Source organism: Neobacillus drentensis (assembly GCF_036962125.1).
GTDB classification, from domain to species: Bacteria; Bacillota; Bacilli; order Bacillales; family Cytobacillaceae; genus Neobacillus; species Neobacillus drentensis_B.
Map to the genome: position 1 here is coordinate 1 of NZ_JBALOA010000024.1, position 57,671 is coordinate 57,671.

The following is a 57,671-nucleotide window of genomic DNA, read 5'->3' on the forward strand; positions in this document are numbered from 1 at the left end:
CCAATTATACGATGGAACCATCCAACATAAATGGATGAGATTACACCAAATTCGCTACCAAGTAAACATCCTACCCTACGATTTGGTTTGGTATATAACTTCTATCTTAATGATTTTTATCGGCATCGTTCTCCTCGTTCGTACCGGTACCAAATCTAAACAAACAGGAGTAACAGAGAACAATGCTCCTAAATAATCATATTAAACTTGATACAGGGCTCAATCTATTGGTTCCCCAACTGATTTTATCGCTGCCGTTTATCCTGGCTTTAGTTATTTATCTCATCGCTTTTGTCATAACAAAACGGCGGAGGAAAACATGGCCATTACATCGGCTGTTCTTATGGATTGCTGGTATTTCTTGTACAATAATTACGGTTGCCGGGCCACTCGCAGCTCGTTCACATCAAGATTTTACGGCGCATATGCTCGGCCACCTCCTGCTCGGGATGCTTGCACCACTTTTAATGGTTCTTGCACGCCCAATGACTCTGCTCCTTAGAACAATGGAGGTAAAGCAAGCTCGGATGTTAATCAGTATTCTAAAAAGTAAACCCCTTCGATTGCTTTGCCATCCAATAATCGTCTCTCTCCTTAATGTTGGCGGCCTGTGGATTCTTTATCTGACGAGTCTATTTCAAACCATGCATCATAATGGATGGCTTCATATTTTAGTTCACCTGCATGTTTTCCTCGCAGGCTATTTTTTCACAGGGGCCTTTATATATGCGGACCCACAGCCCCACCGGACGGGATTTCTCTATCGGTCAATTGTACTGATCCTCGCCTTGGCATGCCATAGCATCTTGTCAAAATATATTTATGCTCATCCTCCATTGGGAGTTCCGATTAACCAAGCCAAAACGGGCGGATTGCTTATGTACTATGGTGGTGATGTGATTGAACTGATGCTAATTACAATCCTTTGTTATCAATGGTACAAAGATTCGCGGCCACGAACATTTGCCGATTATCACAAAATGGGTAATTGAAAAGACTGTCCCTAAAACTCTTGGGGCAGCCCTTGTCTGATTACATACTTTTCTCTTCCTCTAAACTATTTAAATAATAATCCACCAACTCTGGATATTCCTTAATTTCTTCTATCCCCTTCTCAGTTATGACATAAGTACCTCGTTTAATTCGGTCAAACCAGCCATAATAGTTTTTTGTAAGGATGGATGAAGTGTTCTTTCCTGAACCCAATTGGATTAATTTCCGCGGTGATAAGGGACCTAAATTCTCAAGATAACTGGCAATTTGGATACAATTTTCTTTATAAGCTGTCATAATCTTGGTCCGATTACTGCCGCCCACATTGTAGTCGGCACTTCTTCCGTTAATTTCCTTCAGAATAGACCCAAGCTTTAGTTTGTTTTTCCTGCGCTGAAAGGGAGTGGGCTCGAAAATAATTTCCGCTTTGCCGCGTTTTCCGGGACTCGAAACAACAATTAATCCCAGTTCCAGCCTGCGAATCAAATGGCATTTGTCTATCCATTGTTTCGAATTCAAACGATGTTTGGGTTTCGGAATCGCCACATAAACTTGATCTGTCATTCGCTGTCGTTTGGCTGCCTGTATAAGTAAATCCACAGTTAAGTTCAGTTTTAATTCGATAATAACTACCTGCTCATCTTTGACCGCAACAATATCACAGTCTTTCACTTCCCCATAAACCTGGTACCCTTCACGGACAAAATAGGTCTGAATGGGTTTATATAAATCTCTTTCTTGCAGCATTTTTGTTTCATTCATTTGCGCTCACAAATCCCTGTTATTTTTTAAGGTCTTGATTCTTCCAAAAGTCATATATCAATTTTTGAAAAATTTCATTTAGACTTTTCTTTTTTTGCTTTTTTAACCATTCCACTTGGTCAATTGGCAGGTTTAATTTTAGACTAACATCCTCATTCGGCATTTCGACTTTTCTTATATCTTCGATTGTGATTCCCTCTTCTAAGTTCGAAAACCACGCATCATTTTCATTTACCCGATTGAAATCCTCATATTCATGAAGATCATCGATTCCACAGAATAAGTTAAGCTGTGGCAATCCGCCTGTTAGAATTTTTACATGCATAATCGAATGGATCATTCTACCATCTTCTAATTCTATCTCAACAATTAGGTTTTCAATCGTTTTATATTTCTTTATAGCAATCTCACTGACAATCAAATCCAATTCTAACGTAAGGCCCGAACTCGATTCAAAAATGTAGATTGCGCTTCTAAAAATATGAATACCTTCACCATCGATTGTGACTGATTTTACAACGACCATTAACCTATCCTCCATAACAGTTGTTTCATCTATAGTAATGCATCTATTTAATTTAAATTTACCATAATATCGTGAGACCGTTGTATTTTTAAGATAATTTTTATGTCATTGGGGAATATTAGTAGTGGCTATTTATTGGAAAGAGGTGACTAAGTCAATGAATCAAGATTTTACGATTGATCCGAACCAACTGCCTAAATTCACTAGTCATGAGGAAGCAAGAGATTGGTTTAAAGGGCAATATGGCGATCGATTTTTACTAAGAATGACCGATATGAAAGACGGAAGACGTGTAAATTTCTATCATCTCGTAAAAGATCCTGAGGTCTACAAGCCATATATGGAAAGCTTCGCCAGTGTGGTTCAGCATGAAATCACCAACATCGATGTTTTTAAAAGCTATACAACCATTGAGATTGATGAAAATGGACATGTTGAAGTTAAGGATTAATGCGAGAGTTTTACCAAGTATAATGCCAGGATGATTTACCCATCCTGGCATTTTACTTTTTATTTACGGCCTCAGCAAAAACAAATAAATCACGGTAATACTTTTGTACCTCCGTAATTGAGATATCATGCGAACTTAGTAAGTCGATGGTATCCCTGTTCAAACAGCAGCCATCACAGATTTTTTTCCAAACAGGCGTTAACCAATCCTGGAGGGAAGATAAAAACTGATTTTGCATCTTCACATGCTCAAATAAAAGAATTTTTCCCTCAGGCTTACAGACTCGCTTCATTTCTAAGATCGCTTTCTCCGGATTTGGGATTGTACAAAATACAAGAGTTGCCACAACTGTATCGAAAGTATTCGCTGCAAAAGGCAGTTCTTCCGCACTTGCCTGAACGATTTCGATGGGAATCACTGCTTGCTTCTGTTTAGAAAATGATTGCTCAATCATATACTGACTCGGTTCGATTGCAGTCACTGTTGCAGCTACATTATAGAAAGGAAAATTAATGCCTGTACCCGAGCCCAATTCAAGGACATTTCCTGTTGCCTGTGAAAGAAGTTCCTTTCGAATCCTCTTAAACTTCTTTTTTTCTAATGGATTCATAAAAAAGTCATACCAGTTTGCAAATAAACGACTCAAAATTTTCAACTCCAAATAGAAAACCAAAATCAATTTTTCAAAATTTTTATTGCTTTTGACAAAAGACCGTTTGCCGTCCCTCTTGTTCATTTTCTTCAAAAAAGAGAATCTTCCAATCTCCAAATACTATTTTAAGCTCATGGGGCTGAAGTTTATGTTGTGCAGATACCCCTTCATTCTCCGTCTGAGGCACATGATAGAAGGTTTCCATAAATAGAAAGCCCCTGTCTTTAATGATCTCCTTCACCATCGGAAAAAGAGAGCGATCCAGATAATATGAAATGACAACGAGGTCAAAAGAATGGTTTAGCAAGTTAAGATGATTCAAATCGGTAAGATCACATACCCGAGGTTGAATATTGAGATGATTCTTTGTAGCATATTCGTAAAGATAATTGATCGCAACATCCGAAATATCAAGGGACTCGACTTGATAGTTCATGCCTGCAAGGAACAGACTATTTCCCCCGAGACCACAAGCAAGATCCAGTGCAATTCCTCCATTGAGATAGGCAAACTGATTTTTCAACCTGGGATTTGGTACTGGTTCCATCATGTTATTCATGCGTTCCTTATATTTCGCATTCCATTTCGTTTTACTGTCCATTTTACAAACTCCTCAATATTGCTCTTAATGGATACCTATAAAGATAGAACAACTTCAATCTAAAACGTACAACATCCTATTGAAAATGTCCATAATAGTCGTTACAAATGTATTGAAAGTGACGAAACAAAAAGTGGCCACCATTCGAGGAAAATGGTGACCGGTGCTGCACTAATTATTTTGCTGGCTGCATCAATGTCGCTTCATACTCCGACAATGCTTCATCCAACATACGAAGTCCTTCATCTATTTGTTCCTTTGTCACGATTAACGGAGGAATCATCCGAATGACTTCCCCATGATTTCCACAGAGATAGAATAAAACACCTTTTTCAAGCGCGAGGTCAAGGATTTTTAACAATCCTTCTCCATTCGGTCCACCTGTCACTGGGTCAATGATTTCAATCCCAATCATTAAGCCCACCGAGCGGATGCTCCCGATTACAGGGTGTCGTTCTTTGATTTTTTCTAGCTCCTGAACAGCATAACTCCCCATATTCCTAGTATTTTCAAGCAGGTTTTCCTCTTTCATTACTTCTAACGTAGCCAATCCGACTGAACATGCAATCGGGTTCCCGCCAAATGTTGTCCCATGACTGCCTAATGGCCATTGTTTCATTAATTCAGCGGAAGAAACTGTAGCGCTAAGCGGCAGACCATTGGCAATTCCTTTGGCAATTGCCATAATATCCGGGGTTACATCAAAGGTTTGGGCTGCGAACCATTGACCTGTGCGGCCGAATCCCGTTTGAACTTCATCAAAAATCAGCAAAATATTATGGCGGTCACAGATTTCACGAACCTTTTTTAACCAGCCCTTCGGCGGTACAATATAACCGCCTTCACCGAGTACCGGTTCTAAAATAACACAGGCTACCTCTTCAGGTGTGACTTGATGACTAAATAATGACGCGAAATCTTTTTCTAATTTCTCAATCACATAGGTCTCTGGATCCATGCCTTCTGGACATTCTTTCACATTCGCATAAGGAACTTGATAAGTTAGGCCCGATGGCTGAATGAATTTTCGATATTTACTTTTTGAGGTAGTAACACTTAATGCCCCTAACGAACGGCCATGGAAACAGCCGGTAAAGGAAATGACATACGGACGTTTCGTCACATATTTTGCTAGTTTAAGAGCACCCTCAATTGCTTCTGTCCCACTATTGGCAAAGAAAAAGCAATCTAAATCGCCAGGTAAAATTTCGGCGAGTTCATCAGCTAATCGTAAAATGGACTCATACATAATTACACCAGATGGACCGTGCATCAAGCCATCGGCAGCATCTTTAATCGCTTGGACCACCTTAGGATGTCGGTGTCCGACATTTGTTACTGCTATCCCAGACGTGAAATCAAGATATTTCTTTCCGTCCACCCCAAAATAATAACAGCCTTCCTCTTTTACCACTGGTAGATTTGGATGATCCTTTGCCATGCTCGGTGCCAGGCGATTTGGCATATTTTTCACCAAGTGATCCCATTTGTTCTCCATACTTTGACCTCCGTATTTGTAATCCCAATCTGTATTGAACTATTCTCTATTTAATCGCCTTCAGACTTTCATCTCGAATCAGCGACAATAATTCTTCTTTGTATTCCGCGAACTCGACGGTAGCTTTCACACTAAAATCCCTAGGTCTTTCCAAGGCAATCGGGATCTTTTTCTTTAAACGTCCTGGTCGTGCCGTCATCACATATACCGAATCTGCTAAAAAGATCGATTCGTCGACATCATGGGTAATAAATAAAATCGTCTTTTTGGACTCTTCCCATGCTTTTAAGAGGACTTCCTGCATAATGTTCCGTGTTTGGGCATCTAATGCTCCGAATGGTTCATCCATTAATAATATTTTCGGGTCGTTTGCTAATGCCCTGGCAATCGCAACGCGCTGTTTCATCCCGCCCGATAATTGAATCGGGAAATGATTTTCAAATCCCTCTAAGCCAATTAATTGCAGATAGTGCCCGGCGATATCGTTTCTTTCTTTTTGAGCAACACCCTTAAGCTTTAAACCAAAGGTAATATTGTCCTTCACGGATAACCAAGGAAATAATGTATAGGATTGAAATACCATCCCGCGATCCGGTCCAGGTCCATGGATTTCCTGGCCATCAAGAAGGACTTGGCCGGAAGTTGCCTCTTCTAAACCTGCAACAATCCGTAAAACGGTCGACTTCCCACAGCCTGAAGGCCCTAAAATCGTAACAAATTCGCCTTCCGCAATCGAAAAGGTGGTTTTTTCTAAGGCAGTCGTTTCCCCTTTTTTGGTTTTAAAGACTTTTCCTACTTCATTAATTTCTAACTTGGGGGTGCTTGATACTATTTTAGGTTCAACTATTATTTCTCTTTCTTTAACTTGCAATTGAGGCGTTACCATCTAGAAACCATCCTTTCTCATCCAAGAAAATGAAGCCTTGTAAATGGCTTTAAAGAGAATATCTGTAATCAGCCCCAACAACCCAATAATCAAGATGCCTACGATGATTTTATCTGGCTGTAGAAAACGTGAGGCCTGCATGATCATATACCCTAAGCCACTGGAAGCACCAACAATTTCAGCGACCACTAAATAGGTCCACGCCCAGCCGAAGGTGATTCGAAGCGTATCAACAATTCCTGGTAAAGAGGCAGGTAGGATTACCTTTGTAAACACTTGGGCCTTTTTTGCTCCCAGGGTGTAGGAAACATCCACTAAATCATTTTGAACATTCTTGGTGACGTCCATAATCATCAACGTCAATTGAAAAAACGTTCCAAGGAAAATAACACTCATCTTTTCTGTCTCACCCAGACCAATCCATAGAATAAGGAGTGGAATAAACGCAGATGCCGGCATATAGCGAATGAATCCAATAATTGGTTCAAATGCACCCTCCATAATCCGGAGGGAACCCATTAAGATCCCTAATGGAATCCCAATAATGGCAGCGGCAAGAAAACCGAAAAGAACCCTGGTAAAACTGATCCCAATATCAGAAAGAATGTCACCATTAACAAACATATCAACCGCTGTCTTTAAAACAGCAGATGGAGAGGGTAAGAATAACGGATTAACAAGTTGCCCATAACTGAGTACAGACCAAACTAATAGAAAAATAATAAATGTGATAAAGCCCGCAGACGTATAAAATAATTTTGGGATTTCCTTATTAGGAATAAACAATTTTGCGATCAATTTTTCTCACCTATTTTCTTTTTGCGTCTATTTTGTAAAAAAGCCTAACTGATGAGGGCCAAAAGCATCTCATGAGTCAGGCTGACCAATGTGAATCCTAAAACTAACTTAAAAGGTATTACTTTTGGAAACTCGGATTAATGATATCCTCTGCTTTTGGCTCTGTTTTAAGTAGTTTTTGTTCCTTGTAAAATGAAATCGCATTTTCTGTAGATTGATAGATCGAACCTTTTGCGCTTTCAGTTCCAAATAACTTTTCGTTATCCTCTTTGGAGAAGAATTTCAAACCAGTGACTGTACCTTCAAATTCCTTAACGTCAATATTCAAACCTTTAGCCATGATTTCGTCGGCTTCTTTTTCATGGTCTTTCCAGTAAGTCATTGCTTCACCCATCGCTTTTACAAAAGCTTGAACATCTTTCGGGCGATTCTTGATCACATCTTCTTTAAAGCTAACCGTATCGACAATGATTCCTGATAAATCTTTGGTTGTTAACAAAATTTTTCCGTTAGCTTGTGCTCCTTTTGATAACCAAGGCTCCCATGTAACAGCGGCATCCACTTTACCAGCGGCAAAAGCAGCACCTGCATCACCTGCAGACATTTGAACAACCTTAACATCTGCTTCTGTTAATCCGCCTTGCTTTAAAGCTTGCAATGCTAACATATGACTGGTTGAACCCACTTCAAAGGCAACTTGCTTGCCCTTTAAATCTTTCACACTATTAATTCCCTTTTTTACGAGGATCCCATCTCCGCCGTAAGAATCATCCAATAACCAAACCACTTGAACAGGAATTTCAGAAGCGGCCAAGGAAACTTGCACATCAAGCGCGGTTGCCATTCCATCGATTTTCCCACTAGCTAATGCTTGTTTACGCTCACCTAATCCCTCAACAATCGAAAGATCAACATCAATTCCATTCTTTTTGAAAAAACCCTTTTCCTTTGCTAAAAATAACGGACCATATCCTGTCCAGGTTGGCAGGGTTACCTTTAATGGTTCAGACGACTTTCCAGCCTGTGAACTACTTGCCGGTTCCCTTTTCCCACATGCCGCCAGTGCGAATAATAACATGAGCGAACAAACTACCAATAACCATTTTTTCATCTTATTTTCCCCCTTATTTTATATACATCTGTAAACATATTTTCATAGATTCAATCTTTAATTACTTAGACCGCAGGAATTTCACTTAACATCCCATTTCCTAATTCGTCGGCCTGACGAACGGCATCAATCACCATTTGTGGTGTAACCTCAAATGGCATATTCGCCATTTCTTCAATGGTAACGGTAAATTCACCAAGCTTCTGCCACTGACTTTCAGTTAAGTTTGTTATTCCCATTTGTCTTAAAGTAAAAGGAAGCCCAACTTCCTGGTAATAACCAATTAACGTTTTCAGTTCATCCTCACTTGTATTTTCCATACACAACTGGGCAAGAATCCCAAAGGCAACAATTTCCCCATGATAGGTTTCGTGAACTTCAGGAAAAATCGTTAACCCTGAATAGATAGCATGGGCCCCGGCTGTTCGGCAGTCATCCCCACCATATCCGCTGACACTGCCACTGACTAAAATAATCGTATCAATGACATCCTCTAACTCTTTTGTCACTGTTTGGGTTTGAACAGACGTGACAGCATTTTTGCCAATTTGAAGCAGGGTTTGATACACCTTTCCTGCGATCGCAACAGCCGTCTGATTTAAGATGTTAGGGACCGCTTTTTTCACAGAGGCTTGGGTCTCAAACCATTTAGCCAATGTATCTCCAATTCCCGCGATTAAAAAGCGTACCGGTGCCTTCGTGATGATTTCCGAATCTACCAAGACTAAATCAGGTGCCTTGGACTTTCGTTCAATCCCAATAAATTCCCCATCATCGCTATAAAGAATGGCAATCGGCGTAGCTGCTGCACAGGTTGCAGCGATGGTTGGGATAGCAACTAACGGTTTGTTCAGTTGATAGGCAACCGCTTTAACTGTATCAATGGATTTGCCTCCACCCGTCGTAATAAGAACATCAACATTGGCATCTTTTAATTCAGCTGTTAATCGATCGATATTCGCTTGAGATGATTCTCCCCCATACCAAAGCGATTGTTTTAATAAAATCTCATGCTCTGTCAAACTCTTTCTTAATGAATCTTCTACCAGACCTCTACTAATTTGGCCACCAATCAGAGCGGCTGTTTTTCCAAACTTTTTTATGTAGCTTCCCGCATCTTCTAGTAAACTCTTATTTCTAATATATTGAGCTGGTCCCACCGTTACTTTCATATTACCCTCCGAATCCCCGAAAATTATTTAAAAATGAATAATATTCTTTAAATATAAATACTTGTCTATTTTATGTCAATATATTTTCTAAATATTCCATAATCAAATGAATATACAAAATTAAAAATAAAAATGCATCAGAAACGTTATTTAAAGATATTTCCATTTATTATTCCTGTATAAATATAATCAACGATCGATTTCAAACTTGCGTATTTCCCTCCTTTCATAAAGGATTTCGATCCATTGGGAGTTCCTTTGGTTGCCAACTCACATACTAGAAATAGTGCAAGTTCTGTGCCAATTTTAATCAATTCCGTATTTTTCGAGTTTTCTAAACACAGAAGGTTGACTTACCCCTAAAGCTTGTGCCATATGGATGGTCGTTTTATATTGTTTCCTTGCTTTTACTAACACTTGCTTTTCAACACTTTCAAGAATTTCATTTAAGGTACGGCTTTTATCATCGACAAATGTCTCATCTGTATAAGACTTGCGAAAATGTAGAGGGACGTTTTCGATTTCAATCAGTTGTTTCGGGGAAGTGACTACCAGTCTTTCAATTAAATTGATTAATTCACGGACATTTCCTTTCCACTCTTGTGTTAATAACAGATGCAAAACACCTTCATCAAGGCTTCGTTCACGGTGATACTTTTTTGAAAAATACGTTAAAAAGTATTCAATTAACGGGATAATATCGGTTGAGCGCTTTCTTAACGGTGGGATAGTGACGGGTACAACATTTAAACGGAAGTAGAGGTCATGTCTAAAGGTTTTTTCTTCTACAGCTTTCTCTAAATCTCTGTTTGTTGCGGCTAGAATTCGGAAATCAACCGTTCGAAGCTTCGTTCCCCCCACACGATAATATTGCTTTTCCTGAATGAATTTGAGGATTTTCACTTGATTGGTTAACGATAACTCACCAATTTCATCCAAAAATAATGTCCCGCCCTCTGCAAGCTCCGCTAGTCCGATCTTCCCTTTTGAATTCGCACCAGTGAATGCCCCTGACTCATACCCGAAAAATTCGGCCTCAAACAAAGCCTCAGGGATTGCGCCACAGTTCACCTCGATAAACGGGCCGGCTTTGCGAGAACTTTTTTTATGAATGAATTTCGCAATATGTGATTTTCCAACCCCGGTTTCGCCCAGCAGCAATACATTGACATCAATCTCCGCCACTTGCAGGGCAAGCTGGAGGACTTTTTTCATTTCTGTACTCGTTGCGATCATTCCATCTGAATCAAATTGAAGATTTCTGAGCATTTCCAGTTCACTTTTCACTCGTTCCATTTCGTCTTCAATGTCTGTTAAGTATTTTTTCATGTTCAGTAACTCGGTAACGTCATGTGAATAACTGACAATCCGCACTAATTGATTGTTAGAATCAAATACAGGAATCCCCGTAACAAGTAACTTTTCTCCCTTATTAGTTGTTTGAACAAGGGTGATTTTCTTTTTTTCTTTAATAACCAATGGTGTCAAAATCGGCGTAAAAACCCCTTCTTTTTCAAGTTCATACACCGAACGACCGACCATTTCATTGGACTTCATATTGTAAATTCCTTCAGTTGCTTCGCTAACTTTTAAAATAATCCCATCTGTATCGGTGACTAAAATATCGTCTTGTAATGAGTGCAAAATGGCTTCATTTTCATTCCAATCTTTTTTTTCATCACTCACCATACCCCTCCTTTCTAGAACTTAGTCAAAGCACCATATTATTCAATTTTGAATAGAAAACTTGGTAAACTTCTTGATAGTACAGTTATATCAGATAATTTATAAAATTTATACTTTTTTGAATAAATTATTCGATTTTGTATACTAAAGGTCTTTCATAATTGTTTGGGCTCAGTTGACTTCTTTTATGTTAAACTAGCAATATTATATAAATTGAGGATGATGAATCTTGAATAATAGAATTGCTTTATCTTGGAGTGGCGGGAAGGATTGTTGTATGGCTTTAGATACCCTAGTATCGCAGGGGTTTGAAGTAGTTTGTTTGGTTACAACTGTTCCTAAAGAACTTGGACGCACATTTGGACATGGTGAGCGAACGGAAATGATTAAACTACAAGGTGAGGCATTAAACTTACCTGTTCATTTTATCGAATGTACATACGAAAACTATACAAGTCAATTTATCAAAGCAGTACAATCCTTGAAAAATCAATTCAATATTACTGGAATTGCTTACGGAGATTTGTATCTAGATGAACATCGGGAGTGGGGAGAAAAAGTGGCAGCCGCTGCAGATGTCGAGGCATTGTATCCATTATGGATGAAAAAGGAAGACGCCTTACAATCTTTAGGTAAATTTGTCCAATCGGGTTATGAAGCAATCGTGATTCGTGTAAGAGAAGTTCTATTAGATGACACCTGGTTGGGTAGAATCATCGATGAATCCTTCCTTCAAGATGTCCAAAAGACTATGATTTGTCCGATGGGAGAAGCGGGTGAATATCATACTTTTGTCTATGATGGACCACTATTTTCGAAAAAAATCCAGCTGGAAAATGGAGAATTAATCCAGCTGGAAACAACAAAGAAACTAGAATTTAAGAGTTATTGTCTTATTAAAAAAGAATCCCAATTATAATCCAACAAACTTCCTTGTAACCAAAAAGAGAGAATCAGCTTTAAACTGATTCTCTCTTTCTTTTTAAGCATATCGTTTGAAAAAATCTTTTCAATTTAGTCTGACACCCTATTTTATTCAGAAGCTCTTGGACTGCTTTCAAATCTGCCTTTTTTATGGGAACCATCACAGAACGGCTTTTTGTTGGAGAGCCCACAACGGCATAAATAAACTTTTGCCTTTTTAGGATACTCATTTCCAGCTGCATCCTTAATCTGAAATTCACCACTTACTTCCAGCGGGCCATTATCATTAATTTTAATTTGATTATCCATTATTATCACATCTCCTTAGTTTTTGATTAATGAAAAAAATTCAGAACGTAAATCCGCGTGTGTTTCAAATACCCCGTTAATGCTAGTAGTGGTGGTAAACGTGGAAGATTTTTTCGTCCCACGGCTGCACATACACATATGCTTGGCTTCCACTACGACCAAAGTTCCCTCTGGCTCTAAAACCTCTTCCATGGCCGCAGCTATCTGCGAAGTGAGTCGCTCTTGCACCTGAAATCGTTTCGCATACCCATCCACCATACGGCCGATTTTCGATAAACCCGTGATTTTCTCTTTAGGAAGATAACCTACATGGGCAACGCCAAAAAATGGAGAAAAATGATGTTCACACATTGAAAAGAATTCAATTTCTTTTACTAAAATTAGCCCCTTATGTTCGATATCAAACGTCTTTTCGAGGTGGAGTTTCGGATCTTCATGATAACCTTCCGTGTATTCAAGGAATGCTTTCAATACCCTAAAAGGAGTATCTTGCAAGCCATCTCGATCAGGGTCATCTCCACACAGCTTAATTAATTGTCTAATCGCCGAGGTAAATAAATTTACATCCATTAAATTCCGGTGGTTATCCTCTGCATGGGGTTTAAACAAACTGGGGAACTTCTTTGATAATAAAAGTAATTGATCACTTGTCATTACACATCATCCTTTGACATGATATTGGAGGGTTCATCCTCGATGATTAAACAAGGGGTGTTCGGACCCACTTGCTGATCTAGTTGAACACGAAAAGCACAGCAGCCATCACCATTCTGAAGTCGTAGCTCCCTTACGACCTTACATCCAAGCAATTGGGTAAAGACTGAACTAGTTACACTGCACAGGATGGGACGCTTGAGAGCAACATTATGAAAGGGGCAATTGCGCTCAATCAGGTAATAATCTTTACCCTTTTTGACAACTTCCATATAATCGTCATCTTTTGCATAAAAATTTTTAAGAACTATTAATCTTTCAATTGTAGTAAGCCCCTGCAATTTTGGTTCCCATTCACGGATCCTTTCATCAATCATCGCGCTAAGCATAGCTTTAAGTGCATTCATACCAAGATGATTGACCAACGTGTCAAGAACTTCAATCGTTAGGTGATCATAGTTTTTTTCAAAGAGATGTTCCCCAGCTGTCGTTAATTGATAACGGATATGCGGGCGACCAATTCCATTCTGCTTTTCAGTAATCCGTATAACCCAGCCATCTTTTTCTAAATGGAGGAGGTGCTGCCGAACTGCCTCTGCAGAAATGTCTAATTTGGAGGCAAGTTCACTCATAGAAGAAGCGCCGTTAGTTTTAATCGCACGAACAATTCTTCTTCTTGGTTCTGATAAATGTTCGGCCTGAAAACTCAAGATCTCCCCTCCTTGAACCATCTTTCTTAAATGTATATTCAGGAAGTTTTCGAATAGTTCAAGTTTTTTATTGAAAAAATAGAAAAAGTCATTTTAAACAAAAAAATCCCTAATGAAGGGACTTACTTAAAATCTATTTATTAATCCCAACCCAATAACTGCTTTGCTTCTGATTGGACTTTATCTTCGAAAAGTTTACGAATGCGACTCGATGAGATGATTTCCCCAGAGGCACACCTTACCGGCTCTAAAATATGAACGGCAAATTCTTCTTTTAATAAGTCAACATTTCCCTTCCGTTTGACACCATATTTAAAGTCATTTCCGACCCATATTCCGAGTGGATTTAATTTTTGGAGTTCATCATGAAAGTCCCCTGCTTTGCGCGATGCATATAGAGTGTCAAATGGTGCAATTACAACATGTTGGACACCCAAACATCTTAGTCTATTTAGTTTCTCAGGCAAGGGAGTTAAAAGTCTCACTTCTTGAAAAAACACCCTAGGCGGGGGATCAAAAGTATAAACAACAAAAGGTATTTGAAGATTCTCCGCATGACGACGTGCACTGTTAATTAATTTTTGATGACCTTTATGCACACCATCAAATCCACCGATTGCCACAATCGAAGCTGATAATTGTAACGTGTCAAAAGTGTGAATTTTCAATATATCACACCCCTCTTTCTCAAGATAACTGAAGCGAACGGTTCGTTTGAAAATTGATGACAAGCTATTCCAATGAGTCGTTCACCTCAGTCTCTTATAACAATCGCAGACTCTCTCTTAATAATTTAGTTAAAAGGTTCTGTTTACTGATTAAAACGGTAGGTCCACGCCCGCTTCTTTTAATAAATCCTGATATTCTTTCATCATTTCCTTTCCATTATAGCCTTTCTTATTAGCGTCTTCGACCCAGGCATCCCACGCTACCTTGGACTTACTTTTGAGAGATTCGATATCTTTATCCGCCAAGGTAGTTACTCCACCTTTTCCTTTTACAATATCAGTAAACTTCTTCATCGAGGTGCTATTATCTTCGATTTGGACGTCCAACACCAATTGCGCCAAGGCAGGATTCAAGTCATCTTTAAACAATGTTTTCAAATCATCCGGGAGCTGATCATAAATAGTCTTATTCATAACCGGTACCATTTGAATCGCCTTATAAGGAAGATCGACTACATATGGAACTACTTCATTTAGGGATGTATCAATCGCTCTGCTTAAAGAAGTAACACTTATGTCTATAATTCCTTTTTGAAGAGATTCATAATGCTCTTCTGCCGTTACAGAAACTGGAACGGCTCCCCACGCTTTGATCGTATCTGCCTCACTGCTGCCAACCGCACGGATTTTTTTGTTTTTTAGCGATTCAAATTTCTTAATTGGTTTCGTGCTAAATATATAGGAAGGAACTGCTGCTGAAATCCCCATTATCTGGACATCTTTCCCCATATCCTGTATATATTTTCCTGCAAATTTATTAACGATTTCATTATTTTTTTTAATATCGTCCGATCCTGCAAAAGGAAGGTCACCTATCGTTAAAGGAAACAATTCAGATTGCATCACATACGGGGTCCAAACCAATCCGACCTCATACACACCGCCTTTTACATCATTTAAAACGGTGTCGGTCCCACCAAGTGCACTGCCATGATACAAGTTTACTTTCACTCTTCCGTTCGTTTTTTCTTCGACAAGCTTCTTCCATGGCTCAAATACCCCCGTGGCATAAATGCCAGTACTTGGTCCCGTATTATTGACATTTAATTCAATGACTTTAGAATTATTACCCTTGGAATCTGAAGCATTCCCATTTGTTTCTTTACCACCGCCGCAAGCAGCTAACACTAGTGTGAGTGCCATCAAGAAACTTCCCATTTTAATTAATTTGTTCCATTTTTTCATACGTACTTGCACCTTCCTTTAATAGGTTTAGTCAAAATCTACACAAATTAACTTTTACTTTCTCTATCCGATCATTTGACTAGGAAGCCACAGAGCAATTTCCGGGAACATGTAAAGTAAGACGATGATGACTAACATTGGCAGTAAAAATAAAGTAGCACCTTTATAAATTTTGCCAATCTTCAATTCGGGCACCGTCCCGTTTAAAACCATAATGTTCATTCCATACGGCGGTGAAATGAGGGCCATTTCTACTAAAATACAGAGCACAATACCGAACCAAACCAAATCATGTCCTAAAGAACTCATAATCGGTATAACAAATGGCACCGTTATAACAACAGCTGCTAAGGAATCCATCACCATTCCCAACAGAATATACATAATGACAATAAGGGTAAACATCGCTAACGGTGAAATATCCAAACCTAACAGAAATGATGATGCTGCGATTGGCACTTTAGAAATGGCTAACAGATAACTAAAAAGAAACCCTGACAGGAGGATGGCATAGATAAATCCAGAATTACGAACCGTTCTCAAAATGGTTTCTGTGAAAATTGACCAGGTCAGCTTCCTTTTGGCAGCAGCGATTATTGTAGAACACATGGCACCTATTCCTGCTGCTTCTGTTGGGCCAAATAGTCCGATAAACATGCCGCCGATGACAATAATAAATAAGACAAGAATCCACATCGTACTTTTTAAGGAGATAATCCGTTCCTTCCAAGAGACCTTTTCCCCTTTAGGGGCCAATTCTGATTTGGATAAGACGGCAATGTAGATCGTAAGGATGAAAAGAAGTGCCAGCAAAACCCCTGGAATAATCGCCGCTAAAAGCAGATTCCCAATCGATTCTTCTGTCAGCATGCCGTAGACAATCAGGAATGAACTTGGCGGTATTAAAATACCTAAGGTTCCTCCAGCGACAATTGAACCTCCAGCTAAGCTGTTATCATATTTATTATTCATCATTTCCTTCGCAGCCATCTGGCCAATCGTCGCTGTGTTTGCGATACTGGAACCTGATGCCGCCGCGAATACAGCGGAAGCGCCAATTGTCGCCATACTTAATCCACCTTTAAATCTGCCCAGCCATTTTTGGAATGTTGAATATAGCTCACTACTAATTCCTGTAAAAGTAAGCATTTCACCCATCCATAAGAACATCGGGATGACACTTAGCGAATAACTAAAGCTGTGGGTCCAAATATTGGATTCCACTGAAGTAGCTAAAACTGTCCAATCCCTAAGGTAAAAAATACCGATAACCGCTGGTAACATCATCGAAATGACGATTGGTACACGCAGCATCATAAGAACTAACATAACAACCAGTGCCAATATTCCTACCATTTCAGCCGACATTGCTGTTTTCCTCCCTTCCTAGTTCGATCATTGCTGCCTCTTTCTCAATCCCGCTAAAATATTTAATCATCCTGTTAAGCGCTTCCAATCCCCAGACTAAAAAACCTAAAGAGACAACAAATTTTAGAATGTAGATTGGAAACTCCAGCATTAACGTTTCTTCTTTGGTTATTTGAAAATCATGGAGGGCTGAACCCATAAAAATATAGGCAATAATGAAGCAAAGGACAGCAGTTGCAAAATTTCCAAACAGATCAATCGTGTTTTGAATCCATTTTGGTAAGTGGTCGACGATGATGCCTATCTTAATATGTTTGTCCCCAGCTTCCGTGTAAGCAAAAGTGAACATAATCAGTCCGATTAGTAAAATCTGAACAACCTCAACAGCGCCCACTATCGGATGCCCCAAAAACTGAAACACTACGCCAACAACAATGGCCAGCATCATAATGACTAGAACAAACGATGCAATCCATAAAGTGATACGAGTCAAAGTGTCAAGTACTTTCGATATAACGACCACTTACTCTCCTCCTGCCATAAAAAAATGACGATTAACAAACTATTGTTTTTGACCAATATAGAAAAAGTCAGTGATGCTCTTCATCTTTCTGGTGCAGCTTGTCGGGTTCACCTCTTAGTAAGGAAACTGCGACCCCAGCGGCACTCAATAGTGCGGCACCCCAAAATACTGTATCTAATGCACTCATAAATAATTCTGGAGGAACAGTACTCAACTCTTCCATATTCGCTGTCCCTCCCGTATTCCGTAAGCGAAACGTAAACAAGGAAACCGCAAAAGAAATCCCCGTTACCATGCCGATATTACGAGTCAACGCGTTCAACCCACCTGCCAATCCAACCTTCGTCCGCGGCACCGCCCCCATTAGACTGGAATTATTCGAAGGTTGAAACATCCCTTGACCGATACCAAAGATGGCGATATTCCCCGCTACCTGCCAGAGGCTATTCTCAATTGATAAAAAAGTAAGTGCAACAAAACCAAGGCCAATTATCACAAGACCAACAGAGGTCAAAAGATACGAGCCAAACCGATCCGATAACCAGCCGGCAAGCGGTGCGGTCACTCCCATCAACAACGGATAAGCAACCATCACATAACCAGTTGCCCCAGGTGACAATAACAGGACATCTTGTAGATAAAATGGCATTAAGATAATCACGCAATACATTGCCACGACCGAAAGATAGGCCGTCACAATACTTGTTTGAAACTCTTTAATTCGAAATAAGGAAAAATCCAGCATCGGGTAGGCTGTCCTTTTCTCCCAGAGATAGAATAACCCCAAAACCACTGTAGACCCTAGGAGGCCGATTATGGTCTGCCACGATGTCCAGCCTTGATTTTCCGTTGAAGAAACTGTGTAGAGGAGTGTTGTCATTCCGGTCATAAAAAGGACCGAACCACAATAATCAAAAGGCTCTCTTGTTTGATTGGTCCGGTCCTTCGGCATGACCCATAGACCTGCGGCAAATCCCAAAAGACCAATCGGAACATTAACCAAAAAAATCGACGGCCACCCGAAATGTTCTATAAGGAATCCGCCTAGTCCAGGTCCGCTTAATACACCCAATGATACAGCAATTCCTGCAATACCCAGTGCTCTGCCACGCTCCTTGGCTTCAAATGTGACCGCTACAATAGCCTGGGTGTTCGCCATCACCAATACCCCGCCAAGGGCTTGAATTATCTTGGCTCCAATCAGCATGATAAATGAAAACGACAGGGCACTCAGGCATGAACCAACCGTGAAGATTAAAAAACCAAAATTGTACAATCGGCCTTTGCCCAATAGATCGGAAAGTTTTCCTGCAATCGGCAGCAGCGCACAAATTGTCAGAAGATAAGCGGACATGACCCATTGTACGACTGTAATGGTCACATGGAATTCGGCACTTAGGGTCGGCAGCGCAATACTCGTAATACTGACATCCAGATTGGTCAAAAATGTTCCAATCGAGACAATGGCTAAAATCCACCATCTACGCGGGTCGGCCACTGTCCCTTTCTCCGAACTCATGTGATTCTCGAGCGCCACTTTGTCGTAAGCTTTTTCTGCCATCATTCATCCTCTCTCTCCTCATTCGAAGAGTTATCTCGACAGAGGAGACCTACTCATTTGTTAAGAAATCGGCGAGTAAGCGGTTAAATTCATCAGCCTTTTCCCACTGGGCCCAGTGTCCGCATTGGGCAAAGATATGCAATCTGGCGTCTGGCAATTCCCAAATAAGTTTCAATGCATGATCTAATGAAACAAACCGGTCATCCCTTCCCCAAATAACTAAGGACTTTGCCTGTATTTCTTTAATTCGCGGTGTGATATCCGTAAACAATCCATCCGGTGGAGCTAACTCCCTGCTCTTCACAAAATTCCTAAGATGCTCGCAGTCATTGCTCAGCATACTTTCAAACCGGCTTTGAACTAGTTCTTCGGTAAGTTCACTAGAATCATAGACAAATAGCTTCATTAATGTATTAAATTTTTCAAAATTCGGATGCTCATAGTCTTGAAAAACATTGAATAAGAGTTTCGTTCCTTCTGTCGGCATAGGATTGAAAAGACTTGGACCCAAGAAGCCTCCCGGACCCATCAAGATTAATTTGTCCAAACGTTCTGGGTATTCTAAGGCAAAGGCAATCGCACTTTGTCCTCCCAATGAGTTTCCAACAACGTGGGCCTTCTGGATATCGAGAGCGTCCATTAATTCCACGACTGCCCTTGCATGAACCAGTCTCCGAGGTTCCGCTGTTACGATCGGTCCAGATTTATGGAAACCTGGACAATCAGGTAAAATGACGCGATATCCCTTTTCCGCAAGTGGACCAATATTTCGGGAATAATTACTCCAGCCACCAGCACCTGGTCCGCCTCCGTGCAGCATAATGATAGCCTCTCCTTCTCCTGCTTCGTGGTAATGGAGTTTCATGTCTCCTAGCTGAACGTATCTACTTGTCGATTCTTCCGTGATTACCATAGTCATTGATTTGCTCTCCCCTTCATCAAAATAATCAGATTTATATTTATATAAGAATTTAAGCGTCAGCTATATTTCCATTAAAGAGATTCAGGTGTGTAACCATCCAAATTGAATAGTCTTGGCGGTATTCCTTCACCCAGTAGATATCCCCCCAGAGTCCCGGCAGTATCATCGGAATTTTGTGTCCCATGACAGGCAGCAGCCAAAGTATCTCGTAAGATTCGTTGAATCGGACTTGAAGAGTAAACCCCACGTGCCCCCAGAGCCCTTTGAAGTAATATAACGGCATCTACACATTCCTGACCCACACTTGCGGTATCGAGAACAAAGTGGACATATTCACCTTCTGGAACCTTTTCTCCCCGATTGACATAGGCAGTTGCCTCTCTGACTGCTTGCAGCAATCTAGCTCTTGCCGAACGCACATTTAGAACGGCATTGCCAAGGCGGTCTTTCACATAAGGACTTTGTGAGGCCTTGTTCCCTCCAGTATTGGTTTTACGAATGGTTGTCCGTGTTTTCATATGTTCCATAAAATGATCAATGGCTCCTTGTGCAAACCCAATCACACCCGATGAAATACAAGCAAAGAAAACAAAGGTTTGATGAAGTTGGTACAAGCTAGGACGATCTGACCAAGGCTGGTCGATAATACTATGTGTACGATGATCCGGGACAAAGACATTATCAATAATGACACTCTTACTACCCGTTCCCTTCAAACCAAACACGTACCAGTTGTCAAGAATCGTATATTCGCTTTTTGGTACTAGGAAAGCTCGATGATCTGGCTTGGAATCGTCCTCACTGGCCACATATGCCCCCACAATCGTCCACTGGGTATGATCACAACCGCTAGACGTTGGCCATTGACCGGTTAGAATCCAGCCGCCATCTACCTTTGTTGCTTTTCCGACCGGAGCATAGGCAGACCCAATCAGCGCATTACTATTTTGATTCCAAATATCCTCTGCTGCTTCCGGAAGCAGACCCATTTCCCAATTGTGAACCCCAAGAACTGCCAGGTTCCACGCAGAGCTAGGACAGCCCCGCCCAATCTCCATCAGCACTCGACAAAACACATCAAGGTCCATTTCGTACCCACCCCAACGTCGAGGTTGAGTTATTTTAAAAAAACCAGCTTTCCGAAACTTTTCAATCGTCTCAGCTGAAACTTTGCGGGCATTCTCCGTTTCCTCAGCCCTTTCCTTTAACCATGGAATCATATCCTGAGCCCGCTGTACCAATTCTTCAGCGGTTACCGATATCTTTTCTTTCTGAATCGTCATAGTTACCTTCCTCCTATTCATCTAAAAACCTCAAATTGGATTTCGTTGATAATAGTTACTCTGACACCTTCGCCAGTGTTTTTTGAGCAATTGGTTTATGCCCCCAAGCGCTAGATTCATAGTGGACCTTCACTTTCCATTCTTCCTTATCGTCAATCACGATTCCACCCCAGCCGTATTCAATTTCAAAGCCTGACGGCGACTTGATGTAGAAAGAAAGTGCCTTGTCGTTAGGATGTTGACCTAATCCCTTAGCAACATACCCGGCTTTTAAGCAGCGATCGTAAGCCAATCCAACGTCCATCATGTCTTCTACTTGTAACATGGTGTGTCGAATCCGTTTTGGATGTGGTGCTTCCATCGTAGCAATCGTATGGTGACGACCCGTAACTGTATGGAAAAAGGCCCCATCTACAAAAACACCAGGCTTTACTTCAATTCGGACAATATCAGAAATACGCATCCCTAAAATATCGCGGTAGAATTTCACACTCTCTTGATAATCTTTCGCAATTGGTACTAAATGACCAATCCCGAGTGGACCCGTCACAAATCCAGATCCGACCAATACTTTAGAATGAAAAGGTTTTGATGCCCGTGCAAAGGCTGGTCCGCAGTAAAATTCATGTTTGAAATTACCACTTGGATCGTCACAAACATATACCTTCTCCACACGTCTTCGTTTCTCCAATTCTTTCCCGCCATAATTTATCTCGACACCTGCTGCATCAACCTTTTGGACAAACTGTTCTAACTCTTGTTCGTTTTCAAACTCCCATCCGGCTACCAACAAGTCATCATCGTTGCTTTCCTCAAGGATAATCCGTTGCTCATACTGATCCATCCGAAGAGTCAACAGGTTTTCTTCTCGCCGGCCCACTTGCAGCCCTAGAATATCGACAGCAAATTCTTCCCAAGCGTTCAAATCGCTTACACCAAAAACCGAATATCCCAAACAGGTAATTTCCACCATGGTCAAATCCCCCTTTTAAAAAGTGACTAGGAACCGCTTACAAAATATTAATTTGAAAAGCAATTTTGCTGCATCATCAGCACAACTCTTACCCTTTTTGATCTTGCCAAATTCTAGTGATAGATTAATAGGCTGTCAATTCCCCTCCCTACCAATACAAAAACAACTACACCAGGTTACGCGAATCAAGTAAATATTTCGAATATTCACACGTAAGAGAAAATTGTCTTTGTCTTTTTTTACCACTGTGATAAAATAATTTTTAAAATCAAAGACATGACCCCCGGACAAGTTTTTATTTCCACATTGGTTTGGCGACCCTGTCGAAATAAAAACTGAAAAGGATTTTCTTCATAGTATCGAGGTAAGTTGTTTTTCCAAAATACCAAATCGTTCAAAAATTTTGACAACTCGATTGGATGTGTTTATCCTACCAAGGATATAGAATCCTTGTAAAATGGAGTTGGTTGCAACATTAACACTATTAAAAGGTTAATTCTTTCGGAGTCAGATAGCACTTTAATAGAAACAATAGGGTTATTTTAGGAGCTAGAAGATACATTTAAAGAAGAGGTTTTATTTATCGGAGTAGATTGGTACATAAAAAATTTTTAATTTTTTATTATTCGAATGGCTGAGGTGATGTAATCGATGTCATATAAAATAAATAATATCCTAGAGGAAGCATGTATTGAATTTGAACATATGGTCAATAAAGTAAGCAAAAATAGAAGTCGAAAGATTGTAACCACCCAAGATGTTGTGATGAAATATGCTGATAAATTGAAATACGAGAAAAATACCCATTTACTACTAGTTGAGGATCAAATAAAAGTTGACCTGCAAACTGCTGAAGAAGGAACGAATGAACGGAAGATTATCCAACTCCAAAAACGGATTATTGAAGAAGCTCTACGACTCCGAAAGGAAAATAAGAATCGGTTAACCCATCCTATTGAACGTAATTACGTCGAGGCACCGATTTTTTCAGCGTCTGTTCCGAAGCAGCACACTTTATTAAAATTAAAAAACTCCGAAGGCAAAATTACAGAGAATAGAACTGGTTATCGGAAAATCACCTATACTTCAGAAACAGGGGACTATCTCACTCCTTTCGATTTCAAAACATTTGCCGGTTTACAAAAACTTTGGGAAATCAAGGGAGGAAATAAAACTTTTGGATTAACGTATCCCGAATTATGTCGAGTGATAAATGCGAATGTCGATGGAGGTACCTATGAAATCCTTCGTGCTAGTATTATTAAACTCTCACGAACCACAATTAGTATTGAGGACTATGAAGATAAAAAATTAAATGAGCGAAGCAACACACTTACCCATTACCTAATCCATATTGATCAAGTGCCAAATCAGCAAAATAAATTGTTGATCATTCGGTTCAATGATCATTTGCATCAAGGTCTAGCGTTTGGAAACATTGTCCATATTAATCTCTTAACCTTCCAAGATTTCAAAACAAATATATCAGCGATGTTATACCCTCTTCTCACCAGTTTAATTAAAAATCGCCGAAGTCTTAATTTGGATAAATTAATCAACAATTTGGTTTTGAACCAAATGGACCGAAGAAAAGCTTTAAAATTAATAAGAGAGGCTTTAGATGAGTTTTTAGAAAATCAAATGATCTCAAAAGCAGAATTTATCCGCGAAGGTAGATCGTATAAGTATGTGGATATCGAATATCCTGATCAACTTTTGACAAACTTTAATGACCAGGGAGTTTACGAAAGCTATTCTTTCCTTGATACTGCCTGGCTTTAAAAAAAATAAGCGAAGGGAATTTTTCCCCTTCGCTTATTACTATTTTCCAATATTTATTTTGACACTACTGGCGTAACTTCAGCGAGTGAACGATAGCGTCCACTATAGAAAATTAGTGGTTCGGAATCTTCAGTAAGGTGAATATCGGTGACTTTCCCAATAAATAATGTGTGATCACCCTCCACATGTTCAGCTGATACTTCACACGAAATTTGAACGATGGCACCCGGCACCACTGGTTGACCACCAAGTCGATCAAAATCAACCCCATTGTGTTCCTTTAACTGGCCTGCGAAAATCATAGAAACTGTTTGTTGGTCTGCAGCAAGGATATTAACAGTGAATTTTTGACTTTCCTTTATTTTATTTAAAATTTTTGCATTCTCTCCAATCGAAACCACCACAAGCTTCGGTGTTAGAGAAACTGACATAAATGCATTGACTGTCATGCCATGTGGTTCACCATCCACCTCTGTTACGATTACCGTTACACCTGTTGCAAATTTCCCCATCGCATTACGGAATTGACGATCATCCATTTAAAAAACCCCTTTCTTTGTTCAAATTTCACTTACATATCAAATAGTTAGTCCACTGATAAACGTGATGAGACAATTTGTATCTGACATTATCGAATGGCATTCGCATGATGTTAATGTTTAAAAATATATTAACTACTCATACGAGTAATTGTCAACAATATTCTGAACTATTATTCTACTAAAGAAAAAATCCCTAATGAAGGGATTCTCTAGAAAACGATCGTTTTATTTTGATGGACGATAATACGGTCTTCAATATGCCATTTAACCGCTCGAGCCAATACACTTCGTTCAATTCTTCGACCAATTTTTTTCAAACTGTCGACATTATCATGATGATCGACGCGGCTAATATCTTGCTCTATAATCGGTCCTTCATCCAGGTCATTGGTGACATAATGGGAAGTCGCACCAATCAATTTAACCCCGCGGTCAAAGGCTCGTTCATAAGGTCTTGCGCCGACAAAAGCTGGTAAGAATGAATGGTGAATATTAATAATCTTATTGGGGTTTTCTTGAACAAATGTAGGAGACAGAATTTGCATATAACGAGCCAAAACGACAAAGTCAATCTCATACTCTTTTAAAAGTTTAAGTTGTGTGGCTTCAGCTTGTCCACGAATATCTTTGTTGGCCGGAACGTAATAAAATGGAATGTTCAGTCCCTCAACAACCTCTCTTGCCGTTTCATGATTACTAATCACGAGGGCAATATCGACCATTAAATCTCCACTTTGCCATTCCCATAATAGCTCTAGTAAACAATGAAGCTCCTTGGAAACAAAGATGGCCGCTTTTTTCACATGATAAGCATGCGTAAAGTTCCATTCCATCGAAAACTCCTCAACAATTTCAGCAAAATGGGTCTCCATGCCTTTCGCTTTTTCCTTTAAACCAGGACATTCAAATTCAATCCGAATAAAGAAAGTACCGCCCTCAGGGTTAGTCGAATATTGACTCGATTCGATAATATTCGCATTATAGGAAAACAAAAATTTTGAAATCGCCGCAACAATTCCTGGTTGGTCTGGGCAGCTAACCAAAAGGCAGCCCCGGTTCTTATTCTTATCTTGGAATAATTCAATTTGATCTTTTATATATGAATTCATTTCCGCATTACTCCTCTAACGTTGTTTTACACATTATACAGTAGTTGGGCGAATTAGTTAATTATTATTTAGAAAATTCCTAACTGCGGAAATACTCAGGATCAAAATTTGCAGACAGCGAGCCAATCTCTGTTGTTGCTACAGCTCCAATATTATTTGCAAATTGAAGGTACTCTTTTACTAGGGAATGGTTGGTCGGCACCCCTTTTTCGTGAAAGCAATACAATAGTGCTGCCATAAATGCATCACCCGCACCAGTTGTATCGATTGCGTTTACAGCTGGTGCAGGAACAAAGATTTGTTCACCATCCATCACAGCACATGCCCCTTCGCTCCCCATCGTTATAAAAAGAAAGGGAATCTTCCAACCAGATAATTGAGCGATCCCAGCATCAATTGAATGGGTTCCTGTTAAAAAATACAACTCATCTTCCGCAAGCTTCACTATATGTGGATATTTAAGGAAAGAAGAGACAGTTTGACGGCAATGTTCTTCATTTTCCCAACGCTTTAGACGAAGGTTAGCGTCAAAGGCGATAATATTTCCAGCATCCTTGGCATATTTTAGCGCTGCTTCAGTTGTTTGTTTTGCATTTTTTTGAAAAAGAGTCCCTGAGCCAAAATAAAAAATCTTCGCTCCGTCAAAAACTTCCCTTCGTAATTCTTCTTCAGTTAATACTTCATCGGGAGTGGGATTCACGTAAGAATGAAAATAGCGATCACCACCTTCATTGATATGAACATATACACCACAAATTTTCTTACTCGATGTGCGAACAGAAAAGGAAGTATTCACCCGTTCTTTTTGGAATTCTTGTTCTACGAACTGACTCATTTCATCAGTCCCTAATTTACATAAATAATAGGACGGAATTCCGAGTCTTCTTGAACCTACAGCTACATTAACGGATGCGCCACCCAGCAGCTGCTGGAATTTGGTATTTGAACGGTCTAATGAAATAAAGTCTACAAATGCTTCTCCGAGAGAAATGACTCCTTGTTGATCCATGACGGACCTCCTTGAAAGATGTATCTATGATGATTATACGAGAAAACCTCCTCAATTTAAAATTGGGGAGGTTCTAAATAGTGCTATATTCATTTTCTAATAGCGGCTTATACGAGCTTATGTGCATACCACTTTTTCCCTTTGAAGCGCCATCCAAAGATAAGCCCCCTCATTCCCCATTCGACAATCATTGCCACCCAGACACCAATAATCCCATAGCCTAAGGTAATACCTAAAATATAACCAAGGATGACCCGCAACAGCCACATCGACAGTAATGAGGCAATCGATGTAAAGTTCGAATCCCCGGCAGCACGCAAGGCTGAGGGCATAATAAAACTTGGCGACCATAGGAGAGGCTGGGCAATCGCCGCGATTAAAATCAGTGTAAAAATGGTTGGAATAATTTCTTCAGGCGGATGAAACAGCTGGATTAATACCGGAAACAAGGGCACTAATATCAGAGCGGCAACAACAAAAACAAGCGAAGAAAGTCCAATCAACGAGTATATAAATTTCCTAGCGTCCGTGATATTCCTCCGCCCCATACATTGCCCAACAATAGTTACAATGGCAATACTAATCGAGTTAGGTCCGATTTGAAATAGCATGGCGATGGCATTACCGATGGCATAAACGGTCAAGGACAGAGTTCCCAATTGAACAATAAAAGTTTGTGTAAGCAATTTTCCGCCATTGAAAAAAATCTGTTCGGCTGCAAATGGCAGACCAATAAACATAACTTTCTTAAGAATCGATAGATCGATTCTTAAGGCATTTTTTATCTTGAAACGGACGGTCTCGTTGTATTTTATGACATAGACCAGTGCCGCTGCCATTCCTAAAATTCTTGCTAGAATCGTAGAAATCACGAGCCCATCCACACCCATCTTAAAAATCGTGATCAACAATACGTTTAAAATCGTATTTGATAAATTCATTAATAAAGATAAATGCAAGCAAGGTTTGGTCTCGCCTACTCCTCTTAATGCGCCAGTCACAGCTTGAAAAATAGCGATGAATGGATAGGAAAGACAGCTGCCGATGAGATAGATTCTTGCGTTTTGGAATACATCGGCTTCCGCTTTACCAAATAGTAGGTTTAAGGTTGTTGTATGAAAAATGATCACAAGCGCACTAATGAGGACGGAAAAGACCGTAACGGCCGTTATCGCCTGTGTGGCAGTTTTGGAGACCATTGCTGCGTTCCCGCTGCCTTTATATTGAGCTACAATAACGGTTCCACCAGTTGCAATCGCAATAAATACATTGACCAAGAAAATATTTAATGAATCAACCATACTCACCGCACTAACTGCAGCAATACCAGCTGAACTAATCATCGCTGTATTTAATAAACTCATTAATACTAAAAAGGCCTGATCCACAAATATTGGCAGGATAATCGCAAATATTTTCTTGTAATCTATCGATTCCCCCGTAAAATACTTATCTAATAAAGAAACCGTCCTGGGCTTAATATTCAGTTCTAATTTATTCATAAAACAACACTTCTTTAATGGATTTTGGGTCAATCAACGACAATATTTGTAAATTAACATGTGGCTTATTATACCACGGCTTAGCTGATTATGTCATAGTAACTGCCAGATTGATCAATTTCCATATTAATTTAGCGATTCGTCCGCAATTCGATCCGACGGATTTTTCCTGAATCAGTTTTAGGCAGTGTGTCGATATATTCAATCACCCGTGGGTACTTATAGGGTGCTGTTAATTTTTTCGCAAATGCCTGTAATTCATGTGTTAATTCAGTTGTACCAGAGACCCCTTCTTTTAACACAACAAATGCTTTAACCACGTTTCCTCTAATCGGGTCTGGTAAGGCGACGACCGCGCACTCTTTTACCGATTGATGTTTCATTAAGGCATCCTCTACTTCAAAGGGTCCAATCGTATAACCAGAGCTGATAATAACATCATCTTTCCTTCCTTGGAACCAATAATAGTTATCCGCATCTTTCATCGCGCGGTCACCCGTCAAAAAGTATTGATCACTATAGGATGACGCTGTAGTAACAGGATCCTTATAATACTGCTTAAATAAAGCTGGGAAATCACGTCTAATCGCAATCGTCCCGATCTGGTTAATGGGTGCCGGTTGACCATCATCATCAATTACCTCAATAAATTTTTGTAACAAAGGCTGCCCCATTGATCCTAATTTTTTCTCATCAGTATTTAAATTGGCAATCAATAACGTACTTTCAGTCTGACCGTATCCATCGCGGATTAAAATGTTAAATTGTTTTTTAAACACATCGATAACCTCACGATTTAGTGCCTCACCTGCAGAAACAGCCGTATGTAAACCAGCTAAATCAAAGTTCGAAAGATCATCTAATTTAGCCATCATCCTGTATTCAGTAGGTGTGCAGCATAACACATTCACCCGGTTATTTTGCAGAAGCTGTAAATATTTGTGTGGATTAAACCTACCATGATAGATATAACCTGTGGCACCGGATCCCAATATGGATAAAAATGGACTCCAGACCCACTTCTGCCACCCTGGTGAAGCAGTAGCCCAAACTAGATCTGTCTCCCTAATATTCAGCCATTTGGAGGCAGCGATTCTTAAATGAGCATAGCCCCATCCATGACTATGAACCACCCCTTTTGGCTGTCCCGTTGTCCCAGATGTATAAGCTAAAAAGGCAAAATCCTCACTCAAGGTATCGGCATCGGTAAATAGGTCTGATTCCTGTTCCATTAACTCTTCTAATGACAGCCAATTTGGCACCTCTTCTCCAAAAGCAATCTTAAATTGTAAAAAAGGTGTGTCTTCACTTATATTTTCAAACTCTGAAACCAACTGGGAATATGAAATAACTGCTTTCGCTTCAGAATGATTTAAACGATAAACTAAGTCCTTAGCGCGGAGCAATTCTGAAGAAGGACTAATGACAAGACCTGCTTTTAAACATGCTAAATAAATCACGTAAGATTCAATCAAACGGGTGGTCATAACCACAACCCGATCCCCTTTAATTAATCCTAATTTTGTTAAACCATTAGCTAATTTGTTAGCTTTCCGAATGAGCTCAGCATATGAAATTGTCTTCGTTTCTCCTGCTTCATTTTCCCATCTCAAGGCAATTTTTTCAGAATCATGTTTAGAGATTTCACTAGCTAAATTAAAATGTCCTGGTGCGATTAATGATTTTAAGTCCACGGTTGTCAAACTCCAATCTTGGTAGGTTTAATGAGTTCCTTTGGAACAGTGCATGTTATTACAATTAGTATCTGGTACTAATACAAGCTATATAAATATTATTATCTCTTACTATAATATCACTTTAATAATCATTGTAAATGAATTAGACTCTGAGTTTTTTTCAATTACCTAGGATTAATATCTGGTCATAGTTTGTAAAACGTTTTCAAATTAAAATAAAAAACCAACTACGAAATAGTTGGTTTTCTTTAAGTTAACTTATTCAAATAATGGACTTACTGCTTTCTCATTATGAATGCGGTCGATTGCTTCAACAAGTAACGGAGCAACTGAAATAGTTTTTATTTTACTAGTTGCAATACCCTTTGGTAATTCAATTGTATTCGTTACCACTAATTCTTTAATTGGTGATGATTCAATTTTTTCAATGGCTCTGTCGGTAAACACAGGATGGGTACACCCGCCATAAATTGTTTTGGCACCATTTTGTGCAAGTGCTTGCGCAGCCAAAGAAATAGTGTAGCCTGTATCGACTAAATCGTCGATAATAATGGCATTTTTCCCTTCCACATTTCCAACAACACTCACGATTTCTTCTGCATTTTCTTCAAACCTTCTTTTATCAATCAAGGCAATCGGAGCATGCAAAAGATTGGCGACTTTTCTAGCTCGGCCAATACTGCCATTATGCGGAGCAACAATGACTATATCATCCAAACCTTTTTCTTGAAAATATTGCGCAAGGATTGGAACACCATAGAGATGCTCAACAGGGATATCAAAAAATCCTTGAATTTGTGAAGTATGAAGGTCCATGGTAAGAATTCTAGTTGCCCCTGTCGTTTCTAATAGGTTGGCAACTAATTTTGCCGTGATCGGCTCACGAGAACGAGCTTTTCGGTCTTGGCGTCCATATCCATAATAAGGAATAACTACATTAATGATGCTAGCTGATGCTCTTTTTAAAGCATCAATCATGATAAGGAGCTGCAATATATTATCATTTACAGGGTAGGATGTCGATTGAACTACATAAACCTCGCTGCCACGGACACTTTCTTCGATATGGATTTGAATCTCCCCATCACTAAACTGAGAGACTGAGCATTTGCCTAACTCACAACCCAATAATTCAGCCATTTCAGTTGCCAGCGTTTGATTTGAATTCAATGAAAACAGTTTAAATCGTTTATTTTGTTGATAAGTCACCTTAGATCCTCCACACTATTCCAATTTCTTTTTTTAATCGTTATGCCAAACTGCACATCTTATTTTACTATAATCATTTCAACAATGGTAGAAATACGAAATATTCGTTCCTATAGTCTATTTTATGCCTATTTTTTACTTTTTAAAAACAAGCTTTCAATCTTCCGCATAAGATAACCTTGAACAACCGTTACAGGAGGTGAATTACAATGGGTCATGATCATTCTTCATGCAGTATTTTTGGGATTTTCCTTGGATTCTTAACAGGAGTAATCTGGCTGCTCCTTGCAGTTAATGGGGTAATTTTTAAATTTTTTGTGTTACTAGGCGGCTTAGGGGGCCTTGGACATTTCTTAATTATCCTTATTGCATTAATTGGTTTCCTTGCTTTTCTTATATTTGGACTATGCCTTTTCAAAAAAGCGTGGCGTAAGTGCAAAGGGTAATACTGATTCCAGAGATTTTTTTACAGTCTTTATTTTATATAGAAAAGAACACCCAAGTGAGTTCTTTCACTTGGGTTTTTTGTCAGAATATCAGCGTTTCGATTATACAATTAACCTAATTAGTTCTTCTGTTATCTGGACGGTGACGGCTTTAGCTGGAACGACATCTAAATATTGATTAGTGTTAGTGATGACCACAGGAGTTTTTACATCATAGCCTGCAGCTTTAATGTTTTCGATGTCAAATTCAATCAGCAAGTCTTACCTTCATAACCTAAAACAAGTGTCAAGACCATCGCTAAAATTAATGCTGTTAATACACCGATTAAATAAAGTCCAACCGGTGTAAAGACAGGAATAGACAGGAAACTCGGGAGAGCAAATCCAGTCCCTTTTACCCCAAATGCACCATTAATCGCTCCACCAATCGCCCCTGATACGGCAACAATCGCCATTGTTCGTTTGTAACGAACTAATATTCCGTAAGTGATGATTTCTGTAGTCCCTGCTAAGGCACTCGGAACAAGCCCTGATCCAGCTAGCGTTTTCAAGTTCTTATCTCTTGTTTTAAAGAAAACCCCTAGACCCATCCCGATTTGAGCAAAAGGAGCTGCCGCTACCATTGGGCTAAGTGGATCTAAGCCTGACTTTGCAAGATTAGCAAGGAATATTGGAATAACAGCCCAGTGGAGTCCTAAAATCGTCAGAAATGACCATACTGCTCCCATTACTGCACCGGTGAGAATGCCGCTTCTTGCACTTAAAAATTGGATAAAGACGGCCAATGCCTCGCCCACGTAGGTACCAAAAGGACCAAAAACAAGAACGGTCAAGGGAACAATCACAACTAATGAAATTAGTGGATTAATAAACATTTGTAAATCCTTATAGATTATTCTTTTCAAAAATGTATTTAATAAAGAATAAATCGAAACAGCAATTAAGATAGGAAAAACAGTGGAAGAATAATTTGCCAATATGACTGGAACCCCTAAGAAATCCACATTTTGGGCTTTTGCTACCACTAAATCCGTATAATGGGGTTCTAAAAGTGCGGCACCGATGGCCCCGCCGACATATCCATTGGCTCCGAGCTTTGTTGCCAATGTAATCCCCAAAAAAACAGGGAAAAAGTAAAAAATGGCATGACCAGCAGCAGCAAGAATGGCATAGGTGCCACTCTCATGCGATAACCATCCAACTGTTGTTAAAATCGATAATAAAGCAGAAATTAGTCCTGATCCTGCAAGCACTCCTAAAATAGGTGCAAAGCTTCCGCTGACTGTTCCTAAAATATTATTCATGACCGTTTCTTTTTTTTCTGTAGGAACATCATTCGTATTAATCGGATTCATTTTTATTCTCCCTATTTTGAGATTTTTCATTGACATTTTTATTCTACTATCCACATATTCTTCTTATCTTTTTACAAAATGCCTTTCCATATTCGGAAAAATGCTCTATCTTCACAAATAGAAAAAGTGCCAGAACCTATAAATGAATGGTCCTGGCACTATATTTTTGATATTCAATTTTAATCTACGAAAACTCCCCAACCGTCCGAATAACCGCCGTGTGGTTTACTTATGTTATTTAAATTATTCTGTATTTTTATTAATTCATTATAATTTAAGAGCATTCTTTTAGAGCAACTGCATGCCCACTCATCGGTTTCATCGTCTTGCTCTAAAAAGCAATTAAATCCTTCGCCTTTTAGTACCTGCGATAATTTTTCACCTGTTGTTTGATCAGGCACGGCAACAAAAAATTCGACTGATTGTGGTTTTTTAAAATTGACTCCATCTTTATAAAGACTACGTAAAGCATCTCCATCCGCATCATTTGGAAATTTCATTCGTTTTTTCCTCCAAACTCTAGTACATTCATTGTTGATTATAATTTACTTATATCTTTTGGACAAATAATTATTTTTTATTGTACAAAAAGTTTCTTCAACATATTTACTAATTAAAGCAGGATAAATTTAGATAGGTGGATTCATAGGGTGAATGATCAGATGATTTTGTCTAATAGTAGAAATTTTATAAAGTTGATTTTTCTTGAAGGAAGATTGTTTTTTCTATTTGCAGCATAACGGAAAGTACGTGGAGAAATGCTTCTATTAGTGTAGAATTTTTCAAAAATTTGTCATAGTGATGATGTAAGCAGCTGGCCATTGCTTCTCTTGCCTCATAATCAAAATGATAAAAGTCTACCATCGGGAAATATAATCCGCCGCCTAACGGGATTAGTATCCCCATGGCGATTTCGCCTTGTTTAGGAGGGATAGCGATTGGGTCATATACAATAACATCCAGAGGTTTATGGGTTAGAAAATCAATAGCGACAAAAACACGATCATTATATTGATGACCAATAAAATAGAATTTAGGTACGGCATTATTACATTCCCGTAGCCAGGATTTAATGAAAGGTCTATCTCTTAGCTTCATAGGGTTGTCTGAAATATAATGATTAAAACAGCTATTTGCAGGGTTTGAACTGATATCGTACAATAATCGCCACCAAAACAAATTGTCGAGTAATCCTTGTCGTTTCTCTGTCTTGGGACTATGTTCCTCTACATATTCCTGAAGGGGCGATAGATTTTCACAATCATAATATAAATCAATTGTATAAATCATAAAATCTCTAAAAACCTCATTTACCATGACATGCCTTAAATCTTCTGATACGGGATAATCACCACGAAATGTTTTTGTTTTTGTTGAGGACTGCACAAACTCAGCGATTTTTTCAACGGTTCCTTGTTTTCCCATTTAGCTTTATCACCTCGGCTTATTGGATTGTTCAAGTTTATTCACTTTTCGCTTCAAATTTGTAACTTCTTGAAAAAGTAAATCTATATCTGCATTAACATCTGATTGAAAGGGTCCTCATTTCTTTACGGAAATCCTTGAAACCTTCGGTCATAAATACAGTCATATGGTTAATTTTATCTATTATTTCGGCTTGCCCCCTTTCCATCCGATTAGTTAATTCTTTTTGACCCATATTAATTTCTGCTTGTCCATTTGATAATTCTTCTTGATGGTCTTCTAATGTTTTCAATCGATGGGAAATTTCTTTTTGGCTAATGATTTATAGTGATTTTTTTAAAATAAATAAGATGGTAGAATGGAAAAATTTCTGTGGTTACTAGACAGGAAATCAATTGTGATGAAAACGAGGAAACTAGAGAATGAGTTAATAAAGGGATTCGGAAGGGTAAAAACAATTTATATTATATCATTTAAATGTATTAAAGCTAAGTAATAATAAGAGATTTCATAAAATTGTAAATTATTTCAGAGTCATGCTAAATAAAATAGTTTTGTCTTTTATACATTTCTCTAGGAGTGTCTTCGCCATCCGCTTTCATTATTGAACATTTCTCCTTTAGTCAATAACTCGTGCCACATCGGAACCACACATGTGACATTTCCCTTCCAATACAATTCCATGAGAAAATTCTTTAACTGTATAGTTTTCAATCTTAACCACATCACAATATTTTACCATTATTTTCTTATTAAAAAACATCATAAGATCCATTAACTTCAGGCGAAAACAAACAGGCACCCTATTATGAGGGATTCTACCATTATATAATAGAAGGTATATAAAGAACACGGAGGATTATACAAAAAAACTCCTGCAAAATCAGGAGTTTAAAATGATATTACTTTTAGATTCTAAATATATTAATGGTTTTTTGATTATTGAACTTTTTCTAAATGACGGACGATTTGCCCGTAATGACCCGTTACGTGCTAAACGATTAAATGGTCGATTAAAAATGATAACGGTTTTCCGTCAAAGTTTGGATTATAACTGGGAGCAGTTTTTACTAAATCCTCTTCTTTTACTCTAGCAAGTGCTGCCTCTACTTTCAGAACTAGGTTTAGTAGTTTCGTTATAGCAACACCTTTGTAAAAAGGGCGATTACTTTGTGGTTCCTAACTGGGCTTGGTATGAACACTTTGCATCAGAAAACTCATACCTCTTCTCCGTAAATGATTTACCAATTATGAACCGATTCGATTTAGAACAAGAACAATTCTTTGAAGAAAACAACGGCCACCAAAAAATTACTGGTGAATTTAAAGCAGATTTCCGTTAATAAACTGAGGAAACGTTTGGACCATTCCAATCGTTTTTTGATGTCCTGGGGACTTTTCTGGGAGGCAGCTAAAAAGCCATCAAATACTAGATTAAGAAAACCTAGTACTTGATGGCTTTTAAGGTACTTATTTGTTTAAAGCACTTTACTTAAGAACGCCTTGGTACGATTATGCTGAGGGTTATTGAACAACTCATTAGGTTCATTTTCCTCCACTATATAACCGCCATCCATGAAAATAACCCGATCCCCTACTTCACGAGCAAAGCCCATTTCATGGGTAACAACAACCATGGTCATTCCTTCCTTGGCAAGCTGTTTCATGACTTCTAATACATCTCCGACCATTTCAGGGTCAAGTGCAGATGTCGGCTCGTCAAAAAGCATGATTTTCGGATTCATGGCCAGTGCCCTAGCGATGGCAACACGTTGCTTTTGTCCTCCGGATAGTTCGCCCGGATAACTATTTGCTTTTTCTCTTAACCCTACTTTATCAAGCAGCTCATAGGCTAATTTTTCAGCGGCTGATTTCTCGGTAGAACGAATTTTAATAGGTCCCATCGTGATGTTTTCTAAGACAGTTTTATGAGGGAATAAATTAAATTGTTGGAAAACCATTCCCACTTCTTGTCTAACTTTGTTGATATTGATCTTGTTGTCTGTGATATCCTGTCCATTAATAACTACTTCCCCACCTGAAATATCCTCGAGGCGATTTAAGCAGCGAAGGAACGTACTTTTGCCTGAACCAGATGGACCAATTACACACACAACCTCTTGTTCTTTTACCTCGGCATTGATATCCTTTAAAACCTCTACCTTGCCAAACGATTTTCTTAAGTTTTTAACAGTAATCATACTCATCGCAGCTGAATCCTCCTTTCGATGAAATTAGCTAAGATGGTTAATAAGTAAATAATGATGAAGTAAATGATACCTACAACCAGCCAAATTTTGAAAGCTTCGAAGGTTGCCGAAGCTTGAATTTGCCCTTGCTGTGTTAAGTCGGCAATTCCAATTACAGATAATAAAGAAGTATCTTTTAAGCTAATAATCGACTGATTCGTAATGGTAGGAAGCATTCTTCTAAATGCCTGTGGGAGCACCACATATCGCATCGTTTGTGCACCCGTGAAACCGATCGACCGTGCTGCTTCTGTTTGTCCCTTATCAATCGATTGAATTCCCGCTCTGATAATCTCAGCAAAATAGGCTCCCGCATTAATGGCAACAGTGACGATCCCAGCGGTAGTGCTGTTCAAGGACACGATTTGTAAAGAATTGACACCAAAGTAGATAAAAAACAATTGAACTATAAATGGCGTACCGCGAATCGCATCGACATAAATCTTTGCAATCCAGTTTAATATCTTACTAGGAGCCAATCTTAATAATGCAATGACCAAACCGATTAAAAAACCTAGAATAATAGCTATGACAAAAATATAAAGAGTAACTTGAAGTCCTTTTAATAACATCGGTATAGCAGCAGAAATAATATCCATCCTGATCATCCCCTTTCAACACGAAAGCGCGCTATAAGCGCGCCTATTGCTTACATTCTATTATTCACCAAGATAAGTTTTGATAATTTTATCATAGGTTCCATTTTTCTTTAACTCAGCAAGACCAGCGTCGATTTTTTTCAAAAGATCCGTGTTTTTTCCTTTTAAAACAGCAATTCCGTATTGGTCTCCATTTAAACGGTCTCCTACGATTTTTAATCCTAGGTCTTTTTGGGCAATCGCATAGGAGATTACAGGATAATCTTCAATAAGTGCATCTGCATTTCCGTTAGATACCTCTTGGAACATAGCAGGACTGTCATTAAATTGAACAACCGTAATTCCTAGTTTAGAAGCATTGTCTGTTGCATACTTCGCACCAGATGTCCCTTTTTTAACGGCAACTTTTTTGCCTTTAAGGTCATTGATAGATTTAATAGTTGCATTATCTTTTTTCACAATTAATGTTAACCCTGCATCAAAATAGGGTGCTGAGAAATCTACTATCTTTTTTCGTTCGTCTGTAATACTCATACCTGCAATAGCTACATCTAGCTGATTAGCTTGCATTGCTGGAATGATTCCACCAAAATCCATTGGAGAAAGTTCAATTTTGAAACCTTGACTTTTTGCAATGGCATTGATTAACTCAATATCGATCCCCTTATAGTCGTTTCCATCTTTAAACTCAAATGGAGGATACGTTGTATCGACACCTACTTTATACACCTTCGCCTTTTCCTCTTTTCCGCTTGTTGCGTCACTACTTCCACATGCAGCGATAAAGATGGTAAGGATTAAAAACAAACTAAATAAACCAAACTTCTTCATTTAAATCTCTCCCTTGTTGTCAGATTATTCCTATTTGCAGAATAGAATGAATTAACTTTTTTTAATATAACACAAATAATAAACAGAAAAAAGAAAAAGTTATTCGAATATAAATAATTTTTTATAAAAATAATATAATAAGATAATTTTATACATAGTTTTATTAGTAGTTTAACAGGGAATTGGGTATTTTCTCTGTCTAGTAAAAAGTCTGCTAACGTTTTTCATTTCGACAAATATCTTACTAGACTCTTGTTATAACTGGCATTCCCTCAAAAATTTTATTGGTACGGGCTCCAATTTCATTTCTAAGTATATGATATAGGGTATTCGCCTAAATACTCTCCTTAAAAGCGAAAGGTAGTGTCTAAATGTATAATAATGCAATCCCAACAATGAGTGATCAATCTAATGTTATTCCCCAGCTTCCGATATCCTACGGTTATGCGACTCCTGTTCAAGGACCTTGTGCAAATGTTCGTGGCTGTGAAAACTATATCATTATTTTAGTGTTGTTTATTTTATTAATCATTATTGGAGCAGCTTTCTGCTGATAAAATGGAAATTCTAATCTGCTTTATCAATAGTGTAGTGGATAGATAGCAAGTAGGTCTACCTTGCTATCTATTGGAGGTTTGTTTTTTTGCCACCAGATCATCTATCAGTTCGCTGCCCAAAATGCTGCATGGCAAGCTCTTTAAATTTCACGTCATCAATATTCTCTTTAGAAACGATTCCATCTGCCCATTGCGTAAATGTGCTATCTGTTAAGGTAATATTTCCGTTAATGGTTAGTCGTGTCAGTAACGGTTGCTTGTTGAATGAAGATTTCGGGTCTTCAGCAATAATCGATTGGATTTCATTCAACCTCGCAAGATCAATTGGTTTCCGGGTATCGAATGCATAGCCAATTTTCCAATCCGTGTCTTTATACTTTAACTTCATTTCTAAACAATAGTCCCCATTTTCATGATTAACTTTCCTTATCCGAAACTCCCCGTTATAAGAGGAGACGATTTCACCAGTTAACGGAACAGGCTTCAACGGTAAATTCCCTCCGAAGCCTGTGTCAATTAAATAAGGTTGTTCCTCGTGATGTAGCAGAATCGTTACATGCGTCCTTCCAAGAGAATGATACTCTTTGGTTGCATGATTGTAGACAACACCATTAATTAAGACTGCGTTAAACCCATTTTCTAATAGGTAGAAGTAAAAAAGCGGATTTAATTCATAACAAAGGCCGCCTTCATTTCTTTCTAGCATTTTGTTTATTAAACTTTCCTTGGTAATCTTCTGTGTTTTGTTATCCATTACACCCACATTTTCAAACGGAATGCATTGTGCTGTTTTTTCAAGAACCTCCGCTAATTTTACAAAAGTAAGTCTTGTATTTTCTGGCATGCCTATTCTTTGATGAAATAATGAGGTCAGTTTTTCCATTACTACTCCTCCAAACTCTTTTATGTTCTGAAATTGTTTTGAGCGATTATCAGCTTATTTATCCATTAGCTTTTTTCATTTGAACTCTCCATATAATAGGATGACCTTATTTTAACACTACTTTTCCATTAAAAAGAGTCGTTTAATTCTCCATGCATTCCCAAGTGCCATTTTTCAAGGGTTTTTATGAGTTCAAGATGTTAAACACGAATAGAGTAGCTCAACAGAGAGCTACTCTATTTTTATCGATGTATAGTTTTAAAAGACACTTGCAGCTAAACGGTTGTAGCTGAATTTCATTTCACTTCTAAATTATAGTGGACTAGTAATGAAAACTGTCATTCTAAGTATAGTAAAAAAGGATCGTTCAACCAAATAGAATCTTCCTTATTGTTTTTTAATAGGCGTAACGACCGCAAATAGATTTTCACTTGGATCCGAAACATTAACCTTAACTATTTTATAGCCATTCTCTCCATTCTTGCACTCGTTTTCTCTTGTTGTTTTGAATTGTATGTTTTCCATTGTCTTTACTTCCTTCCTTGAAAATTTCTCACAGAAGTTAATATATGCTGGATGTTTCAAAATGTGCATAAAATTTTTTAATAATTAAAGGACTCCATACATACGTAGGAAAACCAAAAAAGCTGCCTCATTAAGACAGCTGTAGCTTCTAGAAAGGAACCCTCAGATAAACATTCCGTCCATACATATATTCACTTCATTTATATTTTTTGATTGCTATCGTTCTGCTATAGACTGGGTGAGCCGGGTGGATAATAGTATGGCGGTACTTTCAGCCAACCGCGTTTTTTCATAAGTGTTTTTATTGTTACTCCAAATGTCATGTATTCCTGTAAAAATTCAAGCCATATTAACCCAACATCATTACGAATCGACTCATTTATCGCAGCTGCACAAACAGTAATACCTAGATAAATTTTAATACCCAGGCTGTTGGCAAGTTCATCCTCCGTCAACTTGACACCCAATGGGATATGATTGGGGTCAGAGACTGGTTTCGATTCATTTAAGGGCGGTAAGGGGACTCCTTCTGAATGCATAAATGCTGTCAGTCGTTCTATCTGGGATTTGAACATTTTTACAGAAGCATGAAAAGCTTTCCTCAATTCGGGGTCAAAAGTACTATTGATTCCTGCTTCTGAATGGACTAGTTCCTCCGCTATATCAGAAAGGAATGACCAGAAAGACATCACTTCACCAACATGTAAGGGTGATTTCGGCTCATCGTCTACTAACGATTGCAATACATTTTTAACGGCTTCTAATACGTCGGGCACAATTCTCACCTTCCTGGATTCGGTGATCCTGTTGGAAAATACGGTGGTGGCACTTTAAGCCAGCCCCGTTTTCGCATTTGTGATTTAAAAGTGGCTAAAAAGGTGATATGTTCCTGCATAAATCTACCCCACATGATACCAACATCGTTACGAATGATTTGAGCTGTTGCATTTGCACAGTTTGTAATCGCCATGGATATTTTTATCTTAAGGCTGTTTGCAAGCTCTTTATCCGTTAACTTGACGCCCAACGGAACACTGTTTGGATCAGAGATTGGTTTCGATTCGCTTGTGGGTGGTAATGGGACCCCTTCTAAGCGCAGGAATGCTGCGAGTTCCTCTTTCTGCGATTTGAACATCTCAACTGCTTCATGCAGAGTCTTTCTCAATTCAGGGTCGGTCGTGCTATTAATTCCTGCTTCAATCTGTACCTGTGTCTCTGCACATAAAGCTAAAAATAACCAGCTAGCCATCACTTCACCAACATGTAAAGGTGATTTCGGCTCATCGTCTATTAATGATTGCACTACATTTTTAATAGCCTCCAAAACATCTGGCACAAACTTCACCATCCTTCTTGACTTAATTTTTCCTGAAGGTATATTTTTCATGCAAGAAGTTACTCAACCATGTAAGCGCAAAAATAATATTTGTAATTTCTTTTAAATAAATGAATAATCACTTTAAGTTTATTATGTATAATGTTCAACAAAAGGAATCTGAAGAAATGTGAAAAAGACTTATAGGTCACTTCCTTTAAGCCTTTTTGCTGTTTAATTTCGCCACCACAAATTGGTAGGAAAGTCTTTTGAAGTAATCACAACCGTCTCGCCTATTTTAGGTGTTGAAATATTGACCTGGTGTTTTAATGCAGCTTTTGTTACTCTTTCTACTGGATCTGTCCATGCATGGAAGGCAAGTGTAAATGCACCCCAATGAACAGGAATCAACAACTGCCCGCCAAGATCAAGATGAGCTTGTACTGTCTCTTCCGGCATCATATGAATGTTGGACCACCGCTCGTCGTATTGTCCGCATTCTAACAATGTTAAATCAAACGGTCCATATTTTCCCCCAATTTCTTTAAAGTGTGGCCCATATCCGCTGTCTCCACTGAAGAAAACCTTTGTATTCCGGCCAGCAATCACCCATGAACACCACAGGGTAGAATCTCGGTCAAATAATCCCCTACCTGAGAAATGTCTTGCCGGTGTACAAGCCAGCGCGAGTCCCTTGAACTCAAACTCATCCCACCAGGCATGCTCGGTAATCTTTTCTGCAGGAACACCCCAATTAATCAATCGTTGACGAACACCGAGCGGTACTATAAACCGAGATGCTTTGTCATTTAATTTACGAATGGAATGGTAATCGAGATGATCATAATGATCGTGAGAGATAATAATGGCATCGAGTATCGGAAAATCCTCAAGTTGCACAGAAAGATTACTTTTGTATCTCTTGGTACCTGCAAACGAAACAGGAGAAGGACGAGGACCGAACATGGGATCAAATAAGAGCCTCTTTCCCTCTATTTCGAGAAAAAAAGCTGAGTGGCCAAACCAAGTGACCTGAGGGGCATCAGTGATGGCGAACGAATCAGCTGGCAGGAATGTTTCCGCATCGATAACAGCCTTGGGTCTCCGATTCGCTGCCCGTGCGAGAGAATCTCTCACCATACTAATCATCGACTTCCATCCCATCGTCATAGTAGTCGGTAATTGATTTTCGTATTTTTTCATTTATAAGCCGTCTCCTGCTATAGATTAAATTTATATGTGTTTACTTCCTTATTTTAATAAACTTAAGAGCATTATTAAAATAAAAGCTACAGAAAAAAATGCAATCATAAAGAATCCTATAAATTTTAATGGTTTTGGTAACTTACTAATTTTAGCATTGGCAGGATTTGTTGCATTACCTGTTATCTTGTTAAAATGGTCGATTACGTCATTAAATGGTTTATTTTCCTCGTTCATACTACACCTCTTTACTAAACTTTAACCTATTAATTCCATTATCCCTGTTTTTTTTAGAGCACACAATATCATACTTTGATGGAAATTATAGAGACCCAAACAAATGAGTTACTTCCCTCTCCAACTCCCCAATAAGATTACATTCATTTTTTCTAGGTGCTAATTCTTTTACTATACTAGCATAATACCAGTGCTGATCCTCTACTCCGCGGTTAAAGCGTGTCCAAACCTGTGCACCAATCATTTCAAAATCGTCCCTTATCGATTGCAGGTTATGTAATTTGTCAGCAGTGATAACTTGTATTTCTTCTAAAGTTAAGTTTTTTAAGCTATCGATTGTATGTTGTTTTCTCGCCTGCCACGGGAGGGATTTATCATGTTCGGAAGCAGCTCTTACTAAATTGGCTATATGTTCTCCAAAATGCTCCACTAATGTTTCATAATTCGTATCGGTATCTTCAAGAGTATCATGAAGGATACCCGCAGCAATGACAGAATCCGAACATCCCTCCTTTTGCAAAAGCATCCCCACGGCAAAAGGATGAGAGATATAAGGAATATCTGTTGATTTCCTCGTCTGATTACGATGTGCTACTGTTGCAAAATTAATTGCTTTTTGGATGATATTCATCTGCATTTCCTCCTTGATTAGGTTTTATTTTTATTTTGATTGTGCAAGATTTGATTTTATCCTAAAGATATAATTCAACGTTTCCCTCAACCGTTCCTCTTTTCAGCTTTCAGTTTTCCTTTTTTGTAATGGGCTGTCCCTCTCCTGGCATAGAGTTATATACAAGGGGGGATTTATATTTTATATCCAAATAAACTTATCAGGGTTACTGTTGCTTATGTTTTTATCACTTCAGCGCTTATGAAATTAATGAGTACCGAAGTAGCGAATCATTTTCTGGGATTAGGACTGCCCTATCCCCACTTGATGTTAAAGCTTGCCATCTTAATAGAAATAGTTTGCGGAATGCTACTATTGGTGAATAAAGCGGTTAAAAATGCAGTGGTCCCTTTAATTGGTATTATGATTGTAGCCCTTCTTTTATCAAAAGTTCCTTTACTTCACACCGGCCTCCTGCCATTTGCTTTTAGTGCACGTTTAGATATTGTCATGTTGGTTTTGCTAATTTACCTGTACAAGCAATATCCTCACTGAACCTCTCATTTTTTGAAAATATTCTTTTCTATTCTTTTCAAATCCTTTATCTAAAATAATAAGTGGCTGCAAACTGATATACTTAGTAATGAGGTGAGGAAAATGAATATCGAAATTCGTAAACCTTATGAAAAAAATCTGAAACAAAAACAGTGGCCTAAAGATACGATAGCGGCGGGTCGTCGTCATACTGTTGGACTTCAATCGGACGGCACTGTGATAGCTGTAGGTGATAATAAATTGAGCCAATGTGATGTAAGCGGCTGGCGCAAAATGGTAGCGGTCGCTGCGGGAAATGTACATATGGCGACGAACACAGGTAATACTCATACCATCGGTCTTCAATCGGACGGTACGGTTATAGCCGTGGGGTGGAATAATCATGGCCAATGCGATGTAAACAGCTGGCGCAATATTGAAGCGGTTGCGGCGGGTTGGCGTCATACTATTGGGCTTAAATCGGATGGCACGGTTGAAGCTGTGGGCCGAAATAATGAAGATGAATGTAATATAAGCGGATGGCATGATATGGTGGCGGTTGCGGCGGGTGACTGGCACACCATTGGTCTCAAATTAGACGGCTTGGTGACGGCTGTGGGTAATAATGAGTATGGACAATGCAATGTAAGCGGCTGGCGGGGCATTCAACTGCCAGGCAGTGAAGTATAGATTGAACAATCTCCATAAACGAACCCGTTGTGTTAAAACAAAAAAATGTTGGGGCCAGATACCCAACGGTTACCAGTGAGTGCGACTAATGCCTGTAAAGGACTTAAAATCCGTTCAACGGTAACTAGAGAGAGTGACTAATGCCCGTGAATGACTTTAAATCAGCTCAACGGTAACTAGAGACAGCGACTAATGCCCGTGAACCACTTAATATCCGTTCAACAATAATCAGATAGAAAAAGCCGGACTACAATTCGCTAAGAAAGGTAAATCCGGCTTCCTTTATGTAATAGAGACTTGTTCGCCTTAAAAATTACATTTCGGGTCCAAATTTTAACTCTATCAAATAAAGGGGATTTCCTTCAGGATCACTAAAGTATGCGATTCTGGTTGCTTCTTCTTCCATGATTGGTTGGAATTCAACACCTCGGGATTTTAGCAACTGGATAGCTAGCTCTAACTCCTCTACTTCCAATCCAATATGTACGCTTCCTGATTTCCCCAGATGAGAGTCTTGTCCTTCACGAGGATGCACTAACCCAATCGTCAACCCGGGTGCTTCGACTTGTACCAAATGCCCCTCAACTTGGAATTGAACTTTTAACCCAAGGGTTTCCACGTAAAATTGTTCTGCCGCTTTTAAATCCTCTATTTCAATCGTCACACTGCCACTTTTGAACAATTTATTAGCCTCCAGTTTTCAACTTTTTAATCAATTATATCACTTCTAAAAAGCTGCATGGAAATTCAAAAGCACCTGAAAATTCTACCGCTAATGATTGGAGTCGTATGATGCACGTGAGAAAGAGTTTCATCGTTAACTATGAGCTCGTATGATGCCCATGGAGGAGAAAAAAGAGTCTCATCGGTAACCATAGAGCTCGTATGATACCCGTGGAGGAGAAAAAAGAGTCCCTTCGGTAACCATAGAGCTCGTATGATGCCCGTGGAGGAGAAAAAAGAGTCCCCGTCGGTAACCATAGCGTGAGTATAATGCCCGTGTTGGACATAAGTACATTCCATTTAATTGTACATAAGATAATATGTATAAAATTGTGAAGGGATTGAGAAAGATGTATAACCCTTGGATGTATCCATATCCATATCAACCACATAATTATTCTGTTAATGCCCCAATGTATCAAAATTATATGATTCAGCCTGATTACAGAAATATTTATGACGAAAGAAATAAGGTCAAAGATTATGGGAAGAAACCATTTGTAGTCAATATTAATGAGGCCGCAAAGCATAACAATACCTATCGTACCGCTGTGTGGACCGGAAATCATTTGCAGGTTACTTTGATGAGTATTAACGTTGGTGAAGACATCGGTTTAGAAGTTCACCCTCACATTGATCAATTCTTAAGGATAGAACAAGGCCAAGGGATTGTGCAGATGGGCAAGCGAAAAGATCATTTAAATTTTGTCCAAAAAGTGTATGATGATTTTGCCATTATGGTACCTGCTGGCACATGGCATAATGTAACCAATACAGGTAATACTCCTTTAAAACTTTATTCTATCTATGCTCCTCCCCAACATCCAGCAGGTACGGTACATCTAACGAAAGCACAGGCTTTAGCTGAGGAAAAATAGAATTCTAAAACATTGGCAATTCGTTGTTAACAATAATTTCTCCATTTATAAAATATAAAGGCCCCAACTCTTGATAAACAAGTGTTGGGGCCTTTATTCCTCTATAAAATCTACTAGTCTAACTGAAAATGCTTTATGCACTCTTTTCCTTATATCAAGGTAATCTATACCCATTGAATGGATCCAAACTCACCATGGGGATGGTTTTGAACTTTAAATCTCCTATACTCGTATTTTAATTTTGCTAGTGGCAACTTATCAAGCTGTTCATCGTCTTTGTTGTACACGTTTAAAAAGATAAGTTTATTGATAAGTTTTTGTCGCTCTTTTTCCTCGTTATTTCTCATCATAAACACTCCTTAGTTTTATCAATTACTTTCCCTTGATTAAATCCGGTCTCATTATATTTATTAGATTAATTTCATTATAATCCAACAATTCCTACCTGTAAAGTATGAATTAAAATTAAAGAAAAAAGGCAATCCAACCTATTCCAATCATCAAGATTTAAATAGATTGGTTGTCTTCATCTGTTTTGCCCCACTGGCTTGTCATTTGGTCTAGTTTTTCCATACAAACGGTAATTCGATGAACCTCAGTTTGGTGTAAAGAAATATCGGATTGTAAACTAGCCTCTCTTTCCACAATCGCCCGCTTCATTTCCTCAGGTGCTGGTCCACCAGGCAGCGACCGAATTTTCACAAAGTGTTCTGGATTCATTGCTGTGCGAACGATTTCTTCTGGTAAATTCAACGGAACGCCTGTAACTGTTACCGCAGCTTCATCTACGAGTGCAGATGTGACATCCATCGCATTCAATCCTCTTGCCACGGCAATTTTCACCACCTGACTGACAATGGAATGAGAGGTCCGGAACGGGATGTTTGCTTCCCTAAATAGCGTGTCGGCTAATTCCGTTATCGTCGCAAAACTTTCTTGGGCCCTTCTTTTTAACAAAGCTTCATTTACTTCAAGTGTTCCAACCACCACTTTTGTTAACCGAAAAACTTGATCCATAAGGTGCAGACCCTTCCATAAATACGGCTGAAGGTCATCCTCGGTATCGTTTATATCACCGTATGGTGTGTTATGTAACATTTGAAGGACGGTTTGAGCATTTCCAGTCCCGCTTGAGCTTAATGCGCGAATATGCTCGAGTGAAACAGGATTTCTTTTTTGCGGCATAATGGAACTTGTTTGAACATAGGGGTCTGACACACGAATTGCTGAAAATTCCTGGCTCGACCATAAAAGAAGATCTTGAGCAAACCGGCCGAGATTGATAAAGGTTAATTGAATAGCTGTAGCAATTTCTCCTAAATAATCGGCGCCACCAATCGCATCATAGGCACTCTTGATGATTTTCGGGAATCCTAATAGCTCTGCGACTAATTTTCGGTCAATCGGAAAACCGGTGGTAGTGAAGGCAGCCGCGCCAAGCGGACTTGCATTACATGTTTCATAGGCTGCTTTCAATCTTTTCAAATCACGGTCAACGACATCATACATTCCTAAAAGATAATGAGAGAACGTCATCGGCTGGGCTTGCTGCGTATGGGTATGCCCCAGGACAATGGTTTCCTTATAGGTGTCTATTACATTCAAAAGGGTTTCTTGAAAGGAAAGCAGCGACCGGGTGGCAAATAGAATCTTGTCCCGAAGAACCATTCTGTATATGGTCACACCCATATCGTTCCGGCTCCGACCAAGGTGCAAACTTCCACCTACTTCGCCGGCAACTTTCATAATTTGGCTTTCTACCAGGAAAAAAAGATCCTCATGCTGTCCATCATAGGTCGATTGAAGAAGTGCCTCTTTATCAAGTGCCCAAATCCCTTCCATAATTTTTGAAGCTTCACTCACCTGCAGCAATCCTTTTTTCACCAACATAATTAGGTGGGCTTTATGGATGGCCAGCATCGGCTCTAGGAAAGATTGCTTGGCATGCTCGTAAGCAGGTGCCAATACTACCTCCGAATAGGTAGCCCCTGGAAACTTCCGCCCTTCCTTTTCGAAAATACGATCCTTATATTTCATCACAATTCCCCCCAAAAATCCGTCATCGTGATTAATTCAGTAATAAAGGCTGAATAAACCTCAAATACTCGTAATCTTGTGAAAATGATCCAGGAGAAAAAGTTCGCTTTCTTATGTATATTTTCAACACCTGCCTTTTTATGTTGGCTCTGTTCAGGTTTAATGTTGATCTTTTCGATAAAATGGTTTTTAAATAGGCATACTCATAGTGATGGTTCTATTTTTGAATCCCAATTTTTCATACAGTTTAATGGCTTGATTTCCTGCATAGACACTTAAACGAACCTCTGAATATCCATCTTGTTTTAGATGTTCGATACCATTTTCCATCAAGTGCTTTGAAATTCCATTTCCTCTAAATTCCTCTAACACAAACAATTCATAAATAAATCCATATTTCTTTTCAGTAAATGGGTCTTTATTTGTTCCGATAAGAATCCACCCCATTAGATAATCGCCTTCAGTTGCTATCAAATAATAGCTTCCTTTCTGCAATAATGGTTCAATAAGTTGTTTGACTTTTTCATCTGACAGTTTTGCTTCGCCTAATGTACCATCGAATAATGCTTGTGGTGAAAGGGATAAAACTTTTTCATATTCTGAATTGTTTGGTTTTCTAATTTCCATAAATCGTGTACTCCTCTCCCTGTGCTAAGACTTAAAAAATCAAATGCATGCGTTTATTTTTTTGCTAATATTCAAAAATAAGACAAATATCAAATAAATTATAGCTTATTCTAGGGATATAATGGTTTAAAAATACAACTGGCAAATTAGTGAAAATACTAGGGGGACAAGGCAATGAAGGAGATTGAGGCATGGTATGATACAAAATATGATGAGTGGACGAGACTTGAGCGACATAAAATAGAATTCGATATAACCAAACGATACCTTGATGATTATTTACAAGGAGAGAACTTGGAAGTATTTGATATTGGCGGCGGTCCTGGCAGGTACTCTTTGTACTTAGCAGAAAAAGGGCATAGGGTTTCATTACTGGATTTATCTAAGCGCAATATTGAGGTTGCTAAAGAAAAATCCTTTGAAATAGGCATTCAATTAAATGATTATATACACGGGAATGCGTTGGAATTAGATTATCTCGATAAGACTTATGATGTTATTCTTCTCATGGGTCCCTTGTATCACTTGGTAAAGGAATCAGATAGACGAACCGCTGTAGAAGGTGCTTTAAAGTTATTAAAGCCTAACGGCATAATTGTGGCATCTTTTATCTCAAACTACGCACCCTTACAAGATTATTTATCAAAAGTTTCACCAATCGAGTCAGTTGATAGAATCCTGGGGTATTTAGAAAATGGAAAAAACAAAACGTTAGAAGGTTTTACAACAGCTTACTTTACGGATTATATGGGAGCGAGAACATTTATGAAAAGCTTCGAGTTAACAGAATTAGTATTCGCTGGAGTTGAAAATATCTTATGTTGTAAAGAAAAAGAAATTAATTCCCTCGAAGATAGCGAATATAAAAAGTGGATAGAGATAGGTTATTATTTGAGTCGAGATGAAAATGTTATAGGGACGAGCCAACATTTTTTATATATTGGACGGAAATGATTCTCAAAATACCTGGCACAATAGTAGAAAGGGACGGCTGGATTACCGTCCCTGTCTACTATTTATGGATTATAAATGAAGCGACGGCTATTTGAGAACTCTTTGTGCAAGCGTTCCAATGTATCTTAACCCCGCTCAAACGCTTTAGGTGGTGATTCGAACCAACCTTTATCAATTAAGATATTTATGCCGTCGTCAACAAATAAGCCAATGTTTACAAGTGTTCGTATATATAACATATCTATATCTCTTCTTGCAGTTACCGCCAATGAATTACCGAATGACCTTACCTTCATTGCGAACATATCCACTTTGTGAAACAGCATTATTTTATCAGAAAAAGGAGGATAGGTAGATGTGGTCACCAAATGATCTAGGAACGATGGTGCTTGAATTTGTTCGGAATGTAGTTTTTCCTGATATTGCTTTACAGCTTTTTCAGTCATGTTCAAACCTCTATTAAACAAGGCCTTTATCTTTTGATCCTTAACGATTTGATGGAACCCCAATAATAATGCCTTACTTGTTGTATTATTCTCAACGTTATCCCAAAGATGAATGATCTCTAATGCCTGTAATGGTCGAACATCTTTAAGAAAACCATTTAAGTAACTTTGATCATCAATATTATCAATTCCTTTTGGAGTTGGAATCATCGGAGGTTTTACAATGAATTTTTTTTCGACTAAAACATTATTAATTTGTCCTAAAAGGACGGTAGTACATTTATTACAGTATATGAAGAACTCTCTTATATCCTCCCGCATAATCAGTGGAACTGCTACTGCGTAAAGGCTCATCCCTGCCTTAGCAGCATATTTTAAATAATGAGCGTAAAATTCATCCTCGTATAAACGGGGGGCACCAAGATTGACATCATCTTTAGAAAACCCTTTAGGTATAGGAAAATCTTCTTGTTTTAAAAATCCTTCTAATCTCTGAATGAAATCCTTAGAAAGTGCTAAACCATTCTCCAATAGCAACCTAATATCTTCATCATCGCAATGTTGAAGAAAATAATCTAAGATTTGAATGGACATACTGTTTCCCATATAGGTAGCCCAAAGCTTACCTATTTCAAAAGTTGATAAAGGCTGGGTTTCACTTGACGTATGTATACTTAAATTTTGCGGTTTCATTACATTCATCGGATTTAATGCTTTGTCTGTGGTCATAACTAATCTCCTCGCGCATTTGCGCTTAGGTTACCCATTGGAAAATAATTTCATTCCAACAAATCGGATTTATAACTTATCACAGGAATGAAAAGTGGACTGCCAAAACCGAACAAAAGAAGAGGCACGGGAACCTCACAATATTTCTAGCAAAATAAAAAATGAGTTCCAAAACCCTTATTAAGGAATCTGGAACTCATCATATATAGATTATAAATCAGAAACAATGATATAAGATAAACGAATCGGTCCGTGTACTCCCCATACCTTGTTTAACTCAATGTCTGAGGAACTACTTGAGCCACAAATAAAGTTAACGGCTGCAGGGTTTATTCCTTTTTTGGACATTTCATGGAGTTTTTGCATTCCTTGTGTTAAACGAGGAACAATCGTACTTTGCGGTACAATACAAACATAATTTAACGGCAGGAAGTTGGACGATCTTCCTTTTCCCAACTTATCAATGACCGTATAAGAAGCTGTTTCCGCAATGGAAAGATCACTAATACACACGCCATAAGACGCATTCAATGCCTTATCGATATTTTCACGGCCTTTCTCATCTGTCCAAACATACGCATCTTTCAATACATCATTTAGACCCCATTCGGCAAAACGCTTATCGTTCCAAGCGATAATTGGACCTGTTCCTTGTGCCGCTAGTTTCTCAGCTACCAATTTGGCAAGATCTTTTTTTTCAATAATTACAGAATCAATCTTACCACCCGATCCAGCTTTGTTCACTTGCGCATTCTTATGGAATTCTTCCGCTAATTGGGCTTGGGTATAGCCTTTATAAATTTCAAGCTGAGGTTTGCTTGAAAATTCAGGATGCACAACCTCTTTCGGCATGTCTCGACCAAGTATGTTGGAAAGGTTAGAAATAAATGACTCTCGATTTAAGATTTGTCCTTTTAGCATTATTTCTTCTCCCCTTTACTTCTAGATTCATACCAATCTCTGAAACGTACCTTTTCCATTGCCGGCATGTCACGTTTGTCTGTCCAACCTTTAAGAACACTAACGCCTTTTTTAATTTTTCCATCGACCATCAATGGTTTGGTCATCATTGGTGCCATACTTGTTCCTAGCTTATACATCCAAGGACGGCTTAGTACCATACCTGCTCCAGACATACTCGCACCCCAGAATGCAGATGCTTTCTTTTCTTCCGCTAATACACGCTTGTGCTCATGAATTAATTTATGTAAAGGGATATTAGATGGACAAACTTCTGTACACTCCCCACAAAGGGAACACATATATGGAAGTTCTTTAAAGTCATCATAACCGGCAAGCAGCGGCGTTAATACCACGCCAAGTGGTCCGGAATAGATCGCATTATACGAGTGTCCACCCACTTGTCGATAGACGGGGCAGGCATTTAAACAGGCTGCACAGCGCATACATTGTAATACTTCTTTGAATTGGGACTTTAATACTTCAGAACGTCCATTATCAACGATCACCACATGGAATTCTTTCGCTCCATCCGCAGCGCCTTCTTCCGTAATCCCGTTGACAAATGTCGTATAGCTTGTATTCTTTGCCCCTACTGCACTTCTACCTAATAAGCTAATACAGATATCTGCATCTTCATAGGTAGCGACAATACGTTCCATCCCCATTACAGATACCTGTAACTCAGGTGCAGCTGTACAAAGATCAATATTTCCTTCATTACTAATTAAGGTAATAGCTCCCGATTCAGCAATCGCAAAGTTACATCCATAAATCCCCATATCAGCCGTTACAAACTCATTACGCAGTTGAGCACGAGCGAATGCAGCTAAGTCTTCCGGAAGATCTTCGCCCGTATATCCATTTTCGGCAAAAACATCACGAATTTGGGTTTTGTTTAAATGTAAAGACGGCACAACCATATGGGAAGGTGGATTCCAGTCATCTAATTGCAGAATGTATTCAGCTAAGTCCGTTTCTTTGACATCTACCCCGGCATCCATCAATGCATGGTTCAGTCCAATTTCCTCTGTCACCATTGATTTTGCTTTAACAACTTTTTTAACGCCTCTTTCTAATGCTAGATTCGTAACATACTCAGAGGCTTCCTTCGCATCCTTGGCAAAAAAGACGTTACCGCCATTTTTGACAACGTTTTCAGCGAATTGATTTAAGTAGAAATCTAAGTTTTCAAGAACATGGGCACGAATATCTCCTGATAGTTGCTGCCACTCGCGGAAATTACCATCTCCCAATTGTGATAGCACGTTCTCTCTATTTTTAGTAATTAAATCTTGAGCTTTTACCATGGCCGCACGCATGAAATCATCGTTTAGATTCTTCTCAAGATTTTTCTCGAATTTTTGGTCATTAATCTTAATTCCCATTTTGGCACTCCTTACTATTTAGAATTCAGCACTTCAGCAAGATGCATGACTTGGATATTTGATCCAAGTCTACTTAAACGTCCACCTATATTCATGAGACAAGCAAAGTCTGCACCGATCAAATAATCAGGGTTCGCTTCTTGGATATATCTAGCTTTTTCATCAGCCACTTCAGCTGAAATTTCCCCCATTTTCACGGAGAAGGTACCACCAAAACCGCAACACTTGCGCGAATTGTGGAAATCTACTAATTCTAGACCTTCTACTTTCGATAGAAGAGTTAATGGCTGTTCTTTCACTTGTAAAAATCTTGCTGTATGGCAGTTGTGGTGGTAAACAGCCTTTCCAGGAAGTTTCGCAGAAAAGTCGTCTACATTTATAACATCAATTAGAAATTGAGATAATTCATATGTTTTTGCTGCCACTTTTTCGGCTCTTTCTTTCCATTCTTTATCATCTTCAAAAATATGTGGATATTCTTTTACAAAGGAAACACATGAACCTGAAGGGGAAACAATCACTTCTGCATGTTCAAACGTTTCGATAAAGTGTTTAATAGTGTTTTTTGTTTTCTCTACGTACCCAGTGTTGTATGTAGGTTGCCCGCAACAAGTTTGGTTCTTAGGATAATCGATTTCATGCCCCAGACCTTCAAGTAATTCTACAGTGGCCTTACCAACATTCATTGCCATGAAATCAACAATACAGGTTGTAAATAATGTGACTTTCATATCAAATCTCCTCTTGATTTAATAACTATCTTAGTTATTATACAAAAATATAAATTTTTCTTTGTCATAATCCCAAAATGTTCATAATATCTACCATTTCATGCCACGGAAATAAAATACAACATGTAGCTGGTGCTAAATGACCTTCAAGTATTTTTTTTACAGCTCTTGTAAGTGCAACTTTAAGTGCTAAAATATTAAAGTGCTCTACCCACTAGGGAATAGTAGACTCTTAAAAAAGTAACAGCACCCTCGATTTGATAGAGAGTGCTGCTGTATGGATGGTTGTATTTGAATCTTCAACATATGGAAAATCAAAACATATCAAATTGGTGATAATTTTGATATGATAGGGAATGTTTTTTTAGAAACCAATTGTGTTTGATCACAGGAGGAATTTGCATGGACCGAATATTACAATTAAATACCATTTTTATAAGTATTGTCATCGAGGCATTCCCTTTTATTGTCGTAGGGGCATTTATTTCTGCAATGATTGAAGTTTTTATCTCTGAAAATACATTACTTAGAATTCTACCAAAAAATAGATATTTATCTGTTATTGCGGCTAGTTTTATGGGCGTATTATTTCCAGGGTGTGAATGTGGCATAGTACCCATCGTTTCAAGGCTGATAAAAAAGGGGCTCGCCCCACATGCTGCCATTTCCTTTATGCTTTCTGGCCCAATTATCAATCCGATAGTTTTATTCGCTACATTTATTGCTTTCGGTGATAGCTGGAAGATGGTTGGTTACCGAGCAGGGTTAGCGATTGGTGTTTCTATTTTAGTTGGCCTCGTATTATCTTTCGTCATAAAGGAGAATCCATTAAAGGAAAATAGTGAATTACACACCCATGACCATTCTCACCAAAATACGAAACAAAAATTAATGAGTGTTTTTAACCACACCGTTGACGAATTTTTTAGTATGGGAAAATACGTAGTGCTGGGTGCACTGATTGCATCCACTATGCAAGTTTATGTTCCAACTCGGATATTAACCACACTGGGCGGTACGCCAGTGACGGCTATATTGGTTATGATGGCTTTAGCTTTTATCCTATCTGTTTGTTCGGAAGCAGATGCTTTTGTAGCAGCATCCTTTCGTAATTTTTTCCCCCAAGCTTCAATCGTTTCTTTCTTAGTGTTTGGCAATATGGTAGATATTAAAAATTTACTGATGATGTTTGGGAATTTTAAAGCAAAATTTGTTCTTCTATTAGTTTCATTAATTTCTTCATTTGTATTCATTGGTTCACTTCTCTTGTAAAGGATGTGGGATGATGTTTAGAGTCCTTATTTTAATACTTACTACAAATTTGTTTTTTATGCTGCATGCAACAGGAAACATTTCAAAATATATAAACATGAAATATAGTTTCTTATCTGCGAGTATGATTGTGATTTTATCGATACTTACAGTTGTCGAGGGAATTAAATTATGGTTCTCTGGAGAAAAACAAGAGAAAGATCAGGATTGTGATTGCAGCCACGATCATCATGACCATGAACACCATCATGAACATGGTCACGAAAAAAAGAAACCAGCTGCCGGAAAAAAGATTAAAAAATTCTTGGCCTACACTCTTGTGCTGATTCCTGCTATTACTGGAGTGGTTTTGCCTGTGGCAACTCTTGATTCACAGCTTGTGGATGCCAAAGGGTTTTCATTTCCAACATTAGAAGACGGAAATAATCGATATGGGACCCATCAAGTTCTTAATCCTGATATGAGTAAATTTATGAACCCAGCTGACTTTACGGATTTAGTCAGGAAAGAGTCTAAGTCTTATATTCCAAAAAATAATATTACTTTAACGGATAAAGACTATTTAGTCGGGTTAGAAGTAATGTATAATTTTTCAGGGGCTTTTGCAGGGAAAACTCTGACCATGAAAGGCTTTACTTACAATGGTCCAGGAGTACAGCCTAACCAGCTGTTTTTACTACGATTTGGGCTCATTCACTGTGTCGCTGACTCTGGTGCCTTTGGAATGATGATTCAATTCCCAAAAAACGTACACATTCCGAATGACCAATGGTACCAAGTAACAGGAACAATGGATACCGTTTATTATCCACAAATGAAAACCAAAATTCCTGTTTTAAAAGTAACGAGCTACAAAACCATTCCAAAGCCCAATGACCCTTATGTTTATAGAAACACTTTGAATTAATGAAAGGACCCTATTTGGGTTCTTTTTTTTTCGATTTATACTTAGAAATACAGAAAAACAAAAGAGCAATTTTCCTTCTAGAGGATACTTGTAAAAAAAAGTAACAGCACCCTCTATTTGTTAGAGAGTGCTGTTGTATTTGTTTTCTTTAATATTCTCCTTTAATGACAAAGTACGAACCCCGAATCGTTCCAGCTAGTTTAGACTTCTGCCTGGCAAACTTAAACTTCCCCTCTAACTCCTTTGGTATCTCCATCCCGTCAGAAAGCTTAAAACCAACGGCCCGCTTCTTCGGGTCATCCAACGTATACATGGCATTGACACTAAGCCCATCCTCATAAAACACGTAGGCAATTTTGATATTTTCCACTTGAAAAAGTGACGTTTCTAAAGGTTTGGCCGCAAACTCAATATCACGTTCCTTCAAAATTCGGTTCACATAATCAAGGGTTTCTTGACTTTCGCTAGCAGGTTCGACCGTAAATTCATGCTTGTATTTGTTCATAAAGTAACGGGCTTCATTGGCACGTAAACCAGCAAGCGCTTCTGCTACGGGTGAAGACTCTAAACCCAACGTAGATACATTTTTAAAATCAACGATATAGGACATGTCCACCCTCCTTATTTCTTAACCACTGGAATCCACATTTCACCAAATACCAATCCGTTTCGCTGCCCCATCTCAACGGTTGTATTTGGGCCGCCAACATAGGCAACATTCTTTACTTCTGGCAAGACTTGACCGAAAGCAATGCCAGTAAGCATATTGCTCAACTCTTCCGCAGTGTTCCCTTCCCCTTTGACAACAAGATATTCCCCTTTAGGAAATTGGATCATACGGGTTGCTTCTGGCAACGAAGTCTCGGTCATTACGCCGGCATAATGCATCATCTTGTTATTCACTGCTTCATTCACAGCAAAAATGTAGTCGTTGGTGGCTACGGACTTTAACGTATCAAGCCTTCCATCTTCTTTGACGGCCTGCCAAAAGTCTGACTTTTCCTTGGTTATACCAGCATAGTCCGTGTAATCGCTCTTAAGCTCCGTACCAAAACCTAACACAGTAAAGCTGTCTTTTTCTTCTATCGTATAATTTGTCATTTTCAATCCCATCCTTTTTTTAAAATTGAATCAAATGATTTCACTTTTCACTTGATGAGTTTATAATAACCTTAAATCATGTCAAAAAATGATACTGTTTCGGAGGTCACGATGAAAAAAGTTGAACGGATTAATACCATCATGCGGTATATCAACAACCGTGCCCACTTTACCATTACTGAAATTATGCAGGAATTTAACATTTCACGTTCAACCGCGATTCGCGATATCAGAGAAATTGAAGCCATGGGGATGCCGCTAGTCGCTGAGGTTGGCAGGGATGGGGGTTATTTTGTCATGAACAACTCTGTCCTGCCCACGGTTCGCTTTACA

66 protein-coding genes and 2 pseudogenes (1 of these 68 running past the window's edge) are annotated in these 57,671 nt (G+C 38.7%); 16 read left to right on the plus strand and 52 right to left on the minus strand.

Annotated features, from left to right (window positions below; genetic code table 11):
- Positions 1–196 (plus strand): DUF2243 domain-containing protein (locus tag V7121_RS19310; protein ID WP_335547491.1); only part of this gene is annotated, 196 nt, incomplete at its 5' end.
- Positions 183–992, plus strand: coding sequence for a cytochrome c oxidase assembly protein (locus V7121_RS19315; RefSeq protein WP_335547493.1), 810 nt, complete (start codon positions 183–185; stop codon positions 990–992). The genes V7121_RS19310 and V7121_RS19315, both read left to right, overlap by 14 nt.
- A 40-nt stretch (positions 993–1,032) precedes the next feature.
- Here V7121_RS19315 and V7121_RS19320 read toward each other — a convergent pair whose 3' ends face one another.
- Entirely contained in the window at positions 1,033–1,755 is a 723-nt protein-coding gene (locus V7121_RS19320; protein ID WP_335547496.1) for a DUF2161 domain-containing phosphodiesterase, read from the minus strand.
- A 19-nt stretch (positions 1,756–1,774) separates the two neighbouring features.
- Positions 1,775–2,281, minus strand: a complete 507-nt coding sequence (locus V7121_RS19325; RefSeq protein ID WP_335547497.1) for a hypothetical protein — start codon at positions 2,279–2,281, stop codon at positions 1,775–1,777.
- A gap of 157 nt (positions 2,282–2,438) precedes the next feature.
- On the opposite strand from V7121_RS19325, the gene V7121_RS19330 reads away from it, so the two are divergent.
- A complete protein-coding gene (locus tag V7121_RS19330; RefSeq protein WP_335497495.1) occupies positions 2,439–2,732 on the plus strand; it encodes a hypothetical protein in 294 nt (97 codons plus the stop codon).
- Between the two features lie 52 nt (positions 2,733–2,784).
- Here the strand turns inward: V7121_RS19330 and V7121_RS19335 are convergent, their stop codons facing one another.
- The 8 genes from V7121_RS19335 to V7121_RS19370 form a co-directional block, all read right to left on the minus strand.
- Positions 2,785–3,378, minus strand: coding sequence for a class I SAM-dependent methyltransferase (locus tag V7121_RS19335; protein WP_335497494.1), 594 nt, complete (start codon positions 3,376–3,378; stop codon positions 2,785–2,787).
- 46 nt (positions 3,379–3,424) lie between these two features.
- Entirely contained in the window at positions 3,425–3,985 is a 561-nt protein-coding gene (locus V7121_RS19340; protein WP_335547500.1) for a class I SAM-dependent methyltransferase, read from the minus strand.
- Between the two features lie 175 nt (positions 3,986–4,160).
- Positions 4,161–5,483: an aspartate aminotransferase family protein gene (locus tag V7121_RS19345; protein ID WP_335497489.1), complete on the minus strand. Its 1,323-nt coding sequence runs from the start codon at positions 5,481–5,483 to the stop codon at positions 4,161–4,163.
- A gap of 46 nt (positions 5,484–5,529) precedes the next feature.
- A complete protein-coding gene (locus V7121_RS19350; protein WP_335547502.1) occupies positions 5,530–6,369 on the minus strand; it encodes an ABC transporter ATP-binding protein in 840 nt (279 codons plus the stop codon).
- Positions 6,370–7,167 (minus strand): ABC transporter permease, encoded by a 798-nt coding sequence (locus V7121_RS19355; RefSeq protein ID WP_335547504.1) that lies wholly within the window; start codon positions 7,165–7,167, stop codon positions 6,370–6,372.
- Positions 7,168–7,285: 118 nt separating this feature from the next.
- Entirely contained in the window at positions 7,286–8,278 is a 993-nt protein-coding gene (locus V7121_RS19360) for an ABC transporter substrate-binding protein (protein WP_335547506.1), read from the minus strand.
- A gap of 65 nt (positions 8,279–8,343) precedes the next feature.
- Positions 8,344–9,450 (minus strand): iron-containing alcohol dehydrogenase family protein, encoded by a 1,107-nt coding sequence (locus V7121_RS19365; RefSeq protein ID WP_335547507.1) that lies wholly within the window; start codon positions 9,448–9,450, stop codon positions 8,344–8,346.
- A 306-nt stretch (positions 9,451–9,756) separates the two neighbouring features.
- Positions 9,757–11,136 carry a sigma-54 interaction domain-containing protein gene (locus V7121_RS19370; RefSeq protein WP_335547509.1) on the minus strand — a complete coding sequence of 460 codons (1,380 nt, stop codon included), beginning with the start codon at positions 11,134–11,136 and terminating at the stop codon, positions 9,757–9,759.
- Between the two features lie 229 nt (positions 11,137–11,365).
- Between V7121_RS19370 and V7121_RS19375 the strand changes: the two genes are divergently transcribed.
- Complete coding sequence (locus V7121_RS19375; RefSeq protein ID WP_335497478.1) at positions 11,366–12,055, plus strand: diphthine--ammonia ligase; 690 nt, start codon at positions 11,366–11,368, stop codon at positions 12,053–12,055.
- Positions 12,056–12,168: 113 nt separating this feature from the next.
- Here the strand turns inward: V7121_RS19375 and V7121_RS19380 are convergent, their stop codons facing one another.
- From V7121_RS19380 to V7121_RS19430, 11 genes are all read right to left on the minus strand, one after another.
- Positions 12,169–12,369, minus strand: coding sequence for a CDGSH iron-sulfur domain-containing protein (locus V7121_RS19380; RefSeq protein ID WP_335497476.1), 201 nt, complete (start codon positions 12,367–12,369; stop codon positions 12,169–12,171).
- Between the two features lie 15 nt (positions 12,370–12,384).
- A complete protein-coding gene (folE, locus tag V7121_RS19385; protein ID WP_335497475.1) occupies positions 12,385–13,023 on the minus strand; it encodes a GTP cyclohydrolase I FolE in 639 nt (212 codons plus the stop codon).
- Positions 13,023–13,733, minus strand: a complete 711-nt coding sequence (locus tag V7121_RS19390; RefSeq protein WP_335497473.1) for a helix-turn-helix transcriptional regulator — start codon at positions 13,731–13,733, stop codon at positions 13,023–13,025. Before V7121_RS19390 ends, folE begins: the two co-directional genes overlap by 1 nt.
- Before the next feature lie 140 nt (positions 13,734–13,873).
- Positions 13,874–14,401 (minus strand): FAD synthetase family protein, encoded by a 528-nt coding sequence (locus tag V7121_RS19395; protein ID WP_335547511.1) that lies wholly within the window; start codon positions 14,399–14,401, stop codon positions 13,874–13,876.
- A 150-nt stretch (positions 14,402–14,551) separates the two neighbouring features.
- Positions 14,552–15,646 (minus strand): TRAP transporter substrate-binding protein, encoded by a 1,095-nt coding sequence (locus tag V7121_RS19400; RefSeq protein ID WP_335497470.1) that lies wholly within the window; start codon positions 15,644–15,646, stop codon positions 14,552–14,554.
- A gap of 63 nt (positions 15,647–15,709) precedes the next feature.
- Positions 15,710–17,014, minus strand: a complete 1,305-nt coding sequence (locus tag V7121_RS19405; protein WP_335497468.1) for a TRAP transporter large permease — start codon at positions 17,012–17,014, stop codon at positions 15,710–15,712.
- Positions 17,004–17,537, minus strand: coding sequence for a TRAP transporter small permease (locus V7121_RS19410; RefSeq protein WP_335497466.1), 534 nt, complete (start codon positions 17,535–17,537; stop codon positions 17,004–17,006). The genes V7121_RS19405 and V7121_RS19410 overlap by 11 nt, the downstream gene beginning before the upstream one ends.
- A 67-nt stretch (positions 17,538–17,604) precedes the next feature.
- Positions 17,605–19,101, minus strand: a complete 1,497-nt coding sequence (locus V7121_RS19415; RefSeq protein WP_335547513.1) for an MFS transporter — start codon at positions 19,099–19,101, stop codon at positions 17,605–17,607.
- A gap of 46 nt (positions 19,102–19,147) precedes the next feature.
- Complete coding sequence (locus V7121_RS19420) at positions 19,148–20,017, minus strand: alpha/beta fold hydrolase (protein ID WP_335497462.1); 870 nt, start codon at positions 20,015–20,017, stop codon at positions 19,148–19,150.
- Between the two features lie 74 nt (positions 20,018–20,091).
- Complete coding sequence (locus V7121_RS19425; RefSeq protein WP_335497460.1) at positions 20,092–21,303, minus strand: acyl-CoA dehydrogenase family protein; 1,212 nt, start codon at positions 21,301–21,303, stop codon at positions 20,092–20,094.
- A gap of 55 nt (positions 21,304–21,358) precedes the next feature.
- Positions 21,359–22,276: a VOC family protein gene (locus V7121_RS19430; protein ID WP_335497459.1), complete on the minus strand. Its 918-nt coding sequence runs from the start codon at positions 22,274–22,276 to the stop codon at positions 21,359–21,361.
- A gap of 651 nt (positions 22,277–22,927) precedes the next feature.
- On the opposite strand from V7121_RS19430, the gene V7121_RS19435 reads away from it, so the two are divergent.
- A complete protein-coding gene (locus V7121_RS19435) occupies positions 22,928–24,058 on the plus strand; it encodes a hypothetical protein (RefSeq protein ID WP_335497457.1) in 1,131 nt (376 codons plus the stop codon).
- Between the two features lie 53 nt (positions 24,059–24,111).
- Here the strand turns inward: V7121_RS19435 and V7121_RS19440 are convergent, their stop codons facing one another.
- From V7121_RS19440 to V7121_RS19465, 6 genes are all read right to left on the minus strand, one after another.
- Positions 24,112–24,597 (minus strand): flavin reductase family protein, encoded by a 486-nt coding sequence (locus V7121_RS19440; protein ID WP_335497456.1) that lies wholly within the window; start codon positions 24,595–24,597, stop codon positions 24,112–24,114.
- A gap of 212 nt (positions 24,598–24,809) precedes the next feature.
- Positions 24,810–25,709, minus strand: coding sequence for a formyltetrahydrofolate deformylase (gene purU, locus V7121_RS19445; RefSeq protein WP_335497454.1), 900 nt, complete (start codon positions 25,707–25,709; stop codon positions 24,810–24,812).
- A 79-nt stretch (positions 25,710–25,788) separates the two neighbouring features.
- The gene (locus tag V7121_RS19450) at positions 25,789–26,718 is read right to left on the minus strand and encodes a carbohydrate kinase family protein (protein WP_335497453.1); all 930 of its coding nucleotides are present in this window, start codon (positions 26,716–26,718) and stop codon (positions 25,789–25,791) included.
- Positions 26,719–26,825: 107 nt separating this feature from the next.
- Positions 26,826–28,220, minus strand: a complete 1,395-nt coding sequence (locus tag V7121_RS19455) for an MATE family efflux transporter (protein WP_335497452.1) — start codon at positions 28,218–28,220, stop codon at positions 26,826–26,828.
- 131 nt (positions 28,221–28,351) lie between these two features.
- On the minus strand, positions 28,352–29,914 hold the full coding sequence (locus V7121_RS19460; protein ID WP_335497451.1) for an acyl-CoA synthetase: 1,563 nt from the start codon (positions 29,912–29,914) through the stop codon (positions 28,352–28,354).
- 261 nt (positions 29,915–30,175) lie between these two features.
- The gene (locus V7121_RS19465) at positions 30,176–31,126 is read right to left on the minus strand and encodes a ribose-phosphate diphosphokinase (RefSeq protein ID WP_335497450.1); all 951 of its coding nucleotides are present in this window, start codon (positions 31,124–31,126) and stop codon (positions 30,176–30,178) included.
- A gap of 209 nt (positions 31,127–31,335) precedes the next feature.
- Between V7121_RS19465 and V7121_RS19470 the strand changes: the two genes are divergently transcribed.
- The gene (locus tag V7121_RS19470; protein WP_335497449.1) at positions 31,336–31,572 is read left to right on the plus strand and encodes an ABC transporter; all 237 of its coding nucleotides are present in this window, start codon (positions 31,336–31,338) and stop codon (positions 31,570–31,572) included.
- 102 nt (positions 31,573–31,674) lie between these two features.
- Here V7121_RS19470 and V7121_RS19475 read toward each other — a convergent pair whose 3' ends face one another.
- From V7121_RS19475 to V7121_RS19495, 5 genes are all read right to left on the minus strand, one after another.
- Complete coding sequence (locus V7121_RS19475; RefSeq protein WP_335497448.1) at positions 31,675–31,830, minus strand: hypothetical protein; 156 nt, start codon at positions 31,828–31,830, stop codon at positions 31,675–31,677.
- Positions 31,824–32,927, minus strand: coding sequence for a PTS transporter subunit EIIC (locus tag V7121_RS19480; RefSeq protein ID WP_335497447.1), 1,104 nt, complete (start codon positions 32,925–32,927; stop codon positions 31,824–31,826). The genes V7121_RS19475 and V7121_RS19480 overlap by 7 nt, the downstream gene beginning before the upstream one ends.
- A gap of 179 nt (positions 32,928–33,106) precedes the next feature.
- On the minus strand, positions 33,107–33,427 hold the full coding sequence (locus V7121_RS19485; RefSeq protein WP_335497446.1) for a ribonuclease E inhibitor RraB: 321 nt from the start codon (positions 33,425–33,427) through the stop codon (positions 33,107–33,109).
- Positions 33,428–33,614: 187 nt separating this feature from the next.
- Positions 33,615–34,352, minus strand: a complete 738-nt coding sequence (locus tag V7121_RS19490; RefSeq protein WP_335497445.1) for a hypothetical protein — start codon at positions 34,350–34,352, stop codon at positions 33,615–33,617.
- A gap of 94 nt (positions 34,353–34,446) precedes the next feature.
- Positions 34,447–34,644 (minus strand): hypothetical protein, encoded by a 198-nt coding sequence (locus V7121_RS19495; protein WP_335497444.1) that lies wholly within the window; start codon positions 34,642–34,644, stop codon positions 34,447–34,449.
- 604 nt (positions 34,645–35,248) lie between these two features.
- Between V7121_RS19495 and V7121_RS19500 the strand changes: the two genes are divergently transcribed.
- Together V7121_RS19500 and V7121_RS19505 are read left to right on the plus strand one after the other, a co-directional pair.
- The gene (locus tag V7121_RS19500) at positions 35,249–35,446 is read left to right on the plus strand and encodes a hypothetical protein (RefSeq protein WP_335497442.1); all 198 of its coding nucleotides are present in this window, start codon (positions 35,249–35,251) and stop codon (positions 35,444–35,446) included.
- Between the two features lie 63 nt (positions 35,447–35,509).
- Positions 35,510–35,695 (plus strand): annotated as a pseudogene (locus V7121_RS19505) (cupin domain-containing protein); the annotation flags it as partial.
- 135 nt (positions 35,696–35,830) lie between these two features.
- Here the strand turns inward: V7121_RS19505 and V7121_RS19510 are convergent.
- From V7121_RS19510 to V7121_RS19520, 3 genes are read right to left on the minus strand one after another with little or no spacing between them, the layout of a single operon-like run.
- Positions 35,831–36,559 carry an amino acid ABC transporter ATP-binding protein gene (locus V7121_RS19510; protein WP_335497441.1) on the minus strand — a complete coding sequence of 243 codons (729 nt, stop codon included), beginning with the start codon at positions 36,557–36,559 and terminating at the stop codon, positions 35,831–35,833.
- Positions 36,556–37,200 (minus strand): amino acid ABC transporter permease, encoded by a 645-nt coding sequence (locus V7121_RS19515; protein WP_335497440.1) that lies wholly within the window; start codon positions 37,198–37,200, stop codon positions 36,556–36,558. The genes V7121_RS19510 and V7121_RS19515 overlap by 4 nt, the downstream gene beginning before the upstream one ends.
- Before the next feature lie 60 nt (positions 37,201–37,260).
- A complete protein-coding gene (locus tag V7121_RS19520) occupies positions 37,261–38,031 on the minus strand; it encodes a transporter substrate-binding domain-containing protein (protein WP_335497439.1) in 771 nt (256 codons plus the stop codon).
- 371 nt (positions 38,032–38,402) lie between these two features.
- Between V7121_RS19520 and V7121_RS19525 the strand changes: the two genes are divergently transcribed.
- Positions 38,403–38,585, plus strand: coding sequence for a YjcZ family sporulation protein (locus V7121_RS19525; RefSeq protein WP_335497438.1), 183 nt, complete (start codon positions 38,403–38,405; stop codon positions 38,583–38,585).
- Positions 38,586–38,685: 100 nt separating this feature from the next.
- Here the strand turns inward: V7121_RS19525 and V7121_RS19530 are convergent, their stop codons facing one another.
- The 7 genes from V7121_RS19530 to V7121_RS19560 form a co-directional block, all read right to left on the minus strand.
- Entirely contained in the window at positions 38,686–39,471 is a 786-nt protein-coding gene (locus V7121_RS19530) for an arylamine N-acetyltransferase family protein (protein ID WP_335497437.1), read from the minus strand.
- A gap of 387 nt (positions 39,472–39,858) precedes the next feature.
- The gene (locus tag V7121_RS19535; protein ID WP_335497436.1) at positions 39,859–39,996 is read right to left on the minus strand and encodes a hypothetical protein; all 138 of its coding nucleotides are present in this window, start codon (positions 39,994–39,996) and stop codon (positions 39,859–39,861) included.
- A 227-nt stretch (positions 39,997–40,223) separates the two neighbouring features.
- Positions 40,224–40,772 (minus strand): DUF3231 family protein, encoded by a 549-nt coding sequence (locus V7121_RS19540; RefSeq protein WP_335497435.1) that lies wholly within the window; start codon positions 40,770–40,772, stop codon positions 40,224–40,226.
- Positions 40,773–40,777: 5 nt separating this feature from the next.
- Entirely contained in the window at positions 40,778–41,332 is a 555-nt protein-coding gene (locus V7121_RS19545) for a DUF3231 family protein (RefSeq protein ID WP_335547514.1), read from the minus strand.
- Positions 41,333–41,545: 213 nt separating this feature from the next.
- A complete protein-coding gene (locus tag V7121_RS19550; protein ID WP_335497433.1) occupies positions 41,546–42,514 on the minus strand; it encodes an MBL fold metallo-hydrolase in 969 nt (322 codons plus the stop codon).
- A 48-nt stretch (positions 42,515–42,562) separates the two neighbouring features.
- A complete protein-coding gene (locus V7121_RS19555) occupies positions 42,563–42,751 on the minus strand; it encodes an amino acid transporter (RefSeq protein WP_335497432.1) in 189 nt (62 codons plus the stop codon).
- 85 nt (positions 42,752–42,836) lie between these two features.
- A complete protein-coding gene (locus V7121_RS19560) occupies positions 42,837–43,382 on the minus strand; it encodes an HD domain-containing protein (protein ID WP_335497431.1) in 546 nt (181 codons plus the stop codon).
- 198 nt (positions 43,383–43,580) lie between these two features.
- On the opposite strand from V7121_RS19560, the gene V7121_RS19565 reads away from it, so the two are divergent.
- Together V7121_RS19565 and V7121_RS19570 are read left to right on the plus strand one after the other, a co-directional pair.
- On the plus strand, positions 43,581–43,916 hold the full coding sequence (locus V7121_RS19565) for a DoxX family protein (protein WP_335547533.1): 336 nt from the start codon (positions 43,581–43,583) through the stop codon (positions 43,914–43,916).
- 102 nt (positions 43,917–44,018) lie between these two features.
- Positions 44,019–44,561, plus strand: a pseudogene (locus V7121_RS19570) (chromosome condensation regulator); the annotation flags it as partial.
- A 337-nt stretch (positions 44,562–44,898) separates the two neighbouring features.
- Here the strand turns inward: V7121_RS19570 and V7121_RS19575 are convergent.
- Positions 44,899–45,267, minus strand: a complete 369-nt coding sequence (locus V7121_RS19575) for a VOC family protein (protein WP_335501983.1) — start codon at positions 45,265–45,267, stop codon at positions 44,899–44,901.
- Positions 45,268–45,658: 391 nt separating this feature from the next.
- On the opposite strand from V7121_RS19575, the gene V7121_RS19580 reads away from it, so the two are divergent.
- Positions 45,659–46,186, plus strand: coding sequence for a cupin domain-containing protein (locus V7121_RS19580; protein WP_420490629.1), 528 nt, complete (start codon positions 45,659–45,661; stop codon positions 46,184–46,186).
- 164 nt (positions 46,187–46,350) lie between these two features.
- On the opposite strand, the gene V7121_RS19585 is transcribed toward V7121_RS19580, so the two are convergent.
- From V7121_RS19585 to V7121_RS19595, 3 genes are all read right to left on the minus strand, one after another.
- Positions 46,351–46,536, minus strand: a complete 186-nt coding sequence (locus tag V7121_RS19585; RefSeq protein WP_335547515.1) for a Fur-regulated basic protein FbpA — start codon at positions 46,534–46,536, stop codon at positions 46,351–46,353.
- Between the two features lie 157 nt (positions 46,537–46,693).
- Positions 46,694–48,223, minus strand: coding sequence for an argininosuccinate lyase (gene argH / locus V7121_RS19590; protein WP_335501980.1), 1,530 nt, complete (start codon positions 48,221–48,223; stop codon positions 46,694–46,696).
- Between the two features lie 189 nt (positions 48,224–48,412).
- The gene (locus tag V7121_RS19595; RefSeq protein WP_335501978.1) at positions 48,413–48,850 is read right to left on the minus strand and encodes a GNAT family N-acetyltransferase; all 438 of its coding nucleotides are present in this window, start codon (positions 48,848–48,850) and stop codon (positions 48,413–48,415) included.
- A 174-nt stretch (positions 48,851–49,024) separates the two neighbouring features.
- Here V7121_RS19595 and V7121_RS19600 point away from each other — a divergent pair, with 174 nt between their 5' ends.
- Positions 49,025–49,804 carry a class I SAM-dependent methyltransferase gene (locus V7121_RS19600; protein ID WP_335501977.1) on the plus strand — a complete coding sequence of 260 codons (780 nt, stop codon included), beginning with the start codon at positions 49,025–49,027 and terminating at the stop codon, positions 49,802–49,804.
- 125 nt (positions 49,805–49,929) lie between these two features.
- Here V7121_RS19600 and V7121_RS19605 read toward each other — a convergent pair whose 3' ends face one another.
- From V7121_RS19605 to V7121_RS19620, 4 genes are all read right to left on the minus strand, one after another.
- Entirely contained in the window at positions 49,930–50,979 is a 1,050-nt protein-coding gene (locus V7121_RS19605; protein WP_335501975.1) for a DUF3231 family protein, read from the minus strand.
- Positions 50,980–51,189: 210 nt separating this feature from the next.
- Complete coding sequence (locus V7121_RS19610; protein ID WP_335501973.1) at positions 51,190–51,900, minus strand: LutC/YkgG family protein; 711 nt, start codon at positions 51,898–51,900, stop codon at positions 51,190–51,192.
- Entirely contained in the window at positions 51,900–53,327 is a 1,428-nt protein-coding gene (locus tag V7121_RS19615) for a LutB/LldF family L-lactate oxidation iron-sulfur protein (RefSeq protein ID WP_335501970.1), read from the minus strand. Before V7121_RS19615 ends, V7121_RS19610 begins: the two co-directional genes overlap by 1 nt.
- A gap of 14 nt (positions 53,328–53,341) precedes the next feature.
- Positions 53,342–54,058: a (Fe-S)-binding protein gene (locus V7121_RS19620; protein WP_335501968.1), complete on the minus strand. Its 717-nt coding sequence runs from the start codon at positions 54,056–54,058 to the stop codon at positions 53,342–53,344.
- 402 nt (positions 54,059–54,460) lie between these two features.
- Between V7121_RS19620 and V7121_RS19625 the strand changes: the two genes are divergently transcribed.
- Together V7121_RS19625 and V7121_RS19630 are read left to right on the plus strand one after the other, a co-directional pair.
- Positions 54,461–55,330 carry a permease gene (locus V7121_RS19625; protein ID WP_335501967.1) on the plus strand — a complete coding sequence of 290 codons (870 nt, stop codon included), beginning with the start codon at positions 54,461–54,463 and terminating at the stop codon, positions 55,328–55,330.
- 10 nt (positions 55,331–55,340) lie between these two features.
- A complete protein-coding gene (locus tag V7121_RS19630; protein ID WP_335501965.1) occupies positions 55,341–56,237 on the plus strand; it encodes a TIGR03943 family putative permease subunit in 897 nt (298 codons plus the stop codon).
- Between the two features lie 148 nt (positions 56,238–56,385).
- Here V7121_RS19630 and V7121_RS19635 read toward each other — a convergent pair whose 3' ends face one another.
- Entirely contained in the window at positions 56,386–56,847 is a 462-nt protein-coding gene (locus V7121_RS19635; protein WP_335501963.1) for a phage tail protein, read from the minus strand.
- Between the two features lie 11 nt (positions 56,848–56,858).
- Positions 56,859–57,338 carry a GyrI-like domain-containing protein gene (locus V7121_RS19640; protein WP_335501962.1) on the minus strand — a complete coding sequence of 160 codons (480 nt, stop codon included), beginning with the start codon at positions 57,336–57,338 and terminating at the stop codon, positions 56,859–56,861.
- Between the two features lie 111 nt (positions 57,339–57,449).
- Here V7121_RS19640 and V7121_RS19645 point away from each other — a divergent pair, with 111 nt between their 5' ends.
- Positions 57,450–57,671, plus strand: partial view of a helix-turn-helix transcriptional regulator gene (locus tag V7121_RS19645; RefSeq protein ID WP_335501960.1) — the start only. 741 nt of this gene lie beyond the right edge of the window; only the first 222 of its 963 coding nucleotides appear in the window; its start codon is at positions 57,450–57,452; its stop codon lies beyond the right edge, outside the window.

What these genes read in the sequence shown, in the direction of transcription:
- purU (WP_335497454.1), bottom strand. Translation starts at nt 25,709, where the DNA reads ATGAATTCATATATAAAAGATCAAATTGAATTATTCCAAGATAAGAAT.
- V7121_RS19425 (WP_335497460.1), bottom strand. Translation starts at nt 21,303, where the DNA reads ATGACGATTCAGAAAGAAAAGATATCGGTAACCGCTGAAGAATTGGTA.
- V7121_RS19580 (WP_420490629.1), top strand. Translation starts at nt 45,659, where the DNA reads ATGTATAACCCTTGGATGTATCCATATCCATATCAACCACATAATTAT.
- V7121_RS19630 (WP_335501965.1), top strand. Translation starts at nt 55,341, where the DNA reads ATGATGTTTAGAGTCCTTATTTTAATACTTACTACAAATTTGTTTTTT.
- V7121_RS19550 (WP_335497433.1), bottom strand. Translation starts at nt 42,514, where the DNA reads ATGAAAAAATACGAAAATCAATTACCGACTACTATGACGATGGGATGG.
- V7121_RS19405 (WP_335497468.1), bottom strand. Translation starts at nt 17,014, where the DNA reads ATGTCGGCTGAAATGGTAGGAATATTGGCACTGGTTGTTATGTTAGTT.
- V7121_RS19480 (WP_335497447.1), bottom strand. Translation starts at nt 32,927, where the DNA reads ATGAATCCGATTAATACGAATGATGTTCCTACAGAAAAAAAAGAAACG.
- V7121_RS19620 (WP_335501968.1), bottom strand. Translation starts at nt 54,058, where the DNA reads ATGAAAGTCACATTATTTACAACCTGTATTGTTGATTTCATGGCAATG.
- V7121_RS19435 (WP_335497457.1), top strand. Translation starts at nt 22,928, where the DNA reads ATGTCATATAAAATAAATAATATCCTAGAGGAAGCATGTATTGAATTT.
- V7121_RS19400 (WP_335497470.1), bottom strand. Translation starts at nt 15,646, where the DNA reads ATGAAAAAATGGAACAAATTAATTAAAATGGGAAGTTTCTTGATGGCA.
- folE (WP_335497475.1), bottom strand. Translation starts at nt 13,023, where the DNA reads ATGACAAGTGATCAATTACTTTTATTATCAAAGAAGTTCCCCAGTTTG.
- V7121_RS19510 (WP_335497441.1), bottom strand. Translation starts at nt 36,559, where the DNA reads ATGAGTATGATTACTGTTAAAAACTTAAGAAAATCGTTTGGCAAGGTA.
- V7121_RS19360 (WP_335547506.1), bottom strand. Translation starts at nt 8,278, where the DNA reads ATGAAAAAATGGTTATTGGTAGTTTGTTCGCTCATGTTATTATTCGCA.
- V7121_RS19500 (WP_335497442.1), top strand. Translation starts at nt 35,249, where the DNA reads ATGATATTACTTTTAGATTCTAAATATATTAATGGTTTTTTGATTATT.
- V7121_RS19560 (WP_335497431.1), bottom strand. Translation starts at nt 43,382, where the DNA reads ATGAATATCATCCAAAAAGCAATTAATTTTGCAACAGTAGCACATCGT.
- V7121_RS19490 (WP_335497445.1), bottom strand. Translation starts at nt 34,352, where the DNA reads ATGGGAAAACAAGGAACCGTTGAAAAAATCGCTGAGTTTGTGCAGTCC.
- V7121_RS19430 (WP_335497459.1), bottom strand. Translation starts at nt 22,276, where the DNA reads ATGGTGGAAATTACCTGTTTGGGATATTCGGTTTTTGGTGTAAGCGAT.
- V7121_RS19535 (WP_335497436.1), bottom strand. Translation starts at nt 39,996, where the DNA reads ATGGAAAACATACAATTCAAAACAACAAGAGAAAACGAGTGCAAGAAT.
- V7121_RS19345 (WP_335497489.1), bottom strand. Translation starts at nt 5,483, where the DNA reads ATGGAGAACAAATGGGATCACTTGGTGAAAAATATGCCAAATCGCCTG.
- V7121_RS19520 (WP_335497439.1), bottom strand. Translation starts at nt 38,031, where the DNA reads ATGAAGAAGTTTGGTTTATTTAGTTTGTTTTTAATCCTTACCATCTTT.
- V7121_RS19365 (WP_335547507.1), bottom strand. Translation starts at nt 9,450, where the DNA reads ATGAAAGTAACGGTGGGACCAGCTCAATATATTAGAAATAAGAGTTTA.
- argH (WP_335501980.1), bottom strand. Translation starts at nt 48,223, where the DNA reads ATGAAATATAAGGATCGTATTTTCGAAAAGGAAGGGCGGAAGTTTCCA.
- V7121_RS19615 (WP_335501970.1), bottom strand. Translation starts at nt 53,327, where the DNA reads ATGGGAATTAAGATTAATGACCAAAAATTCGAGAAAAATCTTGAGAAG.
- V7121_RS19585 (WP_335547515.1), bottom strand. Translation starts at nt 46,536, where the DNA reads ATGATGAGAAATAACGAGGAAAAAGAGCGACAAAAACTTATCAATAAA.
- V7121_RS19635 (WP_335501963.1), bottom strand. Translation starts at nt 56,847, where the DNA reads ATGTCCTATATCGTTGATTTTAAAAATGTATCTACGTTGGGTTTAGAG.
- V7121_RS19610 (WP_335501973.1), bottom strand. Translation starts at nt 51,900, where the DNA reads ATGCTAAAAGGACAAATCTTAAATCGAGAGTCATTTATTTCTAACCTT.
- V7121_RS19605 (WP_335501975.1), bottom strand. Translation starts at nt 50,979, where the DNA reads ATGACCACAGACAAAGCATTAAATCCGATGAATGTAATGAAACCGCAA.
- V7121_RS19455 (WP_335497452.1), bottom strand. Translation starts at nt 28,220, where the DNA reads ATGAATAAATTAGAACTGAATATTAAGCCCAGGACGGTTTCTTTATTA.
- V7121_RS19515 (WP_335497440.1), bottom strand. Translation starts at nt 37,200, where the DNA reads ATGGATATTATTTCTGCTGCTATACCGATGTTATTAAAAGGACTTCAA.
- V7121_RS19440 (WP_335497456.1), bottom strand. Translation starts at nt 24,597, where the DNA reads ATGGATGATCGTCAATTCCGTAATGCGATGGGGAAATTTGCAACAGGT.
- V7121_RS19340 (WP_335547500.1), bottom strand. Translation starts at nt 3,985, where the DNA reads ATGGACAGTAAAACGAAATGGAATGCGAAATATAAGGAACGCATGAAT.
- V7121_RS19420 (WP_335497462.1), bottom strand. Translation starts at nt 20,017, where the DNA reads ATGACTATGGTAATCACGGAAGAATCGACAAGTAGATACGTTCAGCTA.
- V7121_RS19470 (WP_335497449.1), top strand. Translation starts at nt 31,336, where the DNA reads ATGGGTCATGATCATTCTTCATGCAGTATTTTTGGGATTTTCCTTGGA.
- V7121_RS19525 (WP_335497438.1), top strand. Translation starts at nt 38,403, where the DNA reads ATGTATAATAATGCAATCCCAACAATGAGTGATCAATCTAATGTTATT.
- V7121_RS19415 (WP_335547513.1), bottom strand. Translation starts at nt 19,101, where the DNA reads ATGATGGCAGAAAAAGCTTACGACAAAGTGGCGCTCGAGAATCACATG.
- V7121_RS19600 (WP_335501977.1), top strand. Translation starts at nt 49,025, where the DNA reads ATGAAGGAGATTGAGGCATGGTATGATACAAAATATGATGAGTGGACG.
- V7121_RS19325 (WP_335547497.1), bottom strand. Translation starts at nt 2,281, where the DNA reads ATGGTCGTTGTAAAATCAGTCACAATCGATGGTGAAGGTATTCATATT.
- V7121_RS19350 (WP_335547502.1), bottom strand. Translation starts at nt 6,369, where the DNA reads ATGGTAACGCCTCAATTGCAAGTTAAAGAAAGAGAAATAATAGTTGAA.
- V7121_RS19380 (WP_335497476.1), bottom strand. Translation starts at nt 12,369, where the DNA reads ATGGATAATCAAATTAAAATTAATGATAATGGCCCGCTGGAAGTAAGT.
- V7121_RS19485 (WP_335497446.1), bottom strand. Translation starts at nt 33,427, where the DNA reads ATGAAATTTCCAAATGATGCGGATGGAGATGCTTTACGTAGTCTTTAT.
- V7121_RS19330 (WP_335497495.1), top strand. Translation starts at nt 2,439, where the DNA reads ATGAATCAAGATTTTACGATTGATCCGAACCAACTGCCTAAATTCACT.
- V7121_RS19625 (WP_335501967.1), top strand. Translation starts at nt 54,461, where the DNA reads ATGGACCGAATATTACAATTAAATACCATTTTTATAAGTATTGTCATC.
- V7121_RS19450 (WP_335497453.1), bottom strand. Translation starts at nt 26,718, where the DNA reads ATGGATCAACAAGGAGTCATTTCTCTCGGAGAAGCATTTGTAGACTTT.
- V7121_RS19595 (WP_335501978.1), bottom strand. Translation starts at nt 48,850, where the DNA reads ATGGAAATTAGAAAACCAAACAATTCAGAATATGAAAAAGTTTTATCC.
- V7121_RS19530 (WP_335497437.1), bottom strand. Translation starts at nt 39,471, where the DNA reads ATGGAAAAACTGACCTCATTATTTCATCAAAGAATAGGCATGCCAGAA.
- V7121_RS19555 (WP_335497432.1), bottom strand. Translation starts at nt 42,751, where the DNA reads ATGAACGAGGAAAATAAACCATTTAATGACGTAATCGACCATTTTAAC.
- V7121_RS19315 (WP_335547493.1), top strand. Translation starts at nt 183, where the DNA reads ATGCTCCTAAATAATCATATTAAACTTGATACAGGGCTCAATCTATTG.
- V7121_RS19640 (WP_335501962.1), bottom strand. Translation starts at nt 57,338, where the DNA reads ATGACAAATTATACGATAGAAGAAAAAGACAGCTTTACTGTGTTAGGT.
- V7121_RS19320 (WP_335547496.1), bottom strand. Translation starts at nt 1,755, where the DNA reads ATGAATGAAACAAAAATGCTGCAAGAAAGAGATTTATATAAACCCATT.